52 protein-coding genes (1 of these 52 running past the window's edge) are annotated in these 56,791 nt (G+C 64.7%); 22 read left to right on the plus strand and 30 right to left on the minus strand.

What is annotated here, in order from left to right:
• The 3 genes from dsr1 to F3K02_RS13680 form a co-directional block, all read left to right on the plus strand.
• Positions 1–1,117: the end of an anti-phage defense-associated sirtuin Dsr1 gene (gene dsr1 / locus F3K02_RS13670; RefSeq protein ID WP_177136174.1), read on the plus strand. The gene continues 2,669 nt to the left of window position 1, outside the view; only the last 1,117 of its 3,786 coding nucleotides appear in the window; its start codon lies off the left edge, out of view; its stop codon occupies positions 1,115–1,117.
• 589 nt (positions 1,118–1,706) lie between these two features.
• The gene (locus F3K02_RS27510) at positions 1,707–1,985 is read left to right on the plus strand and encodes a transposase (RefSeq protein WP_177136175.1); all 279 of its coding nucleotides are present in this window, start codon (positions 1,707–1,709) and stop codon (positions 1,983–1,985) included.
• A gap of 44 nt (positions 1,986–2,029) precedes the next feature.
• Positions 2,030–2,848, plus strand: coding sequence for an alpha/beta fold hydrolase (locus F3K02_RS13680; protein ID WP_246309468.1), 819 nt, complete (start codon positions 2,030–2,032; stop codon positions 2,846–2,848).
• A 595-nt stretch (positions 2,849–3,443) separates the two neighbouring features.
• Here the strand turns inward: F3K02_RS13680 and F3K02_RS13685 are convergent.
• Entirely contained in the window at positions 3,444–3,974 is a 531-nt protein-coding gene (locus F3K02_RS13685; RefSeq protein ID WP_177136176.1) for a CBS domain-containing protein, read from the minus strand.
• Between the two features lie 343 nt (positions 3,975–4,317).
• Between F3K02_RS13685 and F3K02_RS13690 the strand changes: the two genes are divergently transcribed.
• Positions 4,318–4,974, plus strand: coding sequence for a hypothetical protein (locus F3K02_RS13690; protein ID WP_177136177.1), 657 nt, complete (start codon positions 4,318–4,320; stop codon positions 4,972–4,974).
• A gap of 29 nt (positions 4,975–5,003) precedes the next feature.
• On the opposite strand, the gene F3K02_RS13695 is transcribed toward F3K02_RS13690, so the two are convergent.
• The 5 genes from F3K02_RS13695 to F3K02_RS13715 all read right to left on the minus strand — a co-directional run bounded on the left by F3K02_RS13695 (position 5,004) and on the right by F3K02_RS13715 (position 9,323).
• Complete coding sequence (locus F3K02_RS13695; RefSeq protein ID WP_177136178.1) at positions 5,004–5,843, minus strand: DUF5677 domain-containing protein; 840 nt, start codon at positions 5,841–5,843, stop codon at positions 5,004–5,006.
• 1 nt (position 5,844) lies between these two features.
• Positions 5,845–6,540 (minus strand): abortive infection family protein, encoded by a 696-nt coding sequence (locus F3K02_RS13700; protein WP_218179462.1) that lies wholly within the window; start codon positions 6,538–6,540, stop codon positions 5,845–5,847.
• Positions 6,541–7,258: 718 nt separating this feature from the next.
• Positions 7,259–7,945: an FMN-binding negative transcriptional regulator gene (locus tag F3K02_RS13705; RefSeq protein WP_177136180.1), complete on the minus strand. Its 687-nt coding sequence runs from the start codon at positions 7,943–7,945 to the stop codon at positions 7,259–7,261.
• Positions 7,946–8,018: 73 nt separating this feature from the next.
• Positions 8,019–8,669 (minus strand): FMN-binding negative transcriptional regulator, encoded by a 651-nt coding sequence (locus tag F3K02_RS13710; protein ID WP_177136181.1) that lies wholly within the window; start codon positions 8,667–8,669, stop codon positions 8,019–8,021.
• A gap of 9 nt (positions 8,670–8,678) precedes the next feature.
• Complete coding sequence (locus F3K02_RS13715; protein ID WP_177136182.1) at positions 8,679–9,323, minus strand: LysE/ArgO family amino acid transporter; 645 nt, start codon at positions 9,321–9,323, stop codon at positions 8,679–8,681.
• Positions 9,324–9,396: 73 nt separating this feature from the next.
• Between F3K02_RS13715 and F3K02_RS13720 the strand changes: the two genes are divergently transcribed.
• Complete coding sequence (locus F3K02_RS13720; protein ID WP_177136183.1) at positions 9,397–10,293, plus strand: LysR family transcriptional regulator ArgP; 897 nt, start codon at positions 9,397–9,399, stop codon at positions 10,291–10,293.
• Positions 10,294–10,308: 15 nt separating this feature from the next.
• Here the strand turns inward: F3K02_RS13720 and F3K02_RS13725 are convergent, their stop codons facing one another.
• The 6 genes from F3K02_RS13725 to F3K02_RS13750 form a co-directional block, all read right to left on the minus strand.
• Entirely contained in the window at positions 10,309–11,313 is a 1,005-nt protein-coding gene (locus tag F3K02_RS13725) for a transketolase family protein (RefSeq protein WP_177136184.1), read from the minus strand.
• Positions 11,310–12,164 (minus strand): transketolase, encoded by an 855-nt coding sequence (locus F3K02_RS13730; RefSeq protein ID WP_177136185.1) that lies wholly within the window; start codon positions 12,162–12,164, stop codon positions 11,310–11,312. Before F3K02_RS13730 ends, F3K02_RS13725 begins: the two co-directional genes overlap by 4 nt.
• 29 nt (positions 12,165–12,193) lie before the next feature.
• Positions 12,194–13,453 carry a TRAP transporter large permease gene (locus F3K02_RS13735; RefSeq protein WP_177136186.1) on the minus strand — a complete coding sequence of 420 codons (1,260 nt, stop codon included), beginning with the start codon at positions 13,451–13,453 and terminating at the stop codon, positions 12,194–12,196.
• Between the two features lie 17 nt (positions 13,454–13,470).
• Positions 13,471–13,995 (minus strand): TRAP transporter small permease, encoded by a 525-nt coding sequence (locus F3K02_RS13740; RefSeq protein WP_177136187.1) that lies wholly within the window; start codon positions 13,993–13,995, stop codon positions 13,471–13,473.
• A 77-nt stretch (positions 13,996–14,072) separates the two neighbouring features.
• A complete protein-coding gene (locus F3K02_RS13745; RefSeq protein WP_177136188.1) occupies positions 14,073–15,065 on the minus strand; it encodes a TRAP transporter substrate-binding protein in 993 nt (330 codons plus the stop codon).
• A gap of 39 nt (positions 15,066–15,104) precedes the next feature.
• Complete coding sequence (locus F3K02_RS13750; RefSeq protein ID WP_177136189.1) at positions 15,105–15,854, minus strand: SDR family NAD(P)-dependent oxidoreductase; 750 nt, start codon at positions 15,852–15,854, stop codon at positions 15,105–15,107.
• Positions 15,855–16,042: 188 nt separating this feature from the next.
• On the opposite strand from F3K02_RS13750, the gene F3K02_RS13755 reads away from it, so the two are divergent.
• Positions 16,043–16,930 (plus strand): LysR substrate-binding domain-containing protein, encoded by an 888-nt coding sequence (locus F3K02_RS13755; protein WP_177136190.1) that lies wholly within the window; start codon positions 16,043–16,045, stop codon positions 16,928–16,930.
• A gap of 411 nt (positions 16,931–17,341) precedes the next feature.
• On the opposite strand, the gene F3K02_RS13760 is transcribed toward F3K02_RS13755, so the two are convergent.
• From F3K02_RS13760 to F3K02_RS13815, 12 genes are all read right to left on the minus strand, one after another.
• Positions 17,342–17,848: a MaoC/PaaZ C-terminal domain-containing protein gene (locus F3K02_RS13760; protein WP_177136191.1), complete on the minus strand. Its 507-nt coding sequence runs from the start codon at positions 17,846–17,848 to the stop codon at positions 17,342–17,344.
• Positions 17,849–17,882: 34 nt separating this feature from the next.
• On the minus strand, positions 17,883–18,872 hold the full coding sequence (locus F3K02_RS13765; RefSeq protein ID WP_177136192.1) for a Bug family tripartite tricarboxylate transporter substrate binding protein: 990 nt from the start codon (positions 18,870–18,872) through the stop codon (positions 17,883–17,885).
• A gap of 62 nt (positions 18,873–18,934) precedes the next feature.
• On the minus strand, positions 18,935–19,621 hold the full coding sequence (locus F3K02_RS13770) for a flavin reductase family protein (protein WP_177136193.1): 687 nt from the start codon (positions 19,619–19,621) through the stop codon (positions 18,935–18,937).
• A gap of 10 nt (positions 19,622–19,631) precedes the next feature.
• A complete protein-coding gene (locus tag F3K02_RS13775; protein ID WP_177136194.1) occupies positions 19,632–20,171 on the minus strand; it encodes a cupin domain-containing protein in 540 nt (179 codons plus the stop codon).
• A gap of 13 nt (positions 20,172–20,184) precedes the next feature.
• Positions 20,185–21,297, minus strand: coding sequence for an alcohol dehydrogenase catalytic domain-containing protein (locus F3K02_RS13780; RefSeq protein WP_177136195.1), 1,113 nt, complete (start codon positions 21,295–21,297; stop codon positions 20,185–20,187).
• 82 nt (positions 21,298–21,379) lie between these two features.
• Positions 21,380–22,240 carry an alpha/beta fold hydrolase gene (locus F3K02_RS13785; RefSeq protein WP_177136196.1) on the minus strand — a complete coding sequence of 287 codons (861 nt, stop codon included), beginning with the start codon at positions 22,238–22,240 and terminating at the stop codon, positions 21,380–21,382.
• 55 nt (positions 22,241–22,295) lie between these two features.
• Entirely contained in the window at positions 22,296–23,354 is a 1,059-nt protein-coding gene (gene dmpG / locus F3K02_RS13790; protein ID WP_177136197.1) for a 4-hydroxy-2-oxovalerate aldolase, read from the minus strand.
• 11 nt (positions 23,355–23,365) lie between these two features.
• Positions 23,366–24,307, minus strand: a complete 942-nt coding sequence (locus tag F3K02_RS13795; protein WP_177136198.1) for an acetaldehyde dehydrogenase (acetylating) — start codon at positions 24,305–24,307, stop codon at positions 23,366–23,368.
• 25 nt (positions 24,308–24,332) lie between these two features.
• A complete protein-coding gene (gene mhpD, locus F3K02_RS13800) occupies positions 24,333–25,121 on the minus strand; it encodes a 2-keto-4-pentenoate hydratase (RefSeq protein WP_177136199.1) in 789 nt (262 codons plus the stop codon).
• 10 nt (positions 25,122–25,131) lie between these two features.
• Entirely contained in the window at positions 25,132–26,085 is a 954-nt protein-coding gene (locus F3K02_RS13805) for a 3-carboxyethylcatechol 2,3-dioxygenase (RefSeq protein WP_343067089.1), read from the minus strand.
• The gene (locus F3K02_RS13810) at positions 26,082–27,842 is read right to left on the minus strand and encodes an FAD-dependent oxidoreductase (RefSeq protein WP_177136201.1); all 1,761 of its coding nucleotides are present in this window, start codon (positions 27,840–27,842) and stop codon (positions 26,082–26,084) included. Before F3K02_RS13810 ends, F3K02_RS13805 begins: the two co-directional genes overlap by 4 nt.
• Positions 27,843–27,858: 16 nt before the next feature.
• On the minus strand, positions 27,859–28,854 hold the full coding sequence (locus F3K02_RS13815; RefSeq protein WP_177136202.1) for a Bug family tripartite tricarboxylate transporter substrate binding protein: 996 nt from the start codon (positions 28,852–28,854) through the stop codon (positions 27,859–27,861).
• A gap of 108 nt (positions 28,855–28,962) precedes the next feature.
• On the opposite strand from F3K02_RS13815, the gene F3K02_RS13820 reads away from it, so the two are divergent.
• The 4 genes from F3K02_RS13820 to F3K02_RS13835 all read left to right on the plus strand — a co-directional run bounded on the left by F3K02_RS13820 (position 28,963) and on the right by F3K02_RS13835 (position 33,775).
• Positions 28,963–29,781 (plus strand): DNA-binding transcriptional regulator, encoded by an 819-nt coding sequence (locus tag F3K02_RS13820; protein ID WP_177136203.1) that lies wholly within the window; start codon positions 28,963–28,965, stop codon positions 29,779–29,781.
• A gap of 307 nt (positions 29,782–30,088) precedes the next feature.
• Positions 30,089–30,712, plus strand: a complete 624-nt coding sequence (locus tag F3K02_RS13825) for a tyrosine-type recombinase/integrase (RefSeq protein WP_177136204.1) — start codon at positions 30,089–30,091, stop codon at positions 30,710–30,712.
• A gap of 779 nt (positions 30,713–31,491) precedes the next feature.
• Positions 31,492–32,679 (plus strand): serine hydrolase domain-containing protein, encoded by a 1,188-nt coding sequence (locus tag F3K02_RS13830; protein ID WP_177136205.1) that lies wholly within the window; start codon positions 31,492–31,494, stop codon positions 32,677–32,679.
• A 67-nt stretch (positions 32,680–32,746) separates the two neighbouring features.
• Entirely contained in the window at positions 32,747–33,775 is a 1,029-nt protein-coding gene (locus F3K02_RS13835; protein WP_177136206.1) for a helix-turn-helix transcriptional regulator, read from the plus strand.
• 389 nt (positions 33,776–34,164) lie between these two features.
• Here the strand turns inward: F3K02_RS13835 and F3K02_RS13840 are convergent, their stop codons facing one another.
• On the minus strand, positions 34,165–34,476 hold the full coding sequence (locus tag F3K02_RS13840) for a CoA transferase (RefSeq protein ID WP_177136389.1): 312 nt from the start codon (positions 34,474–34,476) through the stop codon (positions 34,165–34,167).
• Between F3K02_RS13840 and F3K02_RS13845 the strand changes: the two genes are divergently transcribed.
• The gene (locus F3K02_RS13845; protein ID WP_246309470.1) at positions 34,436–34,846 is read left to right on the plus strand and encodes a DUF6916 family protein; all 411 of its coding nucleotides are present in this window, start codon (positions 34,436–34,438) and stop codon (positions 34,844–34,846) included. The genes F3K02_RS13840 and F3K02_RS13845 overlap by 41 nt on opposite strands.
• A 66-nt stretch (positions 34,847–34,912) precedes the next feature.
• On the opposite strand, the gene F3K02_RS13850 is transcribed toward F3K02_RS13845, so the two are convergent.
• Genes F3K02_RS13850 through F3K02_RS13865 form a run of 4 tightly spaced genes read right to left on the minus strand, consistent with a single transcriptional unit; the run spans position 34,913 to position 37,135 of the window.
• A complete protein-coding gene (locus F3K02_RS13850) occupies positions 34,913–35,467 on the minus strand; it encodes a GNAT family N-acetyltransferase (RefSeq protein ID WP_177136207.1) in 555 nt (184 codons plus the stop codon).
• Between the two features lies 1 nt (position 35,468).
• Complete coding sequence (locus F3K02_RS13855; protein ID WP_177136208.1) at positions 35,469–36,008, minus strand: phage tail protein; 540 nt, start codon at positions 36,006–36,008, stop codon at positions 35,469–35,471.
• Between the two features lie 31 nt (positions 36,009–36,039).
• Positions 36,040–36,570, minus strand: a complete 531-nt coding sequence (locus F3K02_RS13860; RefSeq protein ID WP_177136209.1) for a phage tail protein — start codon at positions 36,568–36,570, stop codon at positions 36,040–36,042.
• Positions 36,571–36,616: 46 nt separating this feature from the next.
• Entirely contained in the window at positions 36,617–37,135 is a 519-nt protein-coding gene (locus F3K02_RS13865) for a phage tail protein (protein ID WP_218179466.1), read from the minus strand.
• 470 nt (positions 37,136–37,605) lie between these two features.
• Between F3K02_RS13865 and F3K02_RS13870 the strand changes: the two genes are divergently transcribed.
• The 5 genes from F3K02_RS13870 to F3K02_RS13890 all read left to right on the plus strand — a co-directional run bounded on the left by F3K02_RS13870 (position 37,606) and on the right by F3K02_RS13890 (position 50,244).
• Positions 37,606–44,418 carry a beta strand repeat-containing protein gene (locus F3K02_RS13870; protein ID WP_177136211.1) on the plus strand — a complete coding sequence of 2,271 codons (6,813 nt, stop codon included), beginning with the start codon at positions 37,606–37,608 and terminating at the stop codon, positions 44,416–44,418.
• A gap of 38 nt (positions 44,419–44,456) precedes the next feature.
• A complete protein-coding gene (locus tag F3K02_RS13875) occupies positions 44,457–48,152 on the plus strand; it encodes a TonB-dependent receptor (RefSeq protein WP_177136212.1) in 3,696 nt (1,231 codons plus the stop codon).
• Between the two features lie 146 nt (positions 48,153–48,298).
• Positions 48,299–48,538, plus strand: coding sequence for a hypothetical protein (locus F3K02_RS13880; protein WP_177136213.1), 240 nt, complete (start codon positions 48,299–48,301; stop codon positions 48,536–48,538).
• Positions 48,539–48,592: 54 nt separating this feature from the next.
• Positions 48,593–49,813, plus strand: coding sequence for a hemolysin family protein (locus F3K02_RS13885; protein ID WP_425485598.1), 1,221 nt, complete (start codon positions 48,593–48,595; stop codon positions 49,811–49,813).
• Positions 49,810–50,244: a hypothetical protein gene (locus F3K02_RS13890; RefSeq protein WP_177136214.1), complete on the plus strand. Its 435-nt coding sequence runs from the start codon at positions 49,810–49,812 to the stop codon at positions 50,242–50,244. Before F3K02_RS13885 ends, F3K02_RS13890 begins: the two co-directional genes overlap by 4 nt.
• A 78-nt stretch (positions 50,245–50,322) precedes the next feature.
• On the opposite strand, the gene F3K02_RS13895 is transcribed toward F3K02_RS13890, so the two are convergent.
• Positions 50,323–50,784 carry a hypothetical protein gene (locus F3K02_RS13895; protein WP_177136215.1) on the minus strand — a complete coding sequence of 154 codons (462 nt, stop codon included), beginning with the start codon at positions 50,782–50,784 and terminating at the stop codon, positions 50,323–50,325.
• 114 nt (positions 50,785–50,898) lie between these two features.
• Here F3K02_RS13895 and F3K02_RS13900 point away from each other — a divergent pair, with 114 nt between their 5' ends.
• The 6 genes from F3K02_RS13900 to F3K02_RS27895 are packed head-to-tail and all read left to right on the plus strand — an operon-like array spanning position 50,899 to position 56,627.
• Entirely contained in the window at positions 50,899–51,492 is a 594-nt protein-coding gene (locus F3K02_RS13900; protein ID WP_177136216.1) for a cytochrome b, read from the plus strand.
• A 16-nt stretch (positions 51,493–51,508) separates the two neighbouring features.
• Positions 51,509–52,660: an efflux RND transporter periplasmic adaptor subunit gene (locus tag F3K02_RS13905; protein WP_177136217.1), complete on the plus strand. Its 1,152-nt coding sequence runs from the start codon at positions 51,509–51,511 to the stop codon at positions 52,658–52,660.
• A 24-nt stretch (positions 52,661–52,684) separates the two neighbouring features.
• Entirely contained in the window at positions 52,685–53,878 is a 1,194-nt protein-coding gene (locus F3K02_RS13910) for an ABC transporter permease (protein WP_177136218.1), read from the plus strand.
• A 10-nt stretch (positions 53,879–53,888) separates the two neighbouring features.
• Positions 53,889–54,596, plus strand: coding sequence for an ABC transporter ATP-binding protein (locus F3K02_RS13915; RefSeq protein WP_343067090.1), 708 nt, complete (start codon positions 53,889–53,891; stop codon positions 54,594–54,596).
• A 10-nt stretch (positions 54,597–54,606) separates the two neighbouring features.
• Positions 54,607–55,329 (plus strand): response regulator, encoded by a 723-nt coding sequence (locus F3K02_RS13920; protein ID WP_177136220.1) that lies wholly within the window; start codon positions 54,607–54,609, stop codon positions 55,327–55,329.
• Positions 55,326–56,627 carry an ATP-binding protein gene (locus tag F3K02_RS27895; RefSeq protein ID WP_177136221.1) on the plus strand — a complete coding sequence of 434 codons (1,302 nt, stop codon included), beginning with the start codon at positions 55,326–55,328 and terminating at the stop codon, positions 56,625–56,627. Before F3K02_RS13920 ends, F3K02_RS27895 begins: the two co-directional genes overlap by 4 nt.
• The last annotated feature ends 164 nt before the right edge of the window (positions 56,628–56,791 follow it).

Consider the following 56,791-nt stretch of genomic DNA (forward strand, 5'->3'; position numbering starts at 1 on the left):
CATGGCGCCGATCGTGACCACTGCGCCCGACGACGTGCTGCAAACGCTCGCCCACGGTGTCAGCTGGTGGCTACAAGCTGTCGCCATGACCTTCGAAGGCCACCGAGCGCACTTTTTTGCGCTCGCGCGCCGTGTCCTCGCTCTGAATGTTGAGAGCGGCGTCGATACCGACGAACCCGTCTTCCGCGCCATCAATCATCCCGTGGGCCACGTCACGGAGGCTCTCCTTCGCTGGTGGTATCGACACTCGCTGGAGGATGCGCAAGGACTACCCGAGGAAATCAAGCCCACGTTTACCGAGCTTTGCGATACGCGAGTCGACAAGTTCCGACATGGCCGCGTGTTGCTAGCGGCTCATGTCATCACGTTGTTCCGCGTAGACCGGGAGTGGGCGACACGGCATCTGTTGCCACTGTTCGATTGGCGCCGCTCCGAAGCAGAGGCGCGGGCCGCTTGGGAAGGCTTCCTGTGGTCGCCACGCCTGTATCGCCCATTGATGGAAGTGCTCAAGCCAGCCTTCCTCGACACCGCGAGCCACTATGCGGCGTTGGGGAAGCACGATGGGCAATACGCGTCGCTGCTCACCTTCGCTGCTCTCGACCGGGGTGACATCTTCACCATCTCCGAACTGGCGAGCGCGACTCGTGCACTTCCACCGGATGGTCTGCACGACGCAGCTCAAACGTTGGTGAGAGCGATGGATGGCGCAGGCGATCAGCGCGCCGACTACTGGTCAAACAGAGTTGCGCCGTATCTGCACGCCATCTGGCCGAAGAACCGAGACAACGTTTCACCCGCCATTGCCGAAAGCCTCGGCCGCCTGTGTGTCGCGTCGGAGGATGCGTTTCCGGATGCACTCGCGCTGCTTCGCGCTTGGCTACAGCCGATAGCACACCCTAACAACCTAGTGCATCGGCTTCACAAAGCGGGCCTTTGCGGCAAGTTTCCAGTTCAGGCGTTGGACTTCCTGAGTTTGGTGATTGGCGAACAGACCGAGTGGCCACCGGGGGATCTTGGCGCCTGTTTACAGTCGATCCAAACAGCAATTCCAGGACTGACAGCCGACCTGCGATTCGAACGGCTGGTGGTGTTTCAGCGCCAACGCGGGCGGGGGTGAGCGCGATTCCGGTTGGTCGCGAGCAGACCTTGGCGGCGAGAACGTCGAGCGTCCGGTAAGTCCGCCAGAACTGACGTTTGCGCTCTGCGGCGTGGTATTCCCTTGGTTCAGGCGGCACCAGATGGACGTCGGCTTATAGGCTTTGACCTGCCGCACAAGTTGGTGGTCCCAGGGGTCGTTCATGGCCGGACCCGCATGCCGAAGGTCAGCTTCTTGGTGCCGCAACAAACTCACACTGTCGGCCACCGAACAGCCGCTGGGATCTGGCTGCTCAAGGTCGGTTGAAGGCTGGGTGCAGCCGGTCAGGTTCTGCAGCCCTATGACAGCCGCCACCGGAACCTGCCATTCGTCATCCTGCGAGGCGGCCGACCGCTGTACCTGCGGCAGCGGCCACTCAACAGCGATGGGCTGCTCTAGGTGCCGAGCGACCCTTACCCGCCAATGCGACCGGATCTTCGAGGCCTTCCGGCCAGCAGCGGCCATTCAACAGCGACGTGCCGCTCAAGGTGCTAATCTGATCTGCGTCCCCCCGCCAGCCGGACGAGGCTGAAGTCAGTGAGGTCCGTCAACCATCAGGAGAATGACGGACATGAAGAAGAGCAGACTCACCGAAGAACAGATCATCGGCTTCCTCAAGCAAGCAGAGGCTGGCATGCCGATCAAGGAGTTGTGCCGCAACGGCGGCTTCAGTAATTCGACGTTTTACGGTTGGCGCGCCAAGCTCGGCGGCATGCAGGTCTCGGAGGCCCAGCACCTGCTGACCGAGGCCCATATGAACATGCATGCGCTCGTGGCGGTTTGTGGTGAACGCTGGGCGCCGCCATGCCGCGAAAATTCGCACATCAACGGCCTGTTGCGGAACGCCTGAAGTCTTGAACAACCCGCGAAATCGTTCAACACCCTGAATTTCATATGAAGACCATGAACGTCAACAAACGCAACAACGTCAACACCTTGGGAGACAGTGGGCCCACGATTTTATTTGCCCATGGGCTTGGCTGTAGCCAATCCATTTGGAGCCGCATCACACCCGCTTTCGCTGGCACACATCGCCAAGTCTTGTTTGACTATGTTGGAAGCGGCAAGTCGCAGCTATCGGCCTTTAGCGCCGTTCGTTACAGCAGCTTGGCCGGCTATGCGCAAGACGTTCTGGACGTGTGCGAAGCGCAAGGGCTGCAGAGCGGCGTCACATTCGTGGGCCACTCTGCCAGTTGCAACGTCGGACTGTTGGCTTCGATTGCACGCCCTAACTTGTTTGATCGCCTGATATTGGTGGGGCCCTCGCCCTGCTTTTTGAACTATCCGCCTGAGTATGCCGGAGGCTTCGAGCGTGCCGACATCCAAGGTCTGTTGTCGCTCATGGACCAGAATTACATCGGCTGGGCCAATTACCTATCGTCCGTGGTGGTGGGTGCCGCGCAGTGCGAAGCGTTGGCTGGTGAGCTTTCCGACAGTTTTTGCTCCACCAACCCGGTCGCGATGCGGGTATTTGCGCAAACCACCTTTTTTGCTGACAACCGGGCCGACCTGCCCCAGGTGTCTCGCCCTTGCCTCATACTTCAACACCAAGAAGACAGCCTGGTTCCCCTTGCGGTGGGTGAGTATCTGAACCAGCAACTGAAGGGCAGCACCTTGGAGGTCATGGACGTGGCGGGTCACGCCGCCCACATGAGTCACCCCGCGCTGGTGATCGATGCCATGCAGCGCTACATGGCCAAAGAGCATGCTTGATGTTGATTGGGTCAAAATTCGGTTGGCGCGGACACCCAGTTCAGCCTCAAGCAGTCCGACGGCCCAGCAAGGTGAAGGGCCGTTGGTGGCCGGGACCGGATTTCGCAAAGGGTGGCAGCAAGGTGACGTTGGCCAGCATGGCCACCATGCAGAAGGTCAGCTTCTTGTAGCCGACACGATCTCACACTACCGGCCATGAACGACCCCTGGGACCACCAACTTGGGCGGCAGGGCAGGTTGGTTGCTGCCAGTGATCCAACACGCCTGAATTTCGGCCACCGTGGTCAGCTGTCATTCGAGGATAGAAGCGTCGAATGACCGCAGCACCTCCGTAACCGGTCACTCCATACAACCCTGTCTGGTCTCGCTCCGAGAACGACTCGTCGCCCCCGAGGTGAAAGGTCGTGCCCGACTCGTTGCGGACCGACTCCGGGCCAAGTTGGGCGCCTAAAACACAACGATCGAAACTCCCACCGCGACCACGTCGCTGGAGAGGTAGCCGATATAGATCCAAAGCAAGTTCGCAACCAATATGCAGACCTTCAGGCGTGAGGCGCGAGGGTAACAACGCGGCATGCCTCTTACCTGCGATGCGTCACCCCACCGACCGGGCCCAGATGCCCTGGCTGGCAATCGGTGCGCCCGGCTGGCTGCGGGGTTCACCCGGTTCGCCCGTGTGGGCTTGCGAAGCGAGCTCCCGGTCCATGCCGCTGCGGATGATCCTGGCCAGTCCACCAACCTGATCTGCGCAGGCTTCGATCACATCGTCCAGCGAAATGATGCCGCTGAGGCGGTCCGTACTGTCGGTCACCAGAAGTCGGCGAACGCCGCTGCCCTGCATTGCGGTCACCGCTTGGTCAAGGCTGGCGCTTTCGGCGATCAGCGTGAGGTCCACGTGGGCCAGATCACCCACTTCAGCATCCAGCTCCAGCGGCGTGCGGGCCAGTGCGTCGATGACCAGGTCGCGATCGGTCACGATGCCGCACACCTGTTCGCCTTGGGCATTGGCGCAGGTGACGACCAGCATGCCCACGTGGTGATCGCGCATCATGCGCGCCGCCTCGATGAGCGTGCGCTGCGCGTCGATGGTGACGACATCGCGTCGGCAGATGTGGCTGACTTGCATGGAGTTCTCCTGAATGACCCGCTGACCGGAGTGATCGAACGGCTCATCCTGCTCCTTTCGAAGGGCCTGAAATTGCGTTCATTCTACAGTTGCCATTCGGACCGTCGCCGGACGCTGGGCACTTCGACTGCTTGGTACTAGTCAGCGTGAGTACACCCGCCGCCAGCGACTGGCTCCAAACGCTGCACACCCGTCCTCCAGTCGGAGAGGTCGGTTCAAGGCTGGTTGCAGTCGGTCATGCCCATCTTGCGAGTGTCGGCTGTCGTTGCAAGCCGCCGGTCAGGGTTCAGTGCCGCATCTTGTCCCTTTGGCTCCTGATAGAGTGTGCCTCACAGGAGGAAAAATGACCAAGTTCTATGACGCGAAGGTCGATCTCGTTCACCACAAGATCATCCCGGTTCAGATAGCTGCAGACTCCGAAGCCGAGGCCACCGCGCTCGCTACAAATGCAGCCACCGCCAAAGAGCCTCAGTTTTCGCCAACAGGCAAGGTGGATCTCAAGCTTATAGGTGAAAGTGATATCAAGGTGGGCTCCCGAGTGGTCCACCGGATTTTCGGGGCTGGCGTCGTGCAGCAAATGGTCGCAAGTGGTCCCAACGGCGGGTTCATCTTCACGATCAAATTTGACAAGGGTGAACCGAAGAATATCCACGGCCCAGGCGCAGTGCTGCGTCCGGAAGAACTCGCGGATCATGATCCGAGCAGTTACCCTAACTACAAGGCTGCGTTACGCTGGGAGCGGACTGGGGACACACTTGAGGTCGTTGGAACTGCGATAAACACAAGGGACCGCGTCGATCCGGCGCTGTTCGAGGTTCTCATGTGGTGCCGGGATAACGTCAAGGACGGTCACAAATCTACCGTAGAAGTGAAGTACGGAGCGTTTATCGACGACGAAGCGACTGGCATCCATCATGTGCCTCACATGACATACACAGCGAAACTCACGTTCAATTCAGAGGACTCGCTGATGCGCTTCTTCCTGATGTGGAAAGACTGAGTCGTCGACAACGGCCACAGCAAGATTCGCTAGTCGTCAGGCCCGGCCCAATCGTCTCCAGTCGATACCTTGAAAAGCCGTTTGAACATGTCGTGTTCCGCCAACACGAACTGTCCTAGCTCCTGCACATTCGCGAATGCTGAAAGAAACCCGCTTGATGCATGCGAGACAGCAATCAATATGTCGATGACCTGTTCGATAGTTGCCGCCCGGAACGCCTCGACAGACTCTTCCTTTCTGTGCACCGAGAAGAAGTAGCTCATTCCGTACACTGAGCCGTGAATGACTTCCGAAGACACAGCATAGATGCCACCATAAGCGCCCATCAACGCACCTCCCGACGCGCTGACGACTTTACCGATTTTGTTGATTCGGCTCACTGCATCCAAGGAAGTCCAAGATTCCTTGCCCTTCTCAGCGAAGTCAGGGAACAGCTTTGCAGCTTTGGCTTTCGGGTCCTGAACACCGAGCGCGATCATGAAGTCCCCGGTGCCGATGATGCGGTTGTGATGCTTCCATGCTGCGAAGTGCCTGTGCTCCAGAGCGCGCTGGGAAACCTCGACAGGTTGCGTGACGAAGAATGCGGCGTTGATGAAGCCTTCGACCACTGAGCGAGCTATCGGGTATAGGTCGCGGACGACAATGCCCTCGCCCTCAGAGAGCTTCATGATGGTGTTCATCGACTGCCCCGCTCCCATTGCGACCGCCGCTGTGGCTCGTACTTGATCATCCGCCAGTGCACATTTCAGCTCAGTGTCTGCGTACTTAATTGGCCCCTCGGACATAAGGTGCAGCGCTATACGAAGTAGTTCCTGCTGCCCAGCGATGATCGTGCGAAGCTCCGTCAGTTGTTCGACCTGCTTGTCCATGCTATCTCTCGTTCCGAGCTTCCCACGTAGACAGCACAAATTGCGTCAGCGCTCCTGAGAGGTTCACGGCCAGCTCCGCGTGTCGGGGCTGCGGCCTTGCAGCAACCTTCCCCTTGCCGTGTGCGTCGCTTAACCGGTTGCGCAGCGTGCCGAGGCCCTCCACTACCGCAGTACAGCCGCCGAGGATCATCTTGAACACATCCTCCGTGTGCTGTGACGGAGCGATGTTCAGTTTCTCCGCCGTTTTGCGATAAAGCTTTGGGAGGTCGTCCTTATCGTCGTAGGCGACCTCTTCCTCGTCCAGGATGTGCTTGCAGACCGATTCCAAGAGCGTGCGAGCGGAAGTGATTGCCCCTTCGGGATCAGCTGTGCGACGCTCCAAGGCTTTCGCCCAGGCGGCGTGGACGTGCTCTGCGTCGAACTTCTCAAGCACGCCAGTAACGTTCTTGTCAGCTGGAGCGCGACCGTCCCTCTCAAGAAAGTCCAGCAGACGCTGGAACGCTCCGTAAATGTGCTCCCGTCTTCCCTTGTACGTCTTAGATATCGGTTGGATGTATCCCCAGAACTGCAACTTTGTACGGCAGGTCTTCACGAAGATGGGCAAAAGCGGCTCTATTGTGGGGTCGCCGATCAAGGCCTGTCGAAGTCGAACATAGTCAGCCTCGCCCTCTTGCCCGCCTTGAGCGATTGCGACCATGAGGTTTTGCAATGACGCGGCCTCCGTATAGTGATCATCAAATCGGTGCTCCATTCCAGCATTCTCTGTGATTGATGCAGAAGCGCCCACGTGCCGAGCATCGAAAACATCCTCAAACTGGAAATCACGCAGGTAGATGAGATTCCGATCACTCTGCAGGGCGGACTGATTCGGAAGGAAAAATGGCTTCGTAGATCGTGCCAGCAGACATGAGGAGAGAACACACGATCGCTGACGAATGACCGCGATGTGGCCGGAAACGTGAGTTTGAGCATCGCCGCCGACTTACTGCAATCGCTGCTTATGGAGAGCTTTCCATAAGCAGCGTTATGCACAGTACGCGGTTATGAACAGTTCCTTGGCTTGATCTGGCCGCAGGCCGCGATCTCCCTGGGCATACTGCCATGAGGGTGCCGTTGAACTGGACATAAGTTCGCGGCCGGCGCAAGGATGGCGATTTCACAACTGGAGATCGCCATGAAGGAGAAGGCACTGGCCAGGCTTCGGAATCCCAATGTGGTCCCACGGCGGTTCCGGGCAGACGACGATCTGTTGAAGTTCCTCAAGACCTTGTGATTACGTGCAGTTCAAAGACGCGACTGCAGCCCTGTTGCGAGGGCGGCGACGCCGCGCTGCCGGACCAACTGTGCATAACTGCGTGCTGTGCATAACGCTGCACAGCTGCCTGCCCTATTGCGATGTCGGTACTTTTCGGGGTTCAAACATTCGAAACTGGCGCTTGCACGTTTGCAAGCTCAACAGCGGGGCATGTGGCGCCAGCCCCGCGCATCGCTACCGCCGTCTCATCATTCCCCAGTCCGGCCACCCCCGCCGCAGCCCCCAACCTGTCGCGCACTTCGCGGTTCTGGCCGAGCTTGGACTTGCCCACTAGGCGGGTGACGTCGATCTCAATGCCGACGATGGCCTGCAGCAGGCCATTGATGAAATCGGGTGCCGAGTCGCCCATCGTCCATGGTTTGGCTTGTTGCGAGCGCTGCTCGTGTTCGCGCGTGAGGCGCGCCACCAGCCCGCGCACGAAACGCTCGTCGTCCATCACGCGCAGGCGGCCGTGGGCGTGCACGACCTGGTAGTTCCAGGTCGGTACGTGACGGTGGTGTTCGGGCTTGCTGGGGTACCAGTTGGGCGAGATGTAGGCCTCGCTGGCCTGGAAGATCACGAGCACGTCAGCGCCGTCCGCCGGCACCTCTCGCCACACCGGGTTGGCGCGCGCCACGTGGGCGCGCAGCGTGCCATGGGTGCCCGTGGTCTCAATCAGCTCAAACGGAATGTGGTTGGCGTCTAGGCCGTGGGGGCCTTGCGTGATGAGCGCGCCGAGCGGGTGTTCGCGCAGCACGCGCTGCAGTTCGCCGGGGCGGTGTTCTTCGAAGGCGGTCGGAATGTACATGGCGGGTGTTGGGGTCGGCAAAGAGGTCTTATCTCTTCAACGGGCGCCGGAATGGCGCAAGTCCGGCAGGTCCTCAGGGCTTGGTGTCGGTGTCCAGGGCTTTCTGGATCAGATCGGCCATGGCCTGCGCGGCCTCGCCGGGGCATGCGCGCAACCCGTTCACGGTGCCTTCCCGGTCTGCCCACGCTTCGTCTTGGCTGGCCTTGAGTTTGCCTTCGAGCCGGTCAATGGGGATCTCGATGCCGACGATGGCGCGCATCAACTGGTCAATGAACGGCGCGGGCGCATCGGCCACGCGCCACGGTGCTGCTTGTGGGGCTTCGTGCACGTCGGTGAGCCGGTTGAGCAGGGCCCGCAGCGCGTCGCGATCGTCGAACACCCTCGCCACGCCGTGCGCGTGGGCGGCGGTGTAGTTCCAGGTGGGCACGACACGGCCGTGCTCGGTCTTGCCCGGGTACCAGCCTGGCGTGATGTAGGTTTGCGGTCCCTGGAACGCAACCACGCACGGCGTGTCCGCTGACCATGTGCGCCAGACCGGGTTGGCTCGGGCCACATGGCCCAGCAGCGTGCCGTGCGGGCCTTGGCCTCGGTCCAGCAGGAAGGGGATGTGGTTCACGATCAGGCCACCAGTGCCCTGGCACACCCAGGTGCCCAGCGGGTGGGTCTCGATCAGCGCGCAGAGCGCGTCCCGGTCGTCGAGGCGGTGGTAAGGGGGCAGGTACATGCGGTGGCCTCAGGCGCTCTGCAGCGCATGGCGCACGAGCAAGGCAGACAACACCCACATGGTCAGGCCGATCAGCGCGTCCAGCACCTGCCAGGCGCGGGGCCGGGCGAACAGCGGTGCCAGCCAACGCGCACCAAAGCCCAGCGCGCTGAACCAGGCCAGGCTGGCGATGCTCGCACCGGCCACGAACCAGCCCTGCAACCCCGCCGGTTGTTGGGCGCCGATGCTGCCGACCAGCAGCACTGTGTCCAGGTACACGTGGGGGTTGAGCAGCGTGAAAGCGGCGGCTTGCGCGAGGGCGGCGCCGTGGCTCAGGCCGGTGCCGCCTTCGGCCGCCTGCAGCTGGCTCGCGGTCCGCGCGCGCTGCAGTGCCCGCCAGCCGTACCAGGCCAGGAAGGCTGCGCCGGCCAGCGCCATGGCCTGCGCCAGCGCAGGGTGGCTGCCCAGCGCCTGGGCCATGCCCAGCACGCCGGCGGTGATCAACACCGCGTCGGCCAGCGCGCAGAGCAGCACCACGCTGCCCACGTGCTCGCGCCGCAAGCCTTGGCGCAGCACGAAGGCGTTCTGCGCGCCAATGGCGACGATGAGGCCCAGGCTCAGGACCAGACCCTGGACGAAGACAGGGAACACTTGTGAAGTGGAAACAGAAGTCATGCGCCGAGCTTGCCAGTCTTGTCAGATGAAGACAAACTGTCTTTGCTTCATTAGATTAAGGAAAACTGCATCAATGCTCGACTACGCCGCCCTTCATGCCCTGGCCGCCGTGGTGCGCGAAGGCAGCTTCGAACGCGCGGCCCGCGCGCTGCACGTGACGCCTTCGGCCATTTCGCAGCGCGTGCGCCTGCTGGAAGAGCGGGTGGGTTGCGCGCTGGTGGTGCGCGGACAGCCTTGCCTGCCGACCGACACGGGCCGGCGCATGTGCCAGCACATGGACCGCGTGCGCCTGCTGGAGCGGGAATTGCACGACGCGCTGCCGGCGCTAGCGCCCGAGGTCGGAACGCGCGTGGTACTGCCGGTGGCGGTCAACGCCGACAGCCTGGCCACCTGGTTCGCGCCCGCGCTGGCCGCGTTCGCCGAGCAGGCGCCGGTGTTGATGGAAGTCAGTGTGGACGACCAGGACCACACCGGTGAGTGGCTGCGCACCGGCGCCGTGCTCGCCGCCGTGACCGGTACCGCCCGACCGGCCGCCGGCTGCAACAGCCAGCCGCTGGGCGCGATGCGCTACGTCGCGGCGGCAAGTCCAGCGTTTGTGGCGCGCTTTTTCGGGGAAGGGGTGGGTGCGGGCAGCCTGGCGCAAGCGCCCAGCCTGGTGTTCAACACCAAGGACGAACTGCAGGCGCGCTGGGTGCGGCGCCTGTGCCACCGGCATGTGGAGTTGCCCCGGCACAGCCTGCCGTCGTCGCAGGCCTTCGTGACCGCGGGGCTCGCCGGCATGGGCTGGGGCCTGCACCCCGAGGCGCTGATCGCGCCGCACCTGGCGGACGGTTCGCTGGTGGAACTGGTGCCCGGCCAGACGCTGGACGTGCCGTTGCACTGGCAGACGGCGCGAGCGGCTTCGGGCCTGCTGGACGGGCTGACGCGGCAGATGCTGGCGGCGGCGCAGCGCGCGTTGTTGCCGCTGTGAGCCACCTGTCGGGTGTCAGCCCAGCCAGGCCTTCACGCGGCCAGACAGCGCTTCGGTGCTGATGCCGTAACGGTCGTGCAGCGTGGGCAGGGCGCCCGCGTCCAGGTAAGCGTCGGGCAGGCCCGCCAGGCGGAAGCGCGCGGGTGCCACGCCGTTCTGCAGCAGGCTGCTGGCCACGGCTTCGCCCAGGCCGCCCACCACCGAGTGGTTCTCGGCCACCACCACCAGGCGCGGCTTGCGCAGCACCTCGGCCAGGATGGTCACTTCGTCCAGCGGCTTGATGGTTGGGCAGTGCAGCACGGCCACGCCGATGTTGTCTGCCTTGAGTGCCTGCGCCACTTCGAGCGCGCGCATGGTCATGAAGCCGCTGGAGATGATGAGCACCTCGTCACCGTCCACCAGGCGCTTGGCCTTGCCCAGCTCGAAGCTGTAGTCGTACTCGTCCAGCACCAGGGGCACGTTGCCGCGCAGCAGGCGCATGTAGACCGGTCCGTTGTGCGCGGCCATCTGCGGCACCGCCTGTTCGATGTCCAGCGCATCGCAGGGGTCGATGATGGTCAGGCCGGGGATGCCGCGCATCATGGCGATGTCTTCCGTGGCCTGGTGGCTGGGGCCGTAGCCGGTGGTCAAACCGGGCAGGGCCAGGCACATCTTCACGTTGAGGTTTTCTTCGGCAATCACCTGGTGGATGAAGTCGTAGGCGCGGCGCGTGCCGAACACCGCGTAGGTGGTGGCGAAGGGGATCAGCCCTTCCTTGGCCATGCCCCCGGCAGCGCCCATGAGCAGTTGCTCGGCCATGCCCATCTGGTAGAAGCGCTCGGGGTAGGCCTGCGCGAACAGGTGCAGGTCGGTGTATTTGGCCAGGTCGGCGGTCATGCCCACGATCTCGGGGCGGCTGGCGGCCAGCTCGACCAGGGCCTTGCCGAACGGTGCGGTCTTCACGCGCTGGCCTTCGCCTGCAATGGAGGCGATCATGGCGGAGGTGGTCAGGCGCGGTTTCTTTTCGACGACGGTGTTCATGCGGATGCTCCTTCGGGCGCGGATTGGTCAAGGATGGCGAGGGCCTGCTGCCACTCGGGCGGGTCCACGCGGATGAAGTGGTTCTTGTCGCGTGTTTCGAGGAATGGAACGCCCTTGCCCATCAGCGTGTTGAACAGGATCACGCGCGGTTTGGCTTCCTTCAGGTTGCGCGCGGTGTCAAAGGCGGCGAGCACGGCAGCCAGGTCGTTGCCGTCGATGCGCTGCACGTGCCAGCCAAAGGCCAGCCACTTGTCGGCCAGCGGCTCGAAGCCCAACACCTTGCTGGAGGGGCCGTCGGCCTGCTGGTTGTTGATGTCGACCAGACAGATCAGGTTGTCCAGTTGGTGGTGCGCGGCCGACATGGCGGCCTCCCAGGTCGAGCCCTCGTCGAGCTCTCCGTCGCTCATGGAGTTGTAGACGAAGGCCGGGTTCTTCTTCTGCTTCAGGCCCAGCGCCATGCCCACGCCGATGACCAGGCCCTGGCCCAGCGAACCACCCGACATCTCCATGCCCGGCGTGTAGGTGGCCATGCCCGACATGGGCAGGCGGCTGTCGTCGCTGCCGTAGGTTTCGAGTTCGTCTTCCGGGATGATCTTCGCCTCGATCAGCGCGGCATAGTGGGCGATGGCGTAGTGGCCGTGCGAGAGCAGGAAGCGGTCACGGCCTTCCCACTCGGGGTCCTCGGGTTTGAAGTTGAGCGCGTGGCCGTAGGCAGCGGCGAGCACGTCGGCCCAGCCCAGGGCCTGGCCAATGTAGCCCTGGCCCTGGACTTCGCCCATGCGCAGGGCGTAGCGGCGGATGCGGTGGGCGCACTGCGCGAGCGCAGGCAGTTTGTCAGCGGATGACGTCATGGAAATGCTCCTGAAAGGGAAAGGGGTGCTCAGCGCAGGATGGATGCGGGCACGTAGGACACGATGGCGAGCACGAGGAAGGCCACGAGGTAGAAAGGACCCATGGCGCGCACGGTTTCGCCCACCTTCACCCGGGCCAGCGCGCTGGTGATGAACAGCGTGGTGCCCACCGGCGGCGTGTACAGGCCGACGGCGAGATTGACCACCATCATGATGCCGAGCTGGACCGGGTCCATGCCGATGCTCTGGGCCAGCGGGAGGAACACGGGGGTGAGCAACAGCACGGCAGCCGGCAGGTCCAGGAACATGCCGATGAACAGCATCATCAGGTTCATCAGCAGGATCACCATCCATTTGGCGCTCACGTTCTCCTGCACCCACTGTGCGATGTGCTGGGGCATCTGGTCGAAGGTCAGCAACCAGCCGATGGCGGCCGAGGCCATGATCACCAGCAGCACCACACCGGTGGCCAGGCCCGCTTCCAGCACCGCGTGGTGCAGCCGCTTGAGGCTCAGGTCGCGGTACATCAGGGCCGAGACCAAGCCTGCGTACAACGTGGAGAGGATCGACACTTCGGTCGGTGTGGCAAAGCCGAAGCGCAGGAAGATGACGATCAGCACGGGCAGCGCCAGGGCCGGGGCGGAGTGCCACAGGTTGCGACGGAACGCCACACGGTCGCGCGGAGCGGTCTCACGCGGCAGGTTGCGCCGCTTGCCCACCCACCAGCAGGCGAACATGAAACCGCCGCACAGCAGCAGACCGGGCAGAACGCCGGCGTAGAACAGCGCCGCGATCGACGCATTGGCGCTCAGCGCGAACAGGATCAGCGGAATCGAAGGCGGGATGATGATGTCGATGGTGGCCGCCGAAGCCAGCGAGGCGGCCGAAAACGCCATCGGGTAGCGCAGTTTGCGGTGCCAGGGCATGACCAGCGCGCCGATGGCCGAGGCGTCGGCCACGGCAGAGCCGGAAACACCGCCGAACATCGTGGACGACAACACGTTGACCTGCGCCGGGCCGCCATGCCAGCGGCCGACGGTGGCGGTCAGCACACCGATGATGGCCTGGCCTAGGCGGCCACCCATCATCAGCGCACCGGTGAGCATGAAGAAGGGAATGGCGATCAGCGGAAAGCTCTGCACCTGCGCCACCATCTGCTGCACCAGCAGGTCCAGCGGGATGCGGTCGCTGGTGGCAGCCGCCGCCATGGCCGCGATCAGCAGGGCGTGTGCGATGGGCACCGCCGCGACGGCGCCACACAGGAAGACAAAAAGAATGAGTGCGCTCATGATGGGCTCCGGGCGGGTTACCAGTGAACTTCCTGGGGGTCAATCGACGCAGCCGGGAGGGCGCCGTCGGACTGGAAAACGCGCCAGGCCGACTGCGCGGCCAGCAGCGCCAGCATCACCATGCCGCCCATGACACAGCCGTAGGTGACCGACCCCGGCACCTGCAAAATCGGCGACTTCTCGTCGTGCACGATCTCCAGCATGGACAACGTGGCCCAGGCCAGGGTGGCGTACAAACCGGCCACGACCAGCCAGCCGAGCACGCCAATGACGCGACGGGCGGCGGGCGGCACCGCCTCCACCAGGAACACCGTGGCGATGTGCGCGCCTTTTTCGGCGGCCATCACCACGCCAGCCATCACCAGCCAGGGGAACAGCAGTTCGGGCAATTCATTGGCCCACTGCAGGCTCGACCCGCTGACGTAGCGCAGCACGGTATTGGCCGTGAGGATCAGGAAGATCACGGCCGTGGTCAGCCACAGCACCAGGCTGCAGACGGCCACGATGGCGCGTTCCAGGGGATTTCGTTGCAGGGTTTGCATGGGATGTCTCCAGGGCGCCGGCCCGTACCCCAAACAGGGCACGAACCGACGTCATCAGGTGTATCGGACGGTGACGGTCAGAGGGCACGGGCCGCCGCGATCACCTTCTTGACGTAGGCGCCGATGGGCGAGGCGACCCACTTGTCGTCCACGGCGCTGGTGGCCTTGGCAAAGACCGCCTTGTCCACCGTGGTCACTTGCACGCCCTTGGCCTTGAGGTCGTCCAGCAGCTTGGCGTCGGCGTCGGCCGAGAGCTTGCGCTGCAGCGCGGTCGCCTCGGTGGCGGCTTCCTGCACGGCCTTCTTGTCCATGTCAGACAGCCGGTCCCAGGTGCGCTTGCTCATCAAAAAGGGCGTCATCTGGAACATGTGGCTGGTCAGCGCCAGGTGCTTCTGCACTTCGTACAGCTTGCTGGCGTGGATGTTCACCAGCGGGTTCTCCTGGCCGTCCACCACGCCCTGTTGCAGCGCGACGTACAGCTCGGCGAACTTGATCTGCTGCGCCTCGGCACCCAGCGCCTGCATGATGTCCACCAGCACCGCGTCGGGCGGGGTGCGCATCTTCAGGCCCTTCATGTCCTCGACCTTGCTGATCGGGCGCTTGCTGTTGGTCATGTGGCGGATGCCGTTGTCCCAGTAGCCCAGCACCACCATGCCCTTGTCGGCCGACTTCTGCGCCAGCTCCTGGCCCAGCGGGCCGTCGAGCACCTTGAAGGCCTGTGCCGGCGTGGAGAACATGAAGGGCATGCCGTAGGCGGCGTACTCGGGTACGGCCACCGACAGGGCGCCTTGCGAGTTGGCCGTAATGTCCAGCGCGCCGGTGCGCACGGCGGTGACCATGGCGGCGTCGTCGCCGAGCTGGCCCGAGGGTGCTACCTGCACCTCGATACGGCCAGCGCTCTTGGCCTTGACCACCTCGGCGAATTTGACGGCGGCTTCGTGGCGCGGGTTGCCAACAGCGGCTCCGTGTCCGAGGGTCAGTTTCGTGGCCTGGGCCTGAGCGGCCAGGGGCAAGGCCGCGGCCAGGGCGCAGGCGGCGAGCAGGGTGCGGGTGAAGGTTTTGCGTTGCATGGTTTGTCTCCAGTCGGTTTGTGGTGGGAACGAAAAAATTCAGTGAATCAGCATGCCGCCGTTCACGTCGAGCGTGATGCCGGTGCAGTAGGTCGAGAGTGGGCTGGCCAGGAACACACAGGCACCTGCGATGTCGTCGGCGCGGCCCAGGCGGGCCAGCGGGATGGTCTCGGCGATCTCGGCCTTTTTCTCTTCGGTGAGCTTGCCCTTGATGATGTCGGTGCCGATCAGGCCGGGCGTGATGCAGTTGATGCGGATGTTTTCAGGGCCGAACTCGCGCGCCATGGCGCGGGCCAGGCCGAGCACGCCGGCCTTGGCGGCCGAGTAGTGCGGGCCGCCGAGGATGCCGCCGCCGCGCTGCGCCGACACCGACGAGATGCAGACGATGGAACCGCTCTGCTGCGAGCGCATGGTGGGCAGTACGGCCTGCGACATGTAGAGCGTGCCGCGCAGGCTCACGTCGAGGATGCGGTCGTAGTCGGCGCCGGTGATCTCCAGCGTCTTCACCGGTTGGGTGATGCCGGCGTTGTTCACCAGCGTGTCGATGCGGCCGAAGGCCTTGAGCACGGCGGCGGCGGCGGCTTCGCACGAGGCCTTGTCGGTCACGTCGGCCACCAGGCCGATATGGCCCGCGCCCAGCTGGGCCGCAGCTGCGACGGGGTCGGCGCGTTCGAGATCGAGGATGGCGACCTTGGCGCCCTGTGCGGCCATCAGGCGGGCGGTGGCGAAGCCGAGGCCATTGACGCCGGCACCGCCGGTGATGATGGCAACCTGGTCTTTGAGCAGCATGTGTCTTGTCTCCTGTGGGTTGAACAAAATCAGGAGACGCACCGCCCGGTGGGACTTGTGGGTGGTGGCACTGGGTGTGCCTTGTCTCCTGTTCTGGGAGTGGATTCTGAAAGCCGTCCAAGGTGATGACAAGCGATTAAATGTCAGCGTAAGATGACAAACCGTCATCTAACAGCAGGGTTGACCCCATGGCCGCATTGCCCCCCATTGCCAACCTTCAGGCGTTCGAGGCCGTGGCGCGGCGCCGTAGTTTTGCACTGGCCGCGGCCGAGCTGCACCTCACCGCATCGGCGATCAGCCACCAGGTGGCGCGGCTCGAAGCCATGCTCGACATCCGTCTGTTCGAGCGCAGCGCGCACGGTGTGCGCCTGAGCCCTGCGGGCGAGCACTACCTGTTGCACGTGGGCGCCGCGCTGTCGGCCATCACCACCGCCACCGACGACCTGCGCCAGGGCATCCGCAACAGCCTGTACGTGCACTCGGCCCCCAGCATCGCCAGCCTCTGGCTGATGCCGCGCCTGCACCACTTCGCATCGGCCTACCCCGATATTTCGCTGAACCTCTCGGCCGCCCACACGCCCAGCGACTTCGCGCTCGGCCAGGCGGACATCGACATCCGCTACGGCATCCCGCAGTGGGGGGATCTGGTGGTGGAGCCCTTGTTCTTGGAGTCCATCGTGCCCCTGGCCAGCCCGGCCTTCATCAAGCAGCACAAGCTAAAGCGGGTCGAGCAGTTGCTGGAGGTGCCGCTGATCCAGAGCAATGTGAGTATCGTGCAGTGGTCGGACTGGTTTGGCCGATTCACGAAGCTGCGTGCGCCCGACCGCTTTTCTTTGCGCTTCGACCGCGCGCAGATGTCGCTGGACGCGGCCACGCAAGGCCTGGGCGTGGCGCTGGAGAGCGCCATGAACGCGGGCGGACACCTGGCCGGCGGCAAGCTCAAGGCGGTGTTCGGCATGGAGCAGGCGGTTCGCGTGAAGGCGCACTTTGCGGTGTACCCGGAGCGGCATGCCAAACGCCCGGCGGTCGAAGCCTTTCTGTCGTGGCTGCACGGTGAGGCGGCAAAGACCGGATAGGAGTCCTTCCAGACACCGGCATCAATGACCGCGTTAGGCTGAAGCTGCGTGAAACCTCTGATGAGTCCTTTTTCAGGAGTCCCCACCCTTTGGCAAACTCACAAAAACGCAACCTGGGCCAATCTGAGAGGCCGTCTTTTGAACTGGCGTCGGCCGCGATGGGTTTTTACACAGCCTCGGCTGCGTGCGGTCACTCGGATACGAACACGTAGTCTTGTGTCGGCACCGCAACCGGTCGTTCACTGCGCTGAAATTCGAACGACCGCCCAAACACCTGGATCGGTCGCTCGACTAGGAAGGCCGGCTCAAGGATCGCAAACGACAGCTCACACATTGGACGATTTGTCGCATCAAATCCGGAGTCGTCTTTCAACTTGCAACCTGATCATCCGTTTCAGTTTGATTTCTCACTCACACCTTCAACTCCCGACGCCGAACCAGGATCGTGTCGAGATGGCTCATGACCGTTTCCCCATGTTGATTGATCAGCGAAAACCTGACCGTCACGATGCCCCGATCCGGCTTCGATTCGGAGATCCGCCGATTCACCCATTCCAGCCTGAGCACCACGGTGTCGTCCGGCCGCAAGGGGGCAATGAACCGCACTTCGTCGTAGCCGAGTGACGCAATGACCGCCATCGTTGGCAGTTGGTGGATCAACCGCTGCTTCACCGCCAGCATGTAGAGGCCTGGCGCCGTGAGACTGCCAAACGCCTGGATACCCGCTTGCTCATCAACATGAAAAGGGAGCGGGTCCCAGACTTTGGCGAACGCCACCAATTCGATCCGATCGATGCGGTGGGCTGGACTACTCAGGCAGCGGCCTGGCTCCATGTCTTCAAAGTACAGAGCAGCAGGCTGCGCACGTCGTGTGTTGGCGTCGTCCTGTCCAGCGCTGGTCATAAGAAATGCGGTCATGGCCGTGTCCATGGAAGTCAAGCCTCGGACGGACTCAGTCGCCTTTGAATCCGGTCGATTTGACGATGGCCCCCCAGCGGGTGGCTTCGGCTTTGAGCCTGCGGTCGGTGTCTACAGTGGAAGCGCCCGTGACGCTGAACCCGGCGTCCACGAGCTTCTGAGTCACTTCGGGTGACTGCACCGACTCCACCAGCCGCTTGTTCAATGCGTCCACCAGAGCCGCTGGCGTGGCCGACGGCGCCAAGACACCCAACCAGGCTGAGAAGCGCAGTTTAGGCATGCCCGCCTCGGTCGTGGTGGGTACCTCGGGCAACAGCGGCGACCGCTTGGTGGCCGTGATGGCCAACGCGCGCATCTTGCCGCCCTTGATCTGGGCGTGCGCCACGGCGGTCGAAATCCAGGCACCGCTCACCTGTGCCGACATGATGGCGGTGATCGCATCGCCCGTGGAGCGAAAGTGCACAGGCTCTACCTTGACGCCCGCCTGATCGCCGAACTCTGCGGCCCCGAAGTGACCCGGTGTGCCAGCACCGAATGTGGCGAAGTTGAGGGGATCGGCCTTTCCCTTGTTTGCCTTGACCATGTCATCGAGCGTGCGGTATGGCGAATTCGCCGGGACCGCCAGCACAAAATCCGCATACGCCAGTTCGGCCACGCCCACAAACTCTTTGGCGGCGTCGTAGGGCAGCTTGCTGAAGGCGGCCGGCGCAATGCTCACCGACCCCGCTTCGGCCAGCAGCAGGTTGTACCCATCGGCAGGACCCCGAGCCACCGTCAGCGTGGCGATCTGTCCGCCAGCACCCGGCTTGTTGTCGATGACGACAGGCTGCTTGACCAGTTCGCTCAGGCGTTGGCCGACAACGCGTGCCAGCACATCGGGGCCACTGCCTGCAGGAAAACCGACCGTGAGTCGAATGGGTTTGTCCGGGAAGGTTTGGCTCTCGGCCGCAAACGGCAAAAGGGCCAAGGTGGAAAAAGTGGCCAGCACTAGGCGGCGACCTTGCTGAAAGAAAGTGCGATTCATCGTTGTCTCCAGATCGTTGTTCTGAACCTGGGCCGCTGCATGCGTGCAGCAGCCCTCGGGTCTCAACCAGGTGTTTGAGCTTCGGCACGTGCCTTGTCGGGCGAGCCTTCCAGCCCACCGAGCAATGCGCGCTGGTCACCGGGTATGACCATGCGGAACTTGCTGTCCACCGTGGTGTAGTCGAAGTAGCCCATGCGGGCGATGGGGCGGATCTTGAGGATGTCGACCAACCCATCCGGGTCCAGCACCTCATCGGCGATGTGCACCGCCACCACCTTGCCGAAAACGACGTCGGCGCTGCCCATCACACCGTTGCCGGGGAAGCGCAGGGTGTTCAGGTAGGTGCACTCGAACTGGATCGGTGAACCCTTGACGCGCATGGGTTTGACCAGTCGCGACGCGAGCTTTTCAAGTCCGGCGCGTTCGAACTCATCCACATCGCGTGGCAGTTCCTGTGCGCTGATGTTGACGGCCTCACGGAGATCCCAGGTGGCCATGTTCCAGACGAACTCGCCCGTGTCTTCGGCGTTGCGCACGCTGTCCTTGCGGACGCCCTTGCTGTCTTGATTGGCCGCAAACATCACGATGGGCGGGTCGAACGTGACGTTCTGGAACTGGCTGTAAGGCGCCAGGTTGTGGTTGCCGTCACGGTCCAGGGTCGATATCCAGCCGATGGGCCGGGGGACGACGCAGGACTTGAACGGGTCGTACTTGAGTCCGTGAGGAATCACACCAGGTTCGTAGTACATGGGGTGTTCCTCAGTTGCGGGCAGCACCCACCAGCACAAACAGCATGGTCGCAGGCTTGTCGCTTTTGTTGCGCCAGGCGTGGCGGGTACCGTTCTGGATCACGACATCCTTCGGTGCGATCCGGCGGGTGGCGCCATCGTCCAGCTCCAGATGGATTTCGCCCTCCAGCAACACGGCATAGTCGACGGTGTCGGTGCAGTGCATGCCCGGGTTGTCCATCTCGAACTTCTCGGCCAGCCCGGGCAGCACGGCCATGTACTCACCACCGGCGGCAGCTGGGTCGAAGTCGGGGCTGCCCATCACCGAGTCGGGCGGAAACGTGATGAACATGAGGTTGCTGCCTCCGGGCGCGGGCACCCATGAAGTCGCAGCCACCGCAGGATCGCCGGCCTGAGCAGGCACCTTCGCGCCGGGCAGCGTTTCCCACAACAGGGAAGTCACGAAACCCCGAACATGCTGAAAGGCCGTGGTGCGGGTGGTCGCCGAATCGGAGACAAAGACGGATTTGCCGGCTGCGTTGTGGCCGGTGACGATGCGTCGGATGGTCATGGTGCTGGTCTCCTCAATGCATGATCACAACGTTGGTGAATCCGCCGGTGCGCTTGTCGATCGCGTCCAGCGCTTCATTGACCTGGTCGAGCGGGAACCGCTCGTGTTCGAACACGCCGAGGTCCAGCGTGCCGGCGTGGGCCATGGCAGCCATGTCTTGTCCCTCGGCCGTGGTGAACCAGAGCGAGCCGATGTACGACTTCTGCAGACACATGAGCGGGAACGGCTCCAGCGGAATCGGGTCGGCCACGCCGCCGATGTTGATGGCCTTGCCACCGCGACGCAGCGCGTTGAAGGAATCCAGAACGGTCGCCACCGGCGCGTTGGGGCCCAGTGTCTCGATCAGTGCGTCCACGCCGTAGCCGCCGGTGGCTTCCATCACGATCTCTGCGGTCGGTCTCTCGCCCAGGGTGATCGGAACCACCCGGCGAGGATCGATCTGGTGCAGCTTTTTCAGCAACGCCTGGTTGCGGCCCGTCGCAAACACCTTGGCGGCCCCCATGGCCAGCGCCAGGATGACAGCGCCCAGGCCCAATGTTCCGGTACCACCATCAACGAGCACCGTCTGCCCGGGCGAGAACTGCGCCTTGCGCAAGGCGGAATACGACGTGCCCATGTAGCCAAAACGAGCACCCTGTTCAAAGCTGATCGAATCGGGCAGCTTGACCAGATTGGCCGCAGGCGCCGTGAGGTACTGCCCAAAACCACCATAGGGGTAGTCTTCGTAGATCTGCTGCGAACCCGGGCCAAAGCCAAAGTAGCCCTGAAAGGTGTAGGCCGTGCAGTTGATGTGATCGCCCCGCCGACAGGCCTGGCAGGTGCCGCAGGAAAGACCTGGATTCACATAGACGCGGTCACCGGGTTTGATGTCGGAACGCACCTGGCTGCCAACCTGGCTGACGATGCCCGCCGAATCGAGGCCGTAAATGGCGGGCAGTTGGGGCAAGGGCAGGAAGGGAAACCACTGCGGGTAGTTCGTGACGACGTTGCGCAGGTTGGGCACCACGCCTGCCGCCTTGACTTCCACCAGCACATCGGTCGGACGCACCTCCGGAATGGGGATGGTGTCGATCTGAAACGGATCGCCAATCTTGTGCAGGCGGGCTGCACGCATCATCTTGGTCATGTTGTCTCCTTGTGGTTGGTGATGTGACGCCATGCGGACCAGGCATGGCGGGGGCGAGCATTGCGATGGGCCAGTGCCTGGGCTAGCGCGCCAGGAACTCGGTGACCATGCGGTTGAACTTGTCGGCGTGCTCCCACTGCGCCCAGTGGCCGCACTGGTTGAAGATGTGCATCTCGGCGTTGGGAATGCCCCAGATGACGCGCAGTCCAATGTCCAGGGGGACGAAGCGGTCGTCACGGCCCCAGATGACCAGCGTGGGGGCCTTGATCTCACCCAGACGGGGACCGTAGTCGGTGAACTGCTTGGGGTTCGCCTCCACGCTCTTGACGAAGTTCTCCAGATGGTCGCGTCGCGCCAGGATGTTGGCCAGGCGTTGCTGGTAGAGGTCTTCGGTGAGGCTGCTGGCATCAAAAACGAAGACGTTCATCATGCGTTTGATGTTCTCCACCGTGGGCTCACGGTAGAGCGCGCCAATGAGCTTGATGCCTTCGGTGGGCATGGGCACAAACTGGCTGGGGCCACCGGTGCCACCGCCCATGAGCACGAGCTTGTCCGTGCGCGCCGGGTTGGCCAGGGCGAACGCCACGGCGCTGTGAGCGCCCATGGAGTTGCCGATCACTTGCACTCGGTCGATCCCCAGGCCGTCCAGCACGGCCTTGAGGCAGCGTGCATTGAGTTCGGAACGCGAGCCGGTGCTCACGATGCTGTCGCTCTTGCTCCATCCCGGGCAGTCGAGCAGGATCACCCTGCAACCCGACTGCACCATGGGTTCGATGTTGCGGTGGAAGTTGGCCCAGCCGCTGGCACCTGGGCCCGACCCGTGCAACATGACCACGGTGCGGTCACCCTGGCCGACGTCGTTGTAGTGCAGCTTCAGAGGCTGGCCGTTTTCTTCGATGGTGATGAAGCGGCTGCTCGCCGCCTCGGTGATGGGCGTGTTCATGGTGTGTCCGTGAGGGTGTGGATGTGGGATATCGCTGACGGCGATGGCGGCGTTTTCAGCCTGCCTCGCTCATCACCGGCTGGGCGTGGATGCGCTCGTGTTCTTGCGCCTTCAGCAGGTCCAGCGCGACGTCAACGATCATGTCTTCCTGACCGCCGACCATGCGACGCTTGCCCAGCTCGACCAGGATGTCCACTGCCTTCAGACCGTATTTCTTGGCAGCCACTTCGGAGTGGCGCAGGAAGCTGGAGTACACGCCGGCATAGCCCAGCGCCAGCGTCTCGCGGTCCACGCGTACCGGCCGGTCCTGTAGCGGGCGCACGATGTCGTCGGCTGCGTCCATCAGCTGGTAGAGATCGCAGCCGTGGTTCCAGCCCAGGCGAGCTGCCGCGGCGATGAACACCTCCAGCGGCGCGTTGCCGGCACCCGCACCCATGCCGGCCAGGCTGGCGTCCACACGGTCGCAGCCTTCTTCCACCGCCACGATGCTGTTGGCCACACCCAGGCTCAGGTTGTGGTGGGCGTGCATGCCGGTTTGTGTCTCGGGCTTGAGCACGTCTTTGAAGGCGCGGAAGCGCTCGCGCACGTCGTTCATGCTGAGCGCGCCGCCCGAGTCCACCACGTAGCAGACCGTGGCGCCGTAGCTCTCCATCAGCTTGGCCTGCTGGGCCAAGCCCTCCGGCGTCTGCATGTGGCTCATCATCAGGAAGCCCACGGCTTCCATGCCGAGATGGCGCGCGTATTCAATGTGCTGGCGCGAGATGTCGGCTTCGGTGCAGTGGGTGGCCACACGCACGATGCGGGCCCCCGCATCGTAGGCAGCCTTAAGGTCGTGCACGGTGCCGATGCCAGGCAACAGCAGCGTAGCGATCTTGGCGTGCTTCACCACGCTGGCCACGGCTTCGATCCACTCGATATCGGTGTGCGCACCGAAGCCGTAGTTGAAGCTGCCGCCCTGCAGGCCGTCGCCGTGCGCCACTTCGATTGAATCGACCTTGGCGTCGTCGAGTTCCTTGGCTATTTGCATGGCCTGCGCCACGCTGTACTGGTGGCGGATCGCGTGGCTGCCGTCGCGCAGCGTGACGTCGGAGATGTAGATCTTCTTTGTGGTCATGTGTTTCTCCTTCAGGCGACCACGGCGGCCAGCATGCGTGCGGCCATGTGTTCGGCAGTGCGCAGCGCGGCGCTGGTCATGATGTCGAGGTTGCCTGCATAGGCGGGCAGGTAGTGGGCAGCGCCTTCGACCTCCAGGAACACCGAGGTTTTGAGGCCGGTCAGGTTCTTACCGACGCCCGGGATGTTCAGACCTTCGATGCGGTCAAACTGCACCTTCTGCTTGAGGCGGTAGCCGGGTACGTAGGCTTGGACGTCGGCGGCCATGCGTTCGATCGATCCGGCAATGGCGTCCTCGCTGGCGAGCTCGCTCAGCGTGTAGACCGTGTCGCGCATGATCAGCGGCGGCTCGGCCGGGTTGAGCACAATGATGGCCTTGCCCTTGGCCGCACCGCCCACCACTTCAATGGCCTTGGAGGTGGTCTCGGTGAACTCGTCGATGTTGGCGCGCGTGCCGGGACCGGCGCTCTTGCTGGAGATGCTGGCGACGATCTCGCCGTAGTGCACCTTGGCCACGCGCGAGACCGCGGCCACCATGGGGATGGTGGCCTGGCCACCGCAGGTGACCATGTTGACGTTGAGCGCGTCGAGGTGGTCTTCGCCGTTGACCACCGGTATGCAATAAGGGCCGATTGCCGCAGGCGTCAGGTCGATCAGGCGGATGCCAGGCTTCAGGCCGCGCAGGAAGGCGTCGTTCTGGATGTGGGCGCCGGCGCTGGTGGCATCGAACACGATGTCGATGTCGGCGAACTCGGGCATGCGGGTGAGGCCGGCCACGCCCTCGTGGGTGGTGGCCACGCCCATGCGGGCGGCGCGGGCCAGGCCGTCGGAGGCCGCGTCGATGCCGACCATGGCGCCCATCTGGATGTGCTGGCCGTGGCGCAGGATCTTGATCATCAAGTCCGTGCCGATGTTGCCGCTGCCAACGATGGCGGCTTTGAGCTTGCGTGTCATGTGGTTTCCTTTGGGGTGGCGGCCGTCAGACTGCGGAGAAGCGCGTGCGCACCGTGCCCACGCCATCGATGCGCGCCTCGAAGCGGTCACCGGGGTTGGCGGGCACCATGGGGCCGAGCGCACCGCTGAGCACCAGATCACCCGCGCGCAGGGGTTGTCCGAGCGAGGCCAGCTTGCGGGCGAGCCACACCGCTGCATTCAGTGGGTGACCGAGGCAGGCAGCGCCGCTGCCGCTGGACACGACCTCTTCGCCGCGCAGCATGCTCATCGTGCTGTACTTCAGATCCAGCCCGTTCAACTTGGTCGGAACCCCGCCGAGCACCACCAGGCCGCTGGAAGCGTTGTCGGCCACGGTGTCGGTGAAACGGATGTTCCAGCCAGCGATGCGGCTGCCAACGATCTCGATGGCGGGCAACACGTAGTCGGTGGCGGAGATGAGGTCTACCAGCGTGGTATCGGCTTCAGGCAAATCGCGCCCGAGCACCAGGGCCACCTCGGCCTCCACCTTGGGTTGCAGGGTACGAACCATCGGGATTTCTTCGTCGTCGCCGTACACCATGTCGGCGAACAGGGTGCCGAAATCGGGCTGGTCCACGCCCAGCTGCTTCTGGACTGCGAGGGATGTCAGGCCGATCTTGCGACCCACAATACGGCGCCCTTGGGCAACTGCGTGGCGAACGTTGGCCATCTGGATGGCATAGGCCATGTGGCCTTGTGGGTCAGCGCCAATTTCATCGCGCAGAGGTGGGATCGGTTCGTTGCGTGATTCGGCTGTGCGCAAGCGCTCAGCCCACGCGTCAATGCGGGGGTCCATGGAGATTCCTTTAAAGGGTGGGCTCAAGCCACATGACACCGAAGCCGGCGATGTACTCGGGGATGGCCTGGTAGTGCCGCTGGATGCAGCGAGGCGTACCCAGACCGGGCAAGGCGCTGCGTGCAACCAGCCAGCTCTTGGACTCGTGGGCCGAACGGCCGCCTTCCTGGGCGATCGAGTCTTCCGTCATCGCGCACAAGGCGTCCAGCGCGGTGCTGTCACCGGCCAGTGCGTCCATCCAGCGTTGATCCCACGCCGGGTTGAGTGCTTTCATGGCGCTCTGCCCCGAGGCGAGTGCCATGCCAGCGGCCATCACGCGCTGCGTCTTGGCCTCGCGTTCTGCTGCGGTGGGGTTCTGGCGCAGGGTGATGCGGTCGCGAACAGCGGGGTCCGGGTCCGACAACATGGGCACGGGTGGCTCGTGTGAGAGCCCGCCTGAGCCTATGAACAAGGTGCGGCGCTTTTCTCCCTGCATGAAACGTCCGATGGCCTCACCCAGCGCGCGGCAACGGCGCAGGCGGGGAATGCCGGGCGGTGCCACCGCATTGAGAAAGACGGGAATCACCGGTGGCGTCTCCAGACCGCCCCACAGCAGTTGCAGAGGTTGCGCGAAACCGTGGTCCACCTGCATGCGGCGCGACAGGGCAACATCGAAGTCCGCTTCCATCAGCGAATGCACCAGGGCTTCTGCCGCAGTGGCATCGACGTTCAGGTCACCCGGCGGCGTCAGGTAGTCGCCCACCGAGTGCGCTTGCGTGCCTACGCAGAAAGGCGGCATCAGTTCATTGAAGAACCCGTTGTAGTGATCGGGCGCGACCAGCACGATCAGCTCGGGCTTGAACGCCAGCGCCTGCTCGCGCGCAGCGGCGATAGCGCCTTGGAGTTCACGCTCCACCGCCGGGCTGATGGGGTTGAGGCCCATCAGCGGTGTGTGGGACATGCCCAGGAAGGCCCGGGCGCTCACGCGATCTCCAGCGACTTGGCCAGTACGGCCGTCAAGGCCTTCTCCAACGCATGCCACGCGTCGTTGGTATTGGCGACACCGATGAAGTGCCGCCATGCGACCACCCCATCCGGACGGACCAGCAACGCGCCGGCTTCCTCGATCTCGCGCACCGCTTGCCAGTCGCAATAGACATCTTGCGCACCCGCTGCGCCGATGACCAGCGTGTCCAGGTACGGAAGCCCAAGGGACTTGGCACCTTTGACCCAGGCGTGACCCGCGATGCCGGTCACCAATGTGAAGCGACCTTTGCCCACCAGATCCAGGGTGGACACGCGGCGACCATCGACACCGATCAGCCAGGCGTGCGGAATCTTGGCACCCGGGCGCGTCGTGGCCTGCAGGTACAGCTGTGGGTCGCGCTTCCACACCTCTTCTCCAGCCTGCGGATCGGAGACCACAGCGCCCGACACGCAGCGCTGGTTCAGCTCAACCCCCTGAGCGTTGAACTCGTAGTTCTTGAGCTCCAGTGCCTTGGCCATGGCCTCTCGGCGTGCGACCCCCTCGGGACCTGGATCGGCCAGTTTGGTGAGGCCTGTGGCCACTGGATCCGCTGCAGTTTTGTCACGGAAGCACTCGTTGAGTGGGCCGTAGTCCACGCGGGACTGGTTCGCGCGTTTCACGATCTGCTCGCCCACAGGTGCCCGCTCCAGCGAGTAGGAGTCCAGCAGTTGCTCGCCAGCGTGGCCCTTGACCACATAGGCCAACTTCCAGGCCAGGTTGAAGGCGTCCTGCATACAGGTGTTCGATCCCAGGCCGCTCGACGGCGGGTGGCGGTGCACGGCGTCGCCACCGCAGAACACGCGTCCCTTGGAGTACACCGGTGCATAGGCTTGGTTGACGTGCCACACCGATGTGGTCTCGATTTCGATATCGAGATTTGGATCACCGACCAGAAGTCGGACCTTCTTCAGCACCTCTTCGGGCGAAAAGTCCGGCTCGCCCTTCTCCATGTCAAATCCCCAGCCAGCGATCCACTTGTTCCAGGGATCGATGGCACGCAGCAGGCCCATGCCGATCTCACCAAAAGCGGCGTTAGAGGTGACGATCCAGTACAGGATGCTGGGTCGATGGGCCACATAGCGCGTCAGGTCGGCGCGGAACAGCACGTACGCCGTTCCTGCGCGGGCCAACTGGCCCTCGACCTTGAGGCCAGCGTCATCCATGACTTTCGAGCGAGCACCGTCCGCCCCCACCAGGTAGCGTGCGCGCACCTGACGCTCCTGACCGGTCATCACGTCGCGCAGCAAGACCGTGACCCCCGTGGCGTCCTGCTCATGGCTGAGGTACTCGGTGTTGAAAGACAGCACCGCACCTTGAGCCGCTGCGTGCTTGACCAGGATCGGCTCCATCTTGTCCTGCGGGATGTCGAGCATCGTGCAGGGACTGCCTTGCAGGTAGTCACCGATGCGCTTGTCACCCGTGCCCCAGGTTCGCAACCGCGCAATCTCCGGTCCGGCCAGGCTGGTGGTGAACAGGGTGTCGCCCATCCATTCCCAGGGCGTGGCTTCGCGTCGCGTGTCCGCTTCCACACCGAGATCGCGCAGCACTTCGACCGCGCGCTGGTTGGTGATGTGGGCGCGCGGGGTATTGGCGGTCCAGTTGTAGCGGTTCACCATCTGAACGCGCACGCCGTATCGGGCCAGGGCGAGTGCGGTGGTGGCGCCCATCGGGCCGGACCCGATGACGAGGACGTCGGTTTCTTCCATGGGTTTCATTGAGGCCTCCAAAGGTTTACTTGACGGTGGCTTGAATCACCGTTCCATACGCGTCGATATCGCGCAGCAGCCGTGCAGACAGTTCGCTGGGTTCGGCGGGGTACGGGTCGCCCGAAGTGATCATCTTTTCGCGCATGGCCGGCAGGCGCAGTGCAGCGTTGATCTCGCGCGAGAGGCGATCCACCACGGGTTGTGGGGTGCCCGCAGGTGCCACGAAGTACAGGTAGTTGGCGATGCTCAGGCCGGGGTAACCCGCCTCGGCCAGGGTCGGCACATCGGGCAGCATGGGGTGGCGCTGGGCGCCCAGTGTGGCCAGGGCCACCAGCTTGCCCGCCCGGATGTGCTGTGCGGCGTAGTGAACCGGCATCACCATGGTGTCAATCTGCCCGGCCAGCAGGTCGGTCGCCGCTGGCGCTAGACCCTTGTACGGAACATCGACAAAGGCGCCCTTTGTCAGGTTGTTCAGCTGGTGCATGTGGATGGACCAGGGACTTCCGGTTCCCATCGTGCCGAAGTTCGTACCTGGCGCCTTGGTGGACATGGCCACAAGATCCTTGACGCTGCGCGCAGAGACCTTGGGGTTGACCACCAGGACCAGAGGCACCTGGATCATCCCGGCCACCGGCACAAAGTTGCGCACAGCGTCATAGGGCACCTTGGCGCCCAGAATGTCGGCCGACTTGGGCAGCTTGGCCATCGCATGGTTGATGGCGTGCGAGTCGGACACCACACCCAGCGTGTAGCCGTCGGCGGGTGCGCGTGAAACGGCTTCGGTCCCGATGATCGACGACGCACCGGGGCGGTTGTCGATGATCACCGTCTGCTTGATGTTGGTGGACACGATCTCGGCAATCGCCCGAGCAGCCGAGTCGGCGTTACCGCCCGCTGGATACGGAACAATGATCCTGAGGGGTTGGCGTGCTGGCCACTCTTGCGCCATAGCGGGTTGGCCCATGGCCATACCCAGGCCAAGTGCAGCCAAAGAAATGAGTTCGCGACGGTTGATCGACATGTTGTCTCCTGGACGTTTGGAATTGATCGCTTTCTGCAGTTGCTTCTGCAGTGCGACGCAGTGTCTTGGAGCTGTCGATCCGCGTATAGTCTGTGCACAGAGTGCACCATGAAGAATTTCGCCCCCATTGCAGAAGACGCCACCACGTACCGGGAAGTCCGCGGTCTGACCCGAGGGTTGGCGGTGCTGCGCGCACTCAACGAAATGCCTGGCGGTGTGGGCAGCGTGACCGACCTTGCGCGGCACACCGGTATCCATCGCACCACGGTCAAACGTCTGCTGGAAACCTTGCGGGGGGAGGGATTTGTCCATCAAAAGGACGAAGGCACCTTCTATTCACTCGGCTTTGAAGTACGGCGCCTGTCAGAAGGCTATGTGGCGGTGGACTGGATCGACCAGGTCGCCGCGCCCGCCATGAAAGACCACTTGCGCGCACTGTCATGGCCGAGCGATCTGGCCACGCCCGATGGGGGCTTCATGATCGTGCGGGAATCGACCCACCGCGCCAGCCTGCTGTCGCAACACCGGGCCACGATTGGTATCCGCATTCCCATGCTGGTGTCTTCACTGGGCCGTGCCTGGCTCAGTTGGTGCGACGTGGAAGAACGAGAGGCCACCCTGGCCTTGCTGCGCGCCAGAACGGATGCGATCGGTGTGTTGGCGCGCGATGGGGACTACGTGAAACGGATCATCCGAGAGACGAGAAAGCGCGGCTATTCGATGAACCGGGGGGAATGGGCGTCGGAAGCCAGCGTTGTCGCCATCGGCTTCCCGATACTCGTAGGCCACCACGCCATCGGGGCCATCAATCTCGTTCTTCAGCAAAACGCGGTGTCAGATCGGGAGATCGCTACGCGCTACGTGCCACGGCTGCGGGCGCTCTCAAACGAGATTTCTGCGGGGGTGGCCGGCTCGGTTCGAGGATGACCATAGCGCAGTTAGGGATAACGGGTTAACCCTTGCTTTTCACGTCATTGCCAAGCTGTCCATGTAATTGAGGGACAACAGACAGCAGTGGCAGCAGGTTCGTCCTGCCACTTCAACCGACATTGTTTAGCTGAGGTCATCGGTTCGGCAAAGCCAATCGGCCGGTTCTGGCCGAATGCGCATGGTTGGCCGCCGCGCTCAAGCGCAGTCCACGGACTCGGGTGACTGAGATTTTCAGACTTGACTCTGCGCGAGATGCCGGTGTCAAGCGCATGCTCTGGGACCCTCAACTCGATGGGAGACCATCATGGAAAACTCAGGCAATGCTGTTCATCACGAGCCGTGGAACAAGGGCAAGATCGTCGGGCAAAAGGCACCCTTCAAGGTGAAGGACATCTGGGCTCTGCGCGTACGTCTTCAGATGGAAGGCCGGGTCCGCGAACTCGCACTCTTCAACCTCGGCATCGACAGCAAGCTTCGCGGATGCGACCTCGTTGCACTCAAGGTCCGTGACGTGTCCCATGGTGACCAGGTGGCCACTCGTGCCATCGTCATGCAGCACAAGACCAAGCGCCCAGTCCAGTTCGAGATCACGGGAGTTACCCGAGAAGCCCTGCAGGCCTGGATCAAACAGGCTGCACTGAAATCAGATGACTTCCTCTTCCCCAGCAGGCTTCACGAGTCGCCTCACTTGGGAACTCGGCAGTACGCCCGGATTCTTGGGCATTGGGTGGATGAACTTGGCCTTGATCGTTCCGAGTATGGGACCCACTCGATGCGAAGGACCAAGGCCACGTTGATCTATCGCCGCACCAAAAACCTCCGAGCCGTGCAACTGTTGCTCGGCCATTCCAAGCTGGAATCGACCGTGAGGTACCTGGGTATCGAAGTCGACGACGCCCTTGAAATCTCCGAACAGACGGAAATTTGAAGTGGTCATCGGAGGCGGCCTTTGCGCCGGCACCGGGCGGCCGCCTTCAAAGGCTGCAATGTGGAGTCGATCAGGATCGGTGCTTTCAACACCAACTGCGGTAGTTCACTTTGTCGCGACCAAAGTCGTTTGAAGATCAGTACCACCAGTCCAGATGATGCGGAAGCTGTCCGTGCGGCGACAGCCGGGGCCGAAATCCTATGACGGCAGTACCTCATACAGCCGCCATTCGGGCCGTCGCCTGTCGCTCTGCACATCGACAGCTTAGTAACAGTCAGCGTGAGTACACCCGTCGCCAGTGACTGGCTCCAACCGCTGCGAAGCCGCACTCCTAACTGTGAAAGTCGCTCCAGGCTGGGTGCTGCCAGTGACCTTGCTCGTCTGAATATCAGCAGCCGATATCACCTGTCAATCAAGGATGGAAGGGTCGAACGACCGCTGTACCTCCGTCACCGGCCTCTCAACATATGCCAGCCTGACCGTGCTTCAAGAACGACTCCTCGCGCCCGAGGATTTTTGGGCTGCCGGTGGACGGAATCAGGCAGGTGTTGGCCTCGGTGCTGCAGATTACCCCCTGGTTTCGCACGCGATGCGGAGGTGCATCGACAGCCTGGAGATCGGAGCCTCCCATCTCGGCGCAAATTGCCAGACTCAGATACTCGGCTGCCAGATCCGAACAGGGATTCGGGTCGCCAAATCCTAGACTCCATCAGGCCCACAGACTGGTGAGCTGCGGACCACTGTGGTTTATCCATACAACCGCGCAATGGAGACAAAGAATGACGACGACCCAATTGAAGACCGCGCTGGACGCGGTGCTCAAGCAGAACGTGGAACGCCACGGTGGATCCCCAGGCGTGGTGGCCATGGCGACCAACCGGCAAGGGAATTTTTATGAAGGCGCCGCCGGCTCGCGCGAGCTGGGCAAGGATGGCGCCATGACCACCGATTCGGTGCTCGCCCTCTTTTCCACCACCAAGGCCTTGGCCGGCGTGTGCCTGATGCAACTGGTGGAAGAGGGCAAGGTGAGCCTGAGCGACCCTGCTGGAGCGTACGTGCCGGAGATCGATGAACTGCAGGTGCTGGACGGTTTTGATGACGCGGGCCAGCCCAGAACGCGTCCGCCCAAGCGGCGCATCACCATCAACGACCTGATGCTGCACACGTCCGGCCTCTGTTACGAGTTCTTCAGCAACGACGACCTGAAGTTCCGCGCCGCCAAGGGCATCCCCACTGTGGTGTCGTGCACGCACGCGTCGATTCGCACGGTGCTGCTGCACGACCCCGGCGCCGCATGGACCTACGGCGTGAACATGGACTGGGTTGGATTGATCATCGAGAACCTCCGCGGCAAGCGCTTGGGCGATGTGATGCGTCAGCGGGTGTTCGAACCGCTGGACATGAAGGACATGGCCTTCACCATGAGCGAGTCCATGGCGCAGCGCCGCGCGACCATCCACGACCGCGCGATCGACGGCAAGCTAACACCGCTGCCCGATCTGGCTTTGCCGCAGCCACCCGAGATGGACTGCGGCGGGCATGGCCTGTATGGCACGGTGGGCGAATACATGAAGTTCATCCGCATGATGCTCAACGATGGCGCCGGACCGAACGGCCGTGTTCTCAAGGCCGAGACGGTCGCCGCGATGTGCAAGGACGGACTGGCCGACATGGGGCTGTCGGCTGGTGGCTGGACGACCTCCGTCCCCTCGCTAAGCAACACGGGCGAGTTCTTCCCGGGCACCGGCAAGGGTTGGGGCTACACTTTCATGACCAACCGTGAAGACACGCCAAGCGGGCGGCCTGCCGGCTCGCTGATGTGGGCGGGTCTGGCCAACTGTTTTTACTGGATTGACCGCAAGAACGGCATCGGCGGCTACTGGGGTACTCAGATATTGCCGTTCCAGGACGCGGCGTCCTACCCCGGGTTTGTGGAATTCGAGACAGCGGTCTACCATCACCGCTGAGCCGATCTGAGGCCACGCCGGGTCGGGTTGCCCGGCGTGCAATGACATCAGCGATGGAGACAAACCCATGGAAGCCATCCGCAATGTGCTGGTCCACGATGCCAGCGGGCGTCCGAGCACGAACCACCGGCTGGTGGCCTCCAGCGAGTGGGACGATATTCGCCAGTGGTCGGACAAGGTGTACATGCCTTACAACGTCACGCCCATCGGCAAGGCCAGGAAGCCGGATTCGGTGCTCGATGCAACGCGGATCGGGCACATCACACTGAGCCGGTTCAAGTACGGCATCCCGGTGAACATCAAGGACTTCTCGCCCGAAGCCGGTACCGGAATGGTGCTGACCACGCTGCGCGGATCGGCCCGGCACTGGAGTGAGCTGCGAACATTCAGCGATACCGGTGTGGGCGATGCTTTCTTGGTGGACAACTCGCGCACCCATTACTGGGTGGATTTCGATCACAACCATTTGCAGGTGAACCTGACCTTTGAGCACGACGCGCTGGCCCAACTGTACGAGCGCTGGTTTGGAGAACCGGCCGATGAGCGCCTGTGGCTGCGCACCTTCCGCTTGGGCGGTTCGGGCTCACCCTGGATCGGACTGCTGAGCTATGTGTGCCAGTGCATCACACACATGCCCGAAGCGGTGCAGGCCGGCCCGCTGGGCAAGCATCTGGAAGAAATGATCGGCGTGCACCTGCTCACACAGTGGCGCACGCACCTGGACCAACCCGCAGCACAAAGCGAATATCGGCTCGCACCGCGCCACGTTCTGGCCGCGGAGCGGCACATCCGCGAAAACGCGCGACATGCGCCCACGCTGAGCGAACTAGCAGCAGTGGCGGGGGTGAGTGTGCGTTCGCTCGGTCAGGCCTTTCGTGAGTACAGGGGCTGCACGCCCATGGAAGCGCTGCGGGAACAACGCCTGCAGGGTGTTCGAGCGGAGTTGCTGCTGGCCCGGCCCTGCGCCACCGTCCAGTCGATCGCTGCAGACTGGGGCTTCGCCAACCTGGGGTACTTTGCGAAACTGTTCCGGCAACGCTTCAACGAACTGCCATCTATATCGCTTCGGCGGCACGCGTGGAAGCGGCATCCCTGACCGTCCCGACGTGCACCTTGCGCCCCGTGCCAAGTCGAGACCATTCGGCTTCGATCCTGCGGCAGGACACCAGGCGCAACGTCGAAAATCCGTCATTCCATGTTCAGTGGTCGGCAAATGCTGCCGCCTCAAAGGAGCGCCCCCATTGGCTGACGTTCACTCAGCAGCGCTTCGCTTGCTAGTCGGCAGTCCGCGAAGATTCACGTTTATCGCCCGTTTCTGCGACCGATGATTGGCCGCTCCTGGCCGATAGAGTGAGGGCGCGGTGGTGCCTGCAAGCTGACCTACGGCGCGACGCCGCTTCAGGCCAAAGTCAAGTTGCTGTAATCCCCTTGGGAACCGGTACCAGCAAAAAGCAGCCAATTGAGTTTGCTACCCCTGCAACGATTTCAGATTGTGGTCACTTGTGTGGGAACCTGCGTTGCCGGCGACATGACGCCGGCTTCAACCAAAGCATTGATTTCCGCGTCGGAGAAGCCGAACTCCGTAAGGACCTGGGTCGAGTGTTCGCCCACGTGAGGTGCCTTCGTGGTGGTAGGGGTGGCCGGTGTGCGGCTGAGCGTGACCGGCAGGCCCAAACCACGCGCGTGGCCTCCGAGCCCGTCCTCGACATCCAACACCATGCCGATGGCGCGGGTTTGCTCGTGCTCCAGCGCCTGAATGGCGCTGTTGACGGGCCCGCAGGTGACCCTGTACCCGATTCAGTACCGCCCAGAAGTGGAGATTTCCAGCGACGATAATGAGCGACTGCCCTACGTGTGGGGCAAGGAGCCTCACTTCATGGAACTGCTGACGCTGGAACACTTTTCGGGCTGCGTAAACGAGCCCTTCGCCACCCGGCTGGACGACGTGAGTCTGGAGTTCGTACTGGTCGAGGCCCGGGCCATTGGAGCCGCCGCGCCCCACCCGATGCGCAAGCCGTTTTCCTTGCTGTTCCGCAACACCGCCGCCGTGGTCTTCCCGCAAAAAATCTATCCGATGCACCACCCGAGAGTCGGCGAGGTGGGGATCTTTCTGGTGCCCATCGCGTACGAGAAAGCCGGCTTCCTGTACCAGGCTGTTTTCAACTGACCTTCCCCACTTCTTGCCCACCCGGGCGCTGGGCCGGTGGCGTAGCAACCCCGGTCCGTCTTCCCTTCAGGGCGTCCAGCGCATCAACAGGTGCGAGCCCTCGCCGGCTTCGGCGACAAAACCCAGGCGTTCGTAGAGCTGGCGCGCGCCGGTGTTGGTCTGCAGCACGTGCAGTCGCACGCCACACCCCACGGCGGCCGCGTCGGCCTGGCATTGCCGGATCAATGCCAAACCCAGTCCGCCGTTGCGCAGGCCCGGAAGCAGGCTGATGTGGATGAGCAGGTGCTCGGGTGACGTGCGCAGCAGATAGCAGTTGCCCACCGCACCGCTGTGCCGGTGCTCGATGGCCCAGAAACAGGCCTCGGGGTAGTGCGCCAGATAGTGCCGGTGCTGCAGCGTGAATTGCTGTTCGATGAACTGGCGTTTGACCAGGTCTGGCCACGGCACCTGGGCCATCTCGTCGCTGCGTGTGCTGGCATAGAGATCACATAGCCAGGGCAGGTCCGCGTCGCGCAGCGCACGCAAAGAAAACCCGCGCTCGGTGAAGAGCGCGGGTTCGGGCAGGGGATCGGCGCGTTCCGGCGGGAACGGCGCCAGGCCTTGCAGGGTGGCGGTTGCCACGTCAGGGGAAGGCGGGGAAGACGCCCTGCAGCGCGATGCAGAAATTCACGCCGAGATACGGTTGCTGGTTTTCGTGCGGGAAACCACCGCCCTGGTTCGGCGAGATCATGTTCGGGGCAAAGGTGGTGTTGGGGGACGCGGCGTTGAACGGTTTCGCGGTATTGCTGCCCAGTGTGGAGAGTGCGCTGTTGTTGCTCGGCGTGCCGCTCTTTTTGGCGCTGTCGGATTGCGCGAACGCGTTGATGCCGTGGTTGTGCGTCGGGATTTCGGTGCTGGTGAGGGTGACCGTGCTGACGCCGAAGGTTTCGCCCAGCACTCGTTCGCTGAGCCCCGGGCTCTGGCCTTGTTCGCAGCCAGCACGGGCCCCGAAATTGGGCAGCTGGAACGTGGTCTGCCCGTTGCCACCGTAGTTGGTGCCGATGAGGGCGAACAGCGCGGTGTTCTGCTGGATCGGCAACGTGGCGCCGTTGCAGTACGCCCAGTTGCGCGGGTTGAAGTTGAAGCCGAACATCTGGATTTCGCCGATAAAGGGTTCGCTCATGATCTGATTCCTTTGTGGGGTTTTGCCGCGTTCAGGCCTGCTGCGGGAAGATGCCTTCGGTGGCGATGCAGTACTGCACCGTCAGTGTGGGCATGGTGTTTTCGTGCGGTTGCGAGCCGCCGCCGATGGTGGTGGATTGCGCGGACATCGGGGCGGCAGTGGCGCCGGCAACATCGGTGGCGTAGAAGACGTCGCCGCTGACAGAGCCCGGCAGCAGAGTGTTGCCAGGTGTCAGCGAGGTCGCCGCGCCCGTGGTCGCGACCATGGTGTGCGCGTGCATGGGCATCTGGGTCGTCAGCAACGTCACGTTTTCGGTACCGGCCATCTGGCCAATGACGTAGTTGCTCAGCCCCGGGCCCTGGCCCTGGTGGATGGGCAGGCGGCCACGCAGGTCGGGCACGGCGAAAGTGCTCTGGCCGTCGCCGCCGTAGGTGGTGCCGATGAGGGCGAACAGGGTGTCGTACTGGGAGATCGGCAGCAGGCTGCCGTCGCAGGCCTGCCAGCCGATGGGGGTGCGGCCGAAGCCGAACATGCGAATTTCGCCGATATAAGGTGTGGACATGAAACGGTGCTCCGAATGATCTGTCTGGTGCCCTGGGGTCGGGCCGTCAGTCGCGCGAGGGGAAGATGCCGCTGAGCGCGATGCAGAAATTGATCGCGGTGTAGGGCTGGATGTTCGGGTGCGGCTGGTTGCCGCCGGCCGTGGCCACCGACTGGGCGTTCATCGCCACCAGCGCACCGTTCGAGGGGGCGTACAGGTTGGCCGCCGTCGCGGTGTTGGTGCTGGTGGCCAGCAGGCGGTTCACGGGGGTGCGGTTGTCGCCCGGTGCGGTCGACGCCGCCATGGTGTGGGTGTGCGCCGGCAGGTTGCTCGACAGCAGCGTGACGGTTTCGGCGCCGCCCGTCTGGCCCATCTGCACCGCCGGGGGCTGCCAGTTCGGGTCCACCGAGCTGGCATAACCCACGGGTGAGCGTCCGCGCAGGTCGGGCAGGGCGAAGTTGGTGGTGCCGTTGCCCCCGAACTGCGTTCCCAGCAGTGAGAACAGCGCCTGGTTCTGGCTGATCGGCAGCAACTGGCCGTTGCATTGCGCCCAGAATTTCGGCGCGAAATTGAAGCCGGTCATCATGACCTGGCCAATGAAGAAGTCGCTCACTTCAGTCCCTCCTTAGGTGATGGTTGGCCGGCACAGCTGCCGTTCCGGCTCGGTGCATTCTGTGTGCATCAACCGGTCGATGCAAGACCGCGTCGGCGGCTCGGACCGCGTGTCGTCTCAGCGCTTGCCGGGGCCGCGGACGGGCCAGGATCCTGCCGGGGAAGGCGCCTGACAAGGGGCGACGGTCAACGGACGGGGTGGGTGTTTTTTCGTAAAAATCCTCACGGAAATCATCTGAAAAAACTGAAAAATAAAGGGCTGACGTTGTAAATTCGCTACTTTTTGTGTAGCTCTCTGTAACTATACTGGCCGCTCTGATGGGGCATTCCGTGTGCCGTTCCAGTCAATAGAACAAGTCGAATCGACCTTGAGGGGGGGCAAGAATGCCGTCAAGATTTCTGAATCTGGTTGTTGCGTGGGTGCGTGTCTTGCGCACTTGTCGGATGTCACTGACGCGATGGATCTGGCTCTCCATGGCGTTGTGCCTGCCGAGTCTGGCGATGGCCCAGGGGGTGTCGCCCTACTGCCCTACGCAAAACCTCACGGTGAGCAATGGCGGGTCGGTGACCTCAATCGATCTGGCCAATTGTGATGGTCCGTTCAATTTCGGGATGGGTGGGCCTAACCCGCCCAACCTGCCGGTAAATGGCACCGCGATTCTCAGCCTGCAGTCCGGGCCTGGCAATCAAACGGTCACCTACACCCACAATGGCAGCGCGACCACCACCGACACCTTCAAGCTGGACGATGAAAACGGTGACTTTCTCACTTTCAACGTCACCATCAGCCCGCCAGCCTCGGCCATCGTGGTGTCCCCGGCGTCGTTGCCGACCCTGACCGCTGGCACGCCGTTCTCGCAGACCCTGAGCTCCAGCGGCGGCACCGCGCCTTACACTTATACCTTGCAATCCGGCACATTGCCGGTCGGCCTCAGCCTGTCTGGCGCCGGGGTGCTCAGCGGCACGCCGACCCAGCGCGGCAGCTACAGCTTCACCGTCCGCTCGACCGATTCGACAACGCCAACCGCGGATTTCGTGGACAAGGGCTACACCGGCACGGTGCAGAACCCGACGCTGTCCATCACACCGACCAGCGCCACCGCCATCCAGAGCGTGGCGTTCTCCCAGACCCTGACCGGCGTCGGTGGCGTTGCACCCTATTCCTATCTGCTCGAAACCGGCAGCTTCCCGGCGGGCATTTCCATCTCCAGCGCCGGCGTGATCAGCGGCACCACGGCCGCCGCGACGGGCGCCTACCCGGTCTCACTGCGCGTCACCGACGCCAGCACCCCCAGCAATTCGGCATATTTCGAACTCGAAAGCTTCACGCTCAACGTCAGCCCGCCGCCGTCGGTGTCGATCGCGGTTTCCCCCGCCAGCGTGTCTGAAGACGGCGCGACCAACCTCGTCTACACCGTCACCCGCAGCCTGAACCTGGCCTCGGCGACGGTGGTCAACATTGCCACCAGTGGCACCGCCACCTCGGGCGTGGATTACACCGGCGGCGTCGCCACCGTCAGCATCCCCGGCGGCGCGACCACGGCGACCATCACCATCAACCCCACGGTGGACGGCACGGTCGAGACCGATGAAACCGTCACCCTGACGGTCGCCGCCGGCACCGGCTACACCGTGGGCGCGCCCGCCAGCGCCACGGGCACCATCCTCAACGACGATGTGCCCACGGCCTCCATCGCGGTGGCGCCGGCCAGCGTGGCCGAAGACGGTGCGAGCAACCTGGTCTACACCGTCACCCTGAACCAGGCGTCGTTCTCGGCGCTGTCCATCAACTTCACCGTGGGCGGCACCGCCACCTCCGGCACCGACTACGCGGCCGTGACCTCTCCGCTGGTCATTCCGGCCGGCAACACCACCGGCACCATCACGGTCGACCCGACCGCCGATGCCACCATCGAAACCGACGAGACGGTGAGCCTCACCCTCGCGGCCGGCACCGGCTACACGGTGGGCGTGCCGACCAGCGCCACCGGCACCATCCTCAACGACGACCTGCCGACGCTGACCATCAACGACGTGACCGCCAGCGAAGGCAACGCCGGCACCACAAACTTCACCTTCACGGTGAGCCTCAGCGAGCCGGCCGGTCCGGGCGGCGTGACCTTCGACATCGCCACCGCCAACGGCACCGCCACGGCGGGCGCCGACTACGTCGCCAACAGCCTGACCGGCCAGACCATCCCGGCCGCCAGCAGCACCTACAGCTTCTCCGTGCAGGTCAACGGGGATGTGCTCAACGAGCCCAGCGAGACCTTCTTCGTCAACGTGACCAACGTGGTCAACGCCGTCGTCGCGGACGCCCAGGGCCTGGGCACCATCGTCAACGACGATCCGCTGCCGAGCCTGTCCATCAACGACGTCACCGTGCTCGAGGGCAACAGTGGCACCACCAGCGCCGTCTTCACCGTCACCCTGAGTGCGGCCAGCGGCCAGACCGTCAGCGTCAACTACGCGAGCGCCGACGGCACCGCCAACCAACCGGCCGACTACACCAGCAGCAGTGGCACGCTGACCTTCACCCCGGGCCAGACCACCCAGCCCGTCACGGTGCTGGTGGCGGGCGAGACCGTGCCCGAGGCCGGCGAAACCTTCTTCGTCAACCTCAGTGGTGCGAGCAATGCCACCATCTCCGACAACCAGGGCGTGGGCACCATCACCAACGACGACGTGCCGGTGAGCATCAGCCCGGCAACGCTGCCCAACGGCGCCGTCACCGCGGCCTACAGCCAGACCCTCACCGCCAGCGGCGGCGTGTCGCCCTACAGCTTCGCGGTGACGGCCGGCGCCTTGCCCGCGGGCCTGACCCTGTCTGCAGGGGGTGTGCTCAGCGGCACGCCGACGGCGGGCGGCAGCTTCAACTTCACCGCCACCGCCACCGACAGCAGCCCCTTCCCGGGTCCGTTCGCGGGCAGCCAGTCCTACACGCTCGTCGTGACCGCTCCCACCATCGTGCTGCCGGCGACCAGCCTGGCGGGTGGCACGGTGGGCACAGCCTACGCCGACGCCATCACGGTGGCTTCGGGCGGCACGGCGCCCTACAGCTATGCGGTCACCGTGGGAGCCCTGCCGGGCGGTCTGAGCCTCAACGCCGCGAGCGGCGCCATCACCGGCACCCCCAGCGCACCGGGCACCTTCAACTTCAGCATCACCGCGAGCGACAGCAGCACCGGCACCGGCCCGTACACCGCGACCCAGGCGTATGCGATCACCGTGATCGACGTCCCGCCGGTGGCCAACGCGGTGTCGCTCACCGTGGCGTACAACGCGGCCGCCACGCCGGTGACGCTGAACATCACCGGTGGCGCGGCAACCTCGGTGGCCGTGGGCACCGCCGCGAGCCATGGCACGGCCATCGCCAGTGGCACCAGCATCACCTACCAGCCGACGACTGGCTATGCCGGCCCCGACAGCTTCACCTACACGGCGACCAACAGCGGCGGCACCTCGGCGCCGGCCACGGTCACGGTCACGGTGAACGACCCGGTCATCACCATCACTGCAAGCGGTGGTTTCGCGGCCACCGTCGGCACACCGTATACCCAGACCTTCACTTGGAATGGTGGGGCGCAGCCCTGGAGCGGTTTCCAGGTGACCAACCTGCCCGCCGGTCTGTCGATCACCGGTACCACGGCCAACAGCGTCACCGTCTCCGGCACCCCGACCCAGGCCGGCAGCTTCACGCTCAACGTCTTCGCCACCGACAGCAGCACCGGCAACGGCCCGTACACGGTCGGCCAGGCTTTCGTGCTGAGCGTGGCCGCGCCGGGCTTGGCGCTGACCCCGGCCGCCACCACCTTCAACACGCCCTATGCCGCGCCCTACAGCCAGAGCTTCACGGCCAGCGGCGGCACCGGTCCGTACAACTACGCGTTGACAGGGGGCCCCCTGCCGACCGGGGTGACGTTCTCGGGCAACACCGTCGCGGGTACACCCACGGTGCCGGGCAGCACCAACTTCACCATCACGGCCACCGACACCGGCTCCACCGGTACCGGTGCGCCGTTCTCGATCGCGCAGAACTACACGCTGACCGTCGCCGCCGCGGCCATCGTGGTGAGTCCGGCGACCCTGCCGGGCGCCACAGCCGGCACGGCCTACAGCCAGACCCTCAGCGCCAGCGGTGGCGTGGCCACCTACGGCTTCTCCGTGAGCGCCGGCAGTCTGCCCTCCGGTCTGACCCTGTCCGCCGGGGGAGCACTGAGCGGCACGCCCACCGAGGCCGGCAGCTTCCCGGTCACCGTGACCGCGACCGATGCGAATGGCCAGACCGGCAGCCGCGCCTACACCCTGGTGGTGGGCGCGCCCACGCTGACCATGACACCGCCCCCGGGCACCCTCAACGCGCCCTATGGCGTGCCCTTCAGCCAGACCTTCGCCGTCAGCGGCAGCCCGGGCCCCTACAACCGCGTGATGGTTGGCACGCTGCCGTCCGGCCTGTCGATCAGCGGCTACACGATCTCGGGCACCCCGACGCAGTTGGGCAGCTTCAACATCAGCATCACGATGATCGACTCTGGCCTGACGGGTACCGGCGCGCCGTTCTCGATCACCCAGAACTACACCATCGAGGTGGCCGCGCCGACCGTGGTGGTCAGCCCGACGACGCTGCCCAACCCCACCCCCGGGGTGGCTTACAGCCAGACGCTCACGGCCAGCGGAGGCATTGCGCCCTACAGCTTCGCCCTGTCCAGCGGCAGCCTGCCCGCGGGCCTCACATTGGGCACCGGTGGTGCGCTCACGGGCACGCCGACCGAGGTCGGCAGCTTCAACTTCACGGTCACCGCGACCGACAGCTTCAGCCAGGCCGGCAGCCGCGCCTACACCCTGGTCATCGGCGCACCGACGCTGACCATGACGCCGGCCGCCGGCACGCTGACGGCCCCCTATGGCAGCGCCTACACGCAGAGCTTCAGCACCAGCGGCAGCCCGGGCCCGCACACCTACGCACTGACCGGCGCCTTGCCGACGGGGCTGAGCTTCAGCGGCAGCACGCTGTCGGGCACACCGACCGCGCCGGGGAGTTATCCGGTCACCATCACGGCGACCGACAGTGTGCTGACCGGCGCGGGGTCGCCGTTTGCGATCGCCCAGAACTACGTGGTGGAGGTGGCCGCACCGACCATCGTGATGGCGCCCGCCACGCTGCCCGAACCGGTGGCCGGTGAGGCCTACAGCCAGCTCATCACCGCCACCGGCGGTGTGGCGCCCTACAGCTTCGCGCTGACCTCGGGCGCGTTGCCCTCGGGCCTGAGCCTGAGCGCCGCCGGTTTGCTGTCGGGCACCGCCACGCAGGTGGGTGTCTTCAACATCACCGTGACTGCCACCGACGCCAACAGCCAGGAGTCGAGCCGCAATTTCGTGTTCACGGTCAGCGCGACCCCGAGCCAGAGCCTGGAGATGCAGTTGGTGAGCAATGCGGACGAGGACGGCAACGGCCAGGTGTCGCTGAGCGATACCCTGACTTACCGCGTCACCGTGAGCAACACGGGCTTTGTGCCCCTCACCGACGTGGTGATCAGCGATGCGTTGATCAACCCCGGCAATGTGGTCTGTGCCAGCGTGCTGCCGGGCCAGACCTGTGTGCTCCAGGGCACCTACCGGGTCACCGCGGCCGACGTGCGGGCCCGCCGGGTGGTGAACGTGGCCACGGTCACGGACAACATGTGTGCCTCGGGTAGCCAGGAGGCATCTTGCCGCGTCGTGTTGACGACGCTGGTCACTGCTGCCGTGGTGCAGGCGAAGGACGATGACTTCGGTGAGGCCATGTGCGCCAAATCGGACGTGGTGGTGGGCAACGCTTACAAGAACGACACCCTGGACGGCCGCCCCATCCGCGCGGCCGACTTTCTGGGCACAGTGACCTCTGCGGCCAAACCCGCCAACCCGGGCAAGCCCGTTCCCGAACTCAACACGGCCACGGGGGATGTGACTGTGCCGGGCGGCACGCCGGGCGGCACCTACGTCATCGGGTACCGGATCTGCCAGCGCAGCGTGTCGAACAACTGCGACAGCGCCCGGATCGTGGTGAAGGTCAAGCAGTGCCAGGTGCGGGTCCGTGTGATCAAGACCGCGCAGACGAAGCAGGTCCGCGTGGGCGACTTCGTGTCCTACACCTTGCAGGTGGACAACCTCACGGAGAACGACGGCGAGGTGGACGGCCTGCAGATCGTGGACACGCCGCCGCCGGGCTTCAGCCTGGTGCCGGGCAGCGTGCGCTTCCAGGACGAGGACACGCGCGGTTCGGTCGACGGGATCGGCCCGATCACACTGGGCCAGATCGACCTGGCGAGCAACGGTCGGGCGTACATCAGCTACGTGATGCGGGTGGGCGCCAACGCGCGCCGGGGCGATGCCGTCAACACGGCCGATCCGTTCCTCGTGGTCGGGAAGGCCGGCAGCACGGCCGATTCGTTCAACGAGGGCGGGAAAGTCGGCAACACGGCCAAGGCCGTGGTGGTGGTGATCGCCGACGCCGACGCCGATGAGACCTCCATCATCGGCAAGGTGTTCATCGACCAGGACGGCGACGGCTGGCAGGACAGCGCCGACGCGCAGGACGTGCGCATCCAGGGCGGCCTCGATCCGGCGGTGTACGTGGCCGGCTCCACCACGGTGGACCGCGGACAGGGTGCGCAGCCCGAGCCGGACGCGAGCGTTCCGCTGTTGCGCGGCATCCGCATCGGCACGGTCCGTGGGCGCGAGGGCGACGACGAGACGGTGCCCCTGCCCCGGGTGGTGATCAGCCAGTGGGTGACGGAACCGGTGTTCAGCGGCGACAGCGTGATCACCAGCGGGGAAGGGGCCCGAATCGTCGTGAAGCCCAGCGGTGAAGTGCGTTACGAACACGCGGGCGATGTGGCCGCCGGCCTGAACCACCAGGACCTGCGCGTGCAGCGCACGGTCACGCCGCTGGAGGGCAAACACCGTGTCGACTACGTCATCACCAACCACGGGGTCTCCGAAGTGGGCATTCCCGGTGTGCGTCTGGCCAGCCCCGAAGGCCTGGTGGTGCAGACCGACAGCTACGGACGCTTCCACCTGGAAGGCATTGATACAGGGGCACGCGCCCACGGGCGCAACTTCGTGTTCAAGGTCGATCCGGTCAGCCTGCCGCCGGGCGCCCGGGTGACCACGGCGAATCCCCTGGTGCGCCGCCTCACGGGGGGCCTGATGGTGCGCTTCGACTTTGGCGTCGGGTTCGGCAGGCAGACGCCTGCCGCGGCCCCCGCAGCCAAGTGATGGCGCCGAAACCCGCAGCCCCCAGTACGGATGACCGCATGATGAACACCTATACCAATCACATCGAACGTCTGCTGCGCGCACGCTGCCCAGCGAGTGCGGGCACGGGCTGGCTCCGTGGCATCGCCCTGGTTCCACTGGGCGCGCTCTTCGCGTTGACGCCGCTGGCCGCGAGTGCCCAGGTGGTGGAGCGTGCTCCCCTGGCGCAGGCGGCCGGGGCGCCCGAGGCGGGTCAGCCGCAGGACGCGGCCGCAACCACCACGGCCAAGCCGGTGGTCAGGCCCGGGCAGGTTCTGTCCTTGCCCGGCGGAGGCCGGGTGTGGGCGACCGAAGACCCGGCCAACCTCAGTCCGCAAATGAACGTCTCGGCCCAGGGCATCGCGGGTCTTCGCGACGACCGGCTGGTCGAAGGGCTGAGTTTCAACATCAGCAACAACTACGCCAGCTTCATCGAACGCATGGAGTTGCTCATCTACAGCGGGCGCGACACCGATCTGGTCAAGCCGCTGGTGCGGCTGCCCGTGGCCGTGAGCGGCGAAGGGGTGGTCCAGTGGGACGGTCAGTTGCCCGCGGGCCACCGGCTGCGCCCGGGTGACACCCTGGTCTACCTGGTGCGGGCCTACGGTCATGGCGGGCAGGCCGACGAAACCCAGGCGCGCAGGGTGCGCCTGTACACCGAGGAAGAATGGCGCAGCGCCAAGGAGCAGCTGATCAGCCAGAGCAACGAACTGGCCGATGGCTTCACGCTGGACCAGCGCCTGGCGCGCGAGGCGCAGCTGGTCAACGGCCTGGTGAAGCAGAACATCCCGCTGTCGGGATCGATCGTGCGCATCTTCGGCCAGGACATGCCCGACCAGGCCAGCATCCGGATCAACGGCAAGAGCGCAGCCATCGACGTCAACCAGCGCTTTGTCTCCGAGTTTCTGCTCCCGGTCGGGGCGCATGCGCTGACGATCGACGTCAGCGGCCTGCCGGGCCAGCCGGTCTTCACGCGCCAGCTCGACGTGAACATCAGTGGCGAGTACTTCTTCATGGTCGGCATGGCCGACTTCTACCTCTCCAAGTCCCAGGTCACGGGCAACATCGTGCCCGCGGCCGCGGAAGATGGCTTCGATCAGGAGCTGCTCAAGGAAGGGCGCCTGGCCTTCTACCTCAAGGGCAAGATCCAGGGCAAGTACCTCTTCACGGCGCAGGCCGACACCGAAGACCAGGAACTCAACAACCTGTTCCACGACTTCTTCAAGGCCACGCCGCAGGACATCTTCCGCCGCCTCGACCCCGATCAGTATTACTCGGTGTATGGCGACGACTCCACCAGCTACCGCGATGCCGACAGCGCGGGCAAGCTCTACCTGCGCCTGGACTGGGACAAGAACCAGGCGGTGTGGGGCAACTTCAACACCGGCATCAGCGGCGGCGAGTTCAACCAGTACAACCGCACCCTCTACGGCGGCGCGCTCAAGTGGCGCAGCAACGAGACCACGCCGTACGACGACCCCAGGTCGCAGCTCAGCGTTTTCGCCTCCGAGTCCCAGACCGCCAAGGGCTACAGCGACCTGCTGGGCACCGGGGGTAGCCTGTACTACCTCAAGCACACCGACATCCTGCGCGGCTCCGAGCAGCTGCGTATCGAAGTGCGCGACACCGTCACCGGCCAGGTCGTACAGCGCGGCCGCTTGGTATTCGGCACCGACTACGAAATCGACTACATCCAGGGCCGCATCATCCTGAGCCGGCCACTGGGGCGCAGCGAGCTCGACAGTGGCTTCGGCATCGTGCGCCTGAGCGCCGACGGTGACTACGAGAACCACCTGCTGGTGGACTACGAGTACGTGCCCGAGGGCATGGAGAACCTGGTGGCTGGCGGGCGGGGTCAGGTCTGGGCCGGGGACCACGTGGCCGTGGGGGGCACCTACGTGACGGAAGAGCGCGCCGGTGACGACTACCAGCTCCGCGGGGCGGACCTCACCTTGCGCGCCGGGCGCGGCACCTACCTCAAGGCGGAGGTCGCGCAGAGCGAATCGACCCAGGCCAGCGCGCACTTTTCCGACAACGGCGGCCTGACCTACACCGACCGCACCGCCGAGGTGGCGACCGAACCGCGCTCCGGCCAGGCCGTGGGGGTCGAGGCAAGGATCAACCTCAACGAGCTGGGTTGGACGCAGGAGAACGTGAGCGCCGGCGCCTGGTACAAGGACCGCGAAGCCGGTTACTCCACGGCGCGGGCCGAAACCGGGGGGCTGCGCAGCCGCGAGTCCGGGGTCGAGACGATGGCCGAGGTGGGCACCGATCTGGACGTCGGGGCGCGCATGAGCCGCCGCGAAGTCGAGGGGGAGAACCGCATCGACCAGGTGCAGCTGGTGAGCAACTGGTATCTGGACGATAAACAGAGCCTGGGGCTGGAGGTGCGCCAGGTTCGCAGCGTCGAGGCCAGCGGCGAGTTCATCGACCCCGATGCGCTGGCCGACAGCACTGGCGCCGGCGTGGGCACCGCGACCTACGCGGGTCTGCGCTACAAGCGCAAGCTCAGCGGCCGCACCGAGGTGTACGGCTTTGTGCAAAGCACGCTGCAAAGCGACGAAGGGCTGAAGAACGATCGCTACGGCGTGGGGGCGACCCGGCGCTTTGGCGAACGCTCCTCCGCCACCGGCGAGGTCTCCACCGGCACGCTGGGGCTGGCCGGAAAGCTCGAAGGCAGCTACTACCTCACGCCCGACTACAACCTGTACTCGCGCTACACCTACGCCCACCAGCCCGGCGACATCTTCGGCAGCGAGTTCCTGGAAGACGGCGCCGGTCGCACCTTCTCGGTGGGGCAGCGCTGGAACGCGGGCAGTGGCCTGAGCCTGTTCCAGGAGGCGCAGCTGAGCCACCGGGCCGATGAAGACGGGCAGGGCCAGAACCTGGGGCTGGACTACAACGTCGCGCGGCACTGGCAACTGGGCTTCCGCTACGCGCAGAGCCGGATCGAGCACGCCGAGGGAGGCGAAACCACGCGCCGCTCTGGCACCGTGCTGGCCAGCTACAACGACAACCGCACCAGCTTCACACCGCGCTTGGAGGTCCGGCGTGACCGGGGCGCGCAGTCGCGCGACCAGTACCTGCTCAGCGTGGGCCTGAAACACAAGTTCAGCGAAGACTGGCGCACCGCGGTCCGCCTCAGGACCGCGCTCACCCAGGACAAGCTCTCCAGCGTGGACGAAGCGCGCTTCACCGAAGCCAACTTCGGGCTGGCCTACCGCCCCGCGGGCAACAACCGCTGGGCCTGGCTGGGCAAATACACCTACGTGTACGACCTGGGCGCACTGACGCAGGTGTCGCCCACCTCGGGCGTGGCCAACAACGAGGTGGACCAGCGCGCGCACATCCTCGCCAACGAGCTGCTCTACCGCATCAACCCGCTGTGGGAGGTGGGCGGCAAATACGCCTACCGCCAAGGCGAGTTGCGCGAAGGCCGCAACACCGGCGCCTGGTACAAGAACACCCGGCACTTCGCCGCCGGCCAGGTGCGCATGCATATGCTCCAGTCCTGGGACGCCCTGGTCGAACACCGCTGGCTGAAGACGGTGCAGGACAAGAACACGCAGTCGGGCTGGCTGGTGGGCGTGGACAAGCAGATCACCCCCTACTTCCGCCTGGGCATGGGCTACAACTTCACCAGTTTCAGTGACGACCTGCGCCACACCGACTACCGCTTCAAGGGCTGGTACCTCAATGCGGTGGGTGTCTATTGAGAGTCGGGACGCCCTGAAGTCTTGACTGGTGAGATGGACTCCCTCCGTTAGTTTGCGTGAAAAATGCGCTCTGGTCTTCTTTGGCGTGGGGATCAGGTTCTTCATCCCCTGCGCGGTGCACCGCGCGAGGTGTAGACGCATCTTTGATGATCAAGCACTGGATGGGTTCAATGCACTTCCTGACCCGAGGCATCCAGAACGTGTCAACCGAGATGAGCCTGAACGGGTTGGCGTACAACTTCAAACGCGTCCTCAGCATCCTTGGCTTTGAACGAACCAAGAAAGCAATGCAGTTGTTGGTGCGCATAAGCGCCCTTTGCGGTTGGTCGGCCCGATCTAATGTGGGCGCCAGTCCCGATTTGAGCCACATGCCGAACCGTGAGTGAGCCAGGCTGGGGCAGCGAAATGTCAGCGCTGTTAACGGCTTCCCCCTCGCTTTGGTGGCTCAACAAATAGTCGGAGCGTGGCTCAAATCGGGGCTGGCATCAACACCGACGCGCTTTCTCTCCACCATCCAGATCGGCATCACCTCCATCGGCGTGCTCAACGGTATCGTCGGCGAGGCCGCGCTGGCCGCGCCGCTGGCCCTCTGGCTGGCCACAGCGGGCGTGCCCGAGCACTACAGCCAGCTCGCCGCCACCGGCCTGGTGGTGGTGCTCATCACCTACTTCTCCATCGTGGTCGGCGAACTCGTGCCCAAGCGCATCGGCCAGTCCAACCCCGAGTTGCTCGCGCGCCTGGTAGCGCGGCCCATCAACTGGTTGGCCATGGCCACCAAACCCTTCGTGGTGCTGCTCTCGCTCTCCACCAAAGGCCTGCTGCGGGTGCTGGGCATCAAGCAAGGCAATGCCAATGCCGTGACCGAAGAAGAGATCCACGCCATGCTCGAAGAGGGCACCAGCGCAGGCGTGATCGAGTCGCACGAACACACCATGGTGCGCAACGTATTCCGGCTCGACGACCGGCAGATCGGCTCGCTCATGGTGCCGCGCAGCGACGTCGTCGTGCTCGACCTGGAACAGAGCTTTGAGGTGAACATGGCGCGCGTCGAAGCTTCCGACCATGCGCGCTTCCCTGTGGTCCGCGGCGGCCTCAACAACGTGGCGGGTGTGGTCAACGCCCGCAAGTGGCTCTCGCAAGCGCTGCGCGGCAGCGAACGCGAACTGGCCACCCAGCCGCTGCAAGAACCACTGTACGTGCCAGAGACCATCACCGGCATGGAACTGCTGGGCAACTTCCGCCAGTCGGGCGGGCAGATGGCGTTCGTCATCGACGAGTACGGCGAGGTGCAGGGCATCGTGACGCTGCAAGACCTGATCGAGGCCATCACCGGCGAGTTCAGCCCGCGCGACCCTGAAACCTCGTGGGCGATGCAACGCGACGACGGCTCCTGGCTGCTCGACGGCCACATCCCCGTGCCCGAACTCAAGGACCGCCTGGCGCTGGACGCGGTACCCGACGAAGAACGCGGCAGTTACTACACGCTCAGTGGCCTCATGATGCTGCTGACCGGACGCCTGCCCAAGGAAGGCGACCAAGTCGAATGGGAAGCGTGGCGCTTCGAGATCGTGGACATGGACGGCCGCACCATCGACAAGGTGCTCGCCACCCGCCTCGACCCGAACGCGCCCGAGAGCACCGACGAGGTGACCACGCCATGAGCCGGCTACGGCCCTGCGCGCTCGCCGCTGCGGCGGCTGCGTGGCTCACCCTGAGCGCCTGCTCCGACGGCTATACCGGCAAAGGCGATGTCCTGCGCCTGGAATACGGCATGAGCCAGGAGGACACCCTGTACGCCATGAACCAGATCGGGCACGGCAAGCATCTGGAAACCCATGCCCGCTTCGTGCTGCTGGACGGTTGCGTGCTGGAAGTGCACGCCCGGCGCCAGTTCGATGGCAAGGACTCCCGGGCCATCCTGCTGCCGGGCACCGAAGCCGCTCTGGAGAAGCACCCTGGCGGCGAAACCTACAGCGTGAAGCTGAACAGCGCCACACCCGGCTACCCCGATCACACCGTTCTCAGCAACGCTCCCTGGTCCGAGGCCACCCAGATGAAATGGCTGCTGGACTACGTGCGGCGCTTCTGCTGATCCGGCACACCCAGCCTTGATAGCCTTCATCGCGCAACGCTGGCACGGCCGCGGATATCACTGGGCACCGCGACGGATTCAGCGCAGCGGCGCCGGCCACTTCTGGGCCTTGTCCTTCCACTGCGCGTGGCACGACACACAGGAAACCTGCAACTGGGACAGCGCGCCGGTGGCGGCCATCCAGTCTCGGCTGCGGGTGGCCTTGAGGATGTCTTTGGTGTTCTCGTCGAGCACCTTGTCGTAGGTCACCAGGGCCTGCTTGAAGCCGGCCTGGTCTTCGGGCTTCATGATGGCCCAGGGTGAGTGGTTGGGCGCCGGGTGGGTGAAGATGAAATTGGCGCCCTGCTCGACCATCTCGCGGTTGTGGGTCAGCACGCCTTCCTGCATCATGCCGATGGACTTGCCCATCAGGGTCATGAGTTCCTTGTAGGTCATCTCGGCCTTGCGCATGCCGGCGACGAGGTTTTCGGCGGTTTCCTGGGCCTGCAGGGGCAGGGGCAGCAAGGCGGCGACGAGCAAGGCGGTGGCGATCTTTTTCATGTGAGGCTCCGTGGGTGGGTGGATGGAATGACCCGATGCTAGGCTGCCGACCCGGCGCCCGTGTGTCTGCCCACCCCCTGTTTGGTGAGCCTGCATGACAGGGGCGCGCTTGACATGCTGTGTTACCAAGATCCCGCCCTGGCCGGCGGCGGCGGCGCGAAGATCGGCCATCGCAACCCGGGAACCCACACCATGAACCGCTTCCGCTACGCCACCTCGCAGATCGCCGTGCACTGGCTGGCCGCCGCCCTGATCGTTTTCCTGCTGGTCACCGGCACCTTCGTGCTGGCCGAGATGCCCAACACCGCCGACAAGACCGGCAACTTCCGCATGCACATGATCCTCGGCGCCCTGGCCGCCGTGCTGGTGGTGGTGCGCGTGCTGCTGCGCCGCGTTAAGCCCCGGCCGCCGGCCGTCGTCGCCGAAAAATGGGCGCACTTGGGCCACATGGGGCTGAATGTCCTGGTGCTGTTGCTCGCCATGAGCGGCGTGGCGCTGTCGCTTCAAAGCGGTGTGCTGGCCGCGGTGCTGGGCTCGGCGCCCCTGCCCGAGTCGCTGGACGGCTGGACGCTGCGCAAGGTGCACGGCCTGCTCACGCGCCTGCTGATGGCGCTGGTGGCGGTGCACGTGCTGGCCGCTCTGTACCATCAATGGGTCGTCAAGGACGGGCTGCTGCTGCGCATGCGCCCTGGCAAACATCAGGCATGAAAACAAACCTCTCGCCATGACCCTCACATCCAAAACCAAAACCCTGCTCGTGGCCCTGGCGGTCTTCGTGGGCCTTGCCGCTGCCTTCGGCTACTGGCGCTTCGGCCGTTCGGTCGAAGTGGCGGTGGCCACCGCAAGCCAGGGCGCCGTGCCCTTGCGGGTGCTGGGGCCGGGCACGCTGCAGGCGCGCACGGCGGTGTCGCTGGCTTCGCGCGTCAACGCCACGGTGGTGGAGGTGCTGGTGGACGTGGGACACAGCGTGCGCAAGGGCCAGTTGCTGGTCACGCTCGACGACCGCGAGTCGTCCGCGCGGCTCGCTGCGGTCCAAGGGCAGCAGACCGCCGTCTCGCGCAACATCGAATCGGCGCGGGCCACCGTGGCCAAGGCCCAGGCCGAACTGGAGCTGGCGCAGTCCAAGCAACGGCGCGACGCCGAGCTGCAGAAGCAAGGATTCGTCTCACAAGCGGTGGTGGACAGCAGCACCGCAGCCCTGCGCAGCGCACGGGCCGGCGTCGATGCCGCCCGGGCCAGCCTGGCCGCGCGCGAGGCCGACGCCACGACCGTGGCCCAGGAGGCGCGCGCGGCCGGCGTCTCGCTGACCTACACGCGCCTGCTGGCCCCGATCGACGGCATGGTGATCCAGCGCCAGGCCGAACCGGGCAGCACCGTGCTGACCGGCTCACCGATCCTGAAACTGGTGGACCCGGCCACGCTGTGGGTGGCCATGCGGGTGGACGAGTCGGTGCTGGGCCAGTTGCGGATCGGGCAGCGGGCACAGATTCGCATGCGCAGCGGCGAAACGCTGGGCGGCCAGGTGGCGCGCATCGGGCGCCAGAGCGACGCCGCCACGCGAGAACTGGACGTGCACCTGGCGCTGGACACGCCGCCGCAGCAGTTTGCGATCGATCAGGAGGCCGAGGTGAGCATCGCCACCGGCGAGCAGACCGGCATCGTGGTGCCGCTGACGGCGCTGACCAAGGACCGCGCCGGCCAGCCCGGGGTGCTGGTGGTGGAAGACGGGCGCACACAGTTTCGCGCCGTCACCACCAGCGGAGCCGACGAGCGGCTGGTGCGAGTGGCGGCGGGCCTGACCGGGGGCGAGACGGTGGTGAGCAACGCCGCCGGGGTGCGCGCCAACCAGTCGGTGCGCGTGGCCCAGCCCCGCTGATCCGGGCAAGGCGAGCAACACACCATGGACCTGGCACTCAAGGACATCCGCCGGCATCTGGGCAAGTTCGTGGCCACCATCGCCGGCGTGGCGATGCTGCTGGCCATCGTGCTGGTGATGAACGGCATCTACCGCGGCAACATCGAGGACGGCGTCTGGCTGATCGACAACATGGGCACCGACCTCTGGGTGGTCGAGCGGGGCCGCGGGGGGCCGTTCAACGAGCCTTCGCGCATGCCGGCGGACAGCTACAAGAGCGTGGCGGCCACGCCCGGTGTGGTGCGCGCCAGCCCGATCATGTTGTACACGGCGCAGCGCGACATCGGCGGGCGCTCCCAGCAGTTCACCGTCATCGGCTACGACGTGTTCGGCGGTGACGGCGGCCCGGGGCGCCTGGTGGAGGGCCGAACCCTCACGGCCCCCCGCTACGAGATGGTGGCCGACCGCAAGACCGGCCTGACGCTGGGCAGCCGGGTGCCGCTGGGCGGCGACACCTACACCGTGGTCGGCCTGACCAAGGGCGCGGTGGACTCCGGTGGCAACCCGCTGGTCTACCTGTCGTTGCCGGACGCGCAGAAGGTGCAGTACGAACAGGACGACCGCGCCCTGACCGCCGCCCGCGCGGCCAGCCTGCAGCGCCTGCTGCGCGCGGGCTACAGCGAGGAACAGGCCACCCGCCTGCTGCCGCTGCTCTCGGCCAGCTCGACCAACACCAACGCCGTGCTGGTGAAGCTGGCGCCGCAGGCCGACCCGCAGGCGGTGGCGCAGCACATCCGGGACTGGCTGTACTTCAACGTCTACACCACCGACGAGGAGCGCACGCTGATGATCGAAGGCAAGCTCAGCCGCATGTCCGCCGTGTTGGGGCTGTTCCGTGCGCTGCTGATCCTGGTGTCGATCGTGATCATGGCGCTCATCGTGTACGTGTTGACGATCGAGAAGATCAAGTCCATCGCCACGCTCAAGCTGATCGGCGCACCCAACCGCGTCATCGTGCAGCTGATCCTGACGCAGTCGATGCTGCTGACGCTGGCGAGCTTTCTGCTGGCTTACGGTCTGCGCGAAGCGATCGCGCCCCGTTTTCCGCGCACCCTGGGGTTCACCACGGTGGAAACCGGCGTGACCTTTGCGGTGATGCTGGTCGGCGGCCTGGTGGCCAGCTTCATGGCGATCTGGCATGCGCTGCGCACGCCGCCACAACTGGCACTGGGGGGCTGAGATGGCGGTCGTGGAACTCACCAACGTGTCGCAGACCTTCGGCGAAGGCGAGCTGGCGGTGCACGCGCTCAAGCCCACCAGCCTGAGCGTGGAGCCCGGCGAGCTGGTGGCCCTGCTGGGACCCAGCGGCTCGGGTAAGAGCACCTTGCTGCTGGCGATCAGCCTGATCCAGCCGCCCACCACCGGGCGCATCGTCATCGACGGCCAGACCCTGTACGACAACGGACCGACCGGGGTCGACGAACGCGCGTTCCGGCTGCGCAAGATCGGCTTCATCTTCCAGCAACACAACCTGATCCCGTTTCTGACGGCGCAGGAAAACGTGGCCCTGATGCTGCAGCTCAACGGCGCGAGCCGCCGCGAGGCCGGCCGCCGCGCCAAGGACCTGCTGGACTACCTGGAGATGGGCCACCGCGCCGATTCGCTGCCGGCCCGGTTGTCGGGTGGCGAGCAGCAGCGTGTGGCGATTGGCCGCGCCCTGGCCAACGAACCAGCCCTGATCCTGGCCGACGAGCCCACCGCCGCGCTGGACACCGAGCGCGGCACCAAGGTCATGGGCCTGCTGCGAAAGATCGCGCAGGAGCGGGGGTCGGCGGTGATCACCGTCACCCACGACCACCGCATGATCGAGGGCTTCGACACGGTCTATCACATGGACGACGGGCGCATGGCCCGCGTGGACCGGACCGATCCGCAGACCGCCGTCGCCCACGCCTGATCGCCCGGACATGAGCGCCTCCCCCGAACACCTGCTGGTCGTCGACGATGACCGCGAAATCCGCCGCCTGATCGAGGAGTACCTGACCCAGGCCGGTTACCGCGTTTCCACCGCGGCCGACGGCAAGGCGATGCGGCGCCTGATGGAGCAGCACTGCTTCGACCTGGTGGTGCTGGACCTGATGCTGCCCGGCGAAGACGGCCTGAGCCTGTGCCGCGATCTGCGCAGTCGCTCGAACATTCCCGTCCTCATGCTCACGGCGCGCGGCGCCGAGATCGACCGCATCGTGGGCCTGGAAATGGGCGCCGACGACTACCTGGCCAAGCCCTTCAATCCGCGCGAGTTGCTGGCGCGCATCCGCAGCATCCTGCGCCGCGCGCACGCGTTGCCGCCGAACCTGGTGCCCGAAGAGGTGGCGGTGTTCCGCTTCGCGGGCTGGACGCTGGAGGTCGCTTCGCGCAACGTGACGGCGCCCGACGGGCTGGTGGTGCCGCTCTCGGGTGCCGAATTCCGGTTGCTGCGCGTGCTGCTGGAACACCCGCACCGCGTGTTTTCGCGCGACCAGTTGCTGGAGCTGACCAACGGCCGCGAAGCCATTCTGTTTGACCGCAGCATCGACGTGCTGGTGGGGAGGCTGCGCAAGCGCCTGCGCGACGACGGCAAGGAACCTGCCCTGATTAAGACCGTGCGCGGCGAAGGCTACGTGCTGGCGGCCAGCGTGGAGGCGCTGTGAAGCTCTGGCCGCAGTCGCTGTTTGGCCGCCTGCTGCTGCTCATGAGCGCCGGGCTGCTGATGGCGCAGCTCGCGGGCTCAATGCTCCAGTCGTGGGACCGGCAGCGCACGCTGAGCCACACCGTCAGCCACGAACTGGCGCAACGCATCGCGGCCATCTATCGGGTGATCGAGGTTCAGGCCGGCCCGCAGCGGCAGGCCATGGCCACTCTGTTATCCACCCCCAGCCTGCAGATTCACATCGTCGATTCGGCACCGCCAGTGACCGTGACGGGGCCGTCGATGCTCGACAACCTGCCCGGCCACATCACCGAAGTGCTCGGTCAGCGCGCCGAGGTCCGCACCAGCGAGTTGCCGAGGCTGGGGCGGTTCGCGTTCAAGCTGCACCTGCGGCTGTCGTCGGGCGAATGGCTGCGCCTGAACGGCAGCGCGCCGGAGGGGGTGTTTGCGCTGCCCTGGAACCTGCTGTTCAACCTGGGGCTGATGCTGGTGGCGGTGGTGCTGCTGGTGGCCATGGCCGCGCGCAGCACGGTGCGCCCCCTGACCGAGCTGGCCCGGGCGGCGCACGGCCTGTCGCGGAATCTGCGTAGCCCGCCGGTGCCGGAGACCGGCCCCACCGAGGTGCGCGAGGCGGCGCAGGCGTTCAACGCCATGCAGTCGCGCATCCGCAACGGGATTGAAGAGCGCGAACGCTTTCTGGCCGCGGTCTCGCACGACCTCAAGACGCCGCTGACGCGCATGCGCCTGCGCACCGAGATGATGGCCGACCCGCAGTTGCGCGCGCAGCTCCAGTCCGACACCGACGACATGCTGCAACTTCTCGACGGCACGCTGGATTTCTTGCGCGGCAAGGCGGTGGAAGAACCCTTGCAGCGTGTCGATCTGGTGGCGCTAGTGGAAAGCCTGGTCGAGGACTACCAGAGCCTGGGCACAGTCACGCTGCAGGCCCCGGACGCGCTACAGTGGTCGTGCCGGCCCAAGGCGCTCAAGCGTGCGTTGACCAACCTGATCGACAACGCACTCAAGTACGGCGGCCAGGCCCACATGGTGCTCGCCACCGGGCCGTCAGGCGTGGAGGTGCTGGTGCAGGACAAGGGGCCGGGCTTGCCCGAGGACGAGCTGCAAAAAGTCTTCGAACCCTTTTACCGCGTCGAGCACTCGCGCAACCGCGACACCGGGGGCGCGGGGCTCGGTCTGGCCATCGTGCGCCAGATTGCCAGGAGCCACGGAGGAGACGTCGATCTGAGTAATCGGGCTGAAGGCGGGCTTCAGGCACGACTGTCGATGGTGTCCAAATAAGAGTCAATCGCTGGTCAACTTCGGTACTAAAAGCGGCCGTCTGACCTTCGTCAAGCAACGTCACTCGTACGTCCGCTGCCAGGCTCAGACCGCAAGGTCTCGGTTCAAAGCTCACGGACGGCAATCGCTGCACCGCTGACCTTGAAAAATCGAAGGTCGTTGAA

It is taken from the genome of Hydrogenophaga aromaticivorans, from assembly GCF_013387465.1.
GTDB lineage: Bacteria > Pseudomonadota > Gammaproteobacteria > Burkholderiales > Burkholderiaceae_C > Hydrogenophaga > Hydrogenophaga aromaticivorans.

Excerpts from the sequence above, each read along its gene's own strand:
- F3K02_RS13690 (WP_177136177.1), top strand. The coding sequence starts at position 4,318 with ATGACCAAGTTCTATGACGCGAAGGTCGATCTCGTTCACCACAAGATC.
- F3K02_RS27510 (WP_177136175.1), top strand. The coding sequence starts at position 1,707 with ATGAAGAAGAGCAGACTCACCGAAGAACAGATCATCGGCTTCCTCAAG.
- F3K02_RS13750 (WP_177136189.1), bottom strand. The coding sequence starts at position 15,854 with ATGCTGCTCAAAGACCAGGTTGCCATCATCACCGGCGGTGCCGGCGTC.
- F3K02_RS13865 (WP_218179466.1), bottom strand. The coding sequence starts at position 37,135 with ATGATGACCGGCTTCAATTTCGCGCCGAAATTCTGGGCGCAATGCAAC.
- F3K02_RS13795 (WP_177136198.1), bottom strand. The coding sequence starts at position 24,307 with ATGACACGCAAGCTCAAAGCCGCCATCGTTGGCAGCGGCAACATCGGC.
- F3K02_RS13700 (WP_218179462.1), bottom strand. The coding sequence starts at position 6,540 with ATGGTCGCAATCGCTCAAGGCGGGCAAGAGGGCGAGGCTGACTATGTT.
- F3K02_RS13835 (WP_177136206.1), top strand. The coding sequence starts at position 32,747 with ATGGAAGCCATCCGCAATGTGCTGGTCCACGATGCCAGCGGGCGTCCG.
- F3K02_RS13705 (WP_177136180.1), bottom strand. The coding sequence starts at position 7,945 with ATGTACATTCCGACCGCCTTCGAAGAACACCGCCCCGGCGAACTGCAG.
- F3K02_RS13815 (WP_177136202.1), bottom strand. The coding sequence starts at position 28,854 with ATGTCGATCAACCGTCGCGAACTCATTTCTTTGGCTGCACTTGGCCTG.
- mhpD (WP_177136199.1), bottom strand. The coding sequence starts at position 25,121 with ATGGACCCCCGCATTGACGCGTGGGCTGAGCGCTTGCGCACAGCCGAA.
- F3K02_RS13880 (WP_177136213.1), top strand. The coding sequence starts at position 48,299 with ATGATCAAGCACTGGATGGGTTCAATGCACTTCCTGACCCGAGGCATC.
- F3K02_RS13890 (WP_177136214.1), top strand. The coding sequence starts at position 49,810 with ATGAGCCGGCTACGGCCCTGCGCGCTCGCCGCTGCGGCGGCTGCGTGG.
- F3K02_RS13845 (WP_246309470.1), top strand. The coding sequence starts at position 34,436 with ATGGCGCTGTTGACGGGCCCGCAGGTGACCCTGTACCCGATTCAGTAC.
- F3K02_RS13710 (WP_177136181.1), bottom strand. The coding sequence starts at position 8,669 with ATGTACCTGCCCCCTTACCACCGCCTCGACGACCGGGACGCGCTCTGC.
- F3K02_RS13740 (WP_177136187.1), bottom strand. The coding sequence starts at position 13,995 with ATGCAAACCCTGCAACGAAATCCCCTGGAACGCGCCATCGTGGCCGTC.
- F3K02_RS13785 (WP_177136196.1), bottom strand. The coding sequence starts at position 22,240 with ATGAACACGCCCATCACCGAGGCGGCGAGCAGCCGCTTCATCACCATC.
- F3K02_RS13775 (WP_177136194.1), bottom strand. The coding sequence starts at position 20,171 with ATGACCATCCGACGCATCGTCACCGGCCACAACGCAGCCGGCAAATCC.
- F3K02_RS13715 (WP_177136182.1), bottom strand. The coding sequence starts at position 9,323 with ATGACTTCTGTTTCCACTTCACAAGTGTTCCCTGTCTTCGTCCAGGGT.
- F3K02_RS13755 (WP_177136190.1), top strand. The coding sequence starts at position 16,043 with ATGGCCGCATTGCCCCCCATTGCCAACCTTCAGGCGTTCGAGGCCGTG.
- F3K02_RS13905 (WP_177136217.1), top strand. The coding sequence starts at position 51,509 with ATGACCCTCACATCCAAAACCAAAACCCTGCTCGTGGCCCTGGCGGTC.
- F3K02_RS13695 (WP_177136178.1), bottom strand. The coding sequence starts at position 5,843 with ATGGACAAGCAGGTCGAACAACTGACGGAGCTTCGCACGATCATCGCT.
- F3K02_RS13900 (WP_177136216.1), top strand. The coding sequence starts at position 50,899 with ATGCTGTGTTACCAAGATCCCGCCCTGGCCGGCGGCGGCGGCGCGAAG.
- F3K02_RS13760 (WP_177136191.1), bottom strand. The coding sequence starts at position 17,848 with ATGACCGCATTTCTTATGACCAGCGCTGGACAGGACGACGCCAACACA.
- F3K02_RS13735 (WP_177136186.1), bottom strand. The coding sequence starts at position 13,453 with ATGAGCGCACTCATTCTTTTTGTCTTCCTGTGTGGCGCCGTCGCGGCG.
- F3K02_RS13855 (WP_177136208.1), bottom strand. The coding sequence starts at position 36,008 with ATGAGCGAACCCTTTATCGGCGAAATCCAGATGTTCGGCTTCAACTTC.
- F3K02_RS13830 (WP_177136205.1), top strand. The coding sequence starts at position 31,492 with ATGACGACGACCCAATTGAAGACCGCGCTGGACGCGGTGCTCAAGCAG.
- F3K02_RS13870 (WP_177136211.1), top strand. The coding sequence starts at position 37,606 with ATGTCACTGACGCGATGGATCTGGCTCTCCATGGCGTTGTGCCTGCCG.
- F3K02_RS13895 (WP_177136215.1), bottom strand. The coding sequence starts at position 50,784 with ATGAAAAAGATCGCCACCGCCTTGCTCGTCGCCGCCTTGCTGCCCCTG.
- F3K02_RS13730 (WP_177136185.1), bottom strand. The coding sequence starts at position 12,164 with ATGACGTCATCCGCTGACAAACTGCCTGCGCTCGCGCAGTGCGCCCAC.
- F3K02_RS13875 (WP_177136212.1), top strand. The coding sequence starts at position 44,457 with ATGATGAACACCTATACCAATCACATCGAACGTCTGCTGCGCGCACGC.
- F3K02_RS13685 (WP_177136176.1), bottom strand. The coding sequence starts at position 3,974 with ATGCAAGTCAGCCACATCTGCCGACGCGATGTCGTCACCATCGACGCG.
- F3K02_RS13810 (WP_177136201.1), bottom strand. The coding sequence starts at position 27,842 with ATGAAACCCATGGAAGAAACCGACGTCCTCGTCATCGGGTCCGGCCCG.
- F3K02_RS13780 (WP_177136195.1), bottom strand. The coding sequence starts at position 21,297 with ATGACCAAGATGATGCGTGCAGCCCGCCTGCACAAGATTGGCGATCCG.
- F3K02_RS13765 (WP_177136192.1), bottom strand. The coding sequence starts at position 18,872 with ATGAATCGCACTTTCTTTCAGCAAGGTCGCCGCCTAGTGCTGGCCACT.
- F3K02_RS13860 (WP_177136209.1), bottom strand. The coding sequence starts at position 36,570 with ATGTCCACACCTTATATCGGCGAAATTCGCATGTTCGGCTTCGGCCGC.
- dmpG (WP_177136197.1), bottom strand. The coding sequence starts at position 23,354 with ATGACCACAAAGAAGATCTACATCTCCGACGTCACGCTGCGCGACGGC.
- F3K02_RS13720 (WP_177136183.1), top strand. The coding sequence starts at position 9,397 with ATGCTCGACTACGCCGCCCTTCATGCCCTGGCCGCCGTGGTGCGCGAA.
- F3K02_RS13725 (WP_177136184.1), bottom strand. The coding sequence starts at position 11,313 with ATGAACACCGTCGTCGAAAAGAAACCGCGCCTGACCACCTCCGCCATG.
- F3K02_RS13770 (WP_177136193.1), bottom strand. The coding sequence starts at position 19,621 with ATGTACTACGAACCTGGTGTGATTCCTCACGGACTCAAGTACGACCCG.
- F3K02_RS13745 (WP_177136188.1), bottom strand. The coding sequence starts at position 15,065 with ATGCAACGCAAAACCTTCACCCGCACCCTGCTCGCCGCCTGCGCCCTG.
- F3K02_RS13820 (WP_177136203.1), top strand. The coding sequence starts at position 28,963 with ATGAAGAATTTCGCCCCCATTGCAGAAGACGCCACCACGTACCGGGAA.
- F3K02_RS13680 (WP_246309468.1), top strand. The coding sequence starts at position 2,030 with ATGAAGACCATGAACGTCAACAAACGCAACAACGTCAACACCTTGGGA.
- F3K02_RS13910 (WP_177136218.1), top strand. The coding sequence starts at position 52,685 with ATGGACCTGGCACTCAAGGACATCCGCCGGCATCTGGGCAAGTTCGTG.
- F3K02_RS13920 (WP_177136220.1), top strand. The coding sequence starts at position 54,607 with ATGAGCGCCTCCCCCGAACACCTGCTGGTCGTCGACGATGACCGCGAA.
- F3K02_RS13825 (WP_177136204.1), top strand. The coding sequence starts at position 30,089 with ATGGAAAACTCAGGCAATGCTGTTCATCACGAGCCGTGGAACAAGGGC.